We start from the raw sequence: 56,643 nt of genomic DNA on the forward strand, positions 1-56,643 counted from the left end.
CCGGTTGCGTGCCGCTGAATCCGCTCGGCAACGTCACCTCGGCCATGCTCAACTATCTGTCGATCAACAGCGTCGAGCACTACGGCAGCGATGAGAAAGCCGCATCAGCTGACTTCGGCGGCAATCTGTTCGCACTGCCCGGTGGACAGTTCAGCTTTGCCACGGGTGTGCAGCATCGCAACGTATCGGGCTACGACCGGCCGGACGCATTTGCGGCGGCGGGCTATTCCACCGACGGCGCGGTGGGCCCGAACAGCGGCAGCTATTCCTTGAACGAAGCCTATGCCGAGATCAACGCGCCGTTCCTGAAAGACCTGCCAGCGATCCGCAGCCTGTCGCTGGATGCAGCCATCCGTTACTCGGATTACAGCAACTTTGGCGGTACCACCAATGCTTCGTTCAAGCTGACTTGGCAGCCTATCGATGATCTGTTGGTTCGCGCCAGCTACGGTACCGGCTTTCGCGCACCCACCGTCAACGATCTCTATCAGGGGCGCTACAACGCAGGTGGCTTTACCGATCCCTGTGATGCGGTTTATGGGCCGGCCGGTTATGGCTATAGCCCGGCCGTCGCACAGCGTTGCCAGAACGGCGTCGCCGGCTTGCCCGGTGTCGGCGCCAACTTCCGTCAAGTCGATGTCAATGGTGTGCCGGTGACCCAGGTCGACGCGGCGGGTATTACCGAAAGCTATAACGGCGGCAATCCGCACCTTAAGCCGGAGACGTCCTATAACGGACAAGTCGGCTTCGTCTACAGCCCGTCGTGGCTGGAAGGGTTCAACGTGACGTTGGATTACTGGCGCTACAACATCCGCAACCTGATCACCGGGATCACCAATGACCAGGTATTGGCCAACTGCTATCAGTACGGCATCGAGTCGGCTTGCGGCCAGTTCCAGCGTCAGGCCGGTACGGGGCAGATCATCAATCTGCTGAATCTGGAGACGAATGCGGGTTGGCAGAAAACCAGCGGCTACGATTTTTCCGCCGCTTATGCCTTGCCCAAGTTCTCGTTCGGGCAGTTCAAGCTGAGCATGAACGGTACCTACGTCACCAGCTTCGACACGCTGCCGACGATCGGCTCAGCCGTGGTCTACGGCACCGGCATCGCATCAGCACAGACGGCCATGTCGGTATGGCGGCTGCGTGGCAATGTCACGCTGGACTGGTCGTGGCATGACGTCGGTGCCAGCTGGACCATGCGCTACTTCTCGCCCTTGAAGGCGCCATGCGCGTTCCCGCCGCCGAATTCCATCTCGGCGTTCCCGTGCACCTTGCCCAACTACTACGCGCCAGGGTTCGGCGTGCAGCCGATGACCCAGATCGCCTCGGTAACCTTTGACGATATGCAGGTGTATTGGAAGGCCCCGTGGAATGGCACCATTTCGCTGGGCGCCAACAATGTCTTCAATCGCAAGGGGCCGTATGTCTATGGCGGCTATGCAGGCAGCGATACGCCGTATAACTACAACGCATCGTATGACATCGGCCGTTTCATCTACGTCCGTTATCAGCAGAAGTTCTAGTCGTCAGCCGCAATCCATGCGCCGCGGCATCCACCGTGGCGCTTTCTCACCCGGATCGCGCGATGTAACAAGCGCGCCGCGTGGCCCCTGGATCGTACGAGAGGTTTGGAACATGTCATGGAATTCCCGCTTTACCCGCCGCGTGGGCAACGGAAGCCATACAGCCCAACGGCGTCTGCTGGTGGCCATGCTGGCAGCCAGTTTGACCAGCGCGTTGTGCGCTAAGGCCGACGAGCATGTGGCCATGTACTCGAAGCAGGGCGATGTAGAGCAATTCGGCAATAGCAGCATGGCCGCCAGGTGGAAGCTATCGAACGGCAAGCTCAGCGACATGGTGGTGGTCGATGCGGTCAATCATCAGGAGTTTCCGCTGAGTGCGCCCTTTGCGCTGGTGATGGCGGACGGCAGCCGGATCTCATCAAACGATTTGCAAGTGTTATCCGCGCCCAAGGAGGTCGGGTTGCCGGCCGACCCCAAGGCCTCGCGCCTGGTCGAACGCGTGCCGGGCAAAACCGTGCAGGCCAGCTTTGGCGACGCAGCCGGGCGCTTCCGTATCGATTGGCAGTGGATCCAGCGCCAAGGTTCGGAGTATCTGCGCGAGCAGGTGACCATTACCGCGCTGAAGCAGGACGAGAGCATCGCCAAGGTCGAGTTGCTGCAGGCGCAGGCAGCGGAGGCCGAGGTGATGGGCACGGTGCAGGGCTCGCCCATCGTGGCGGGGCACGATTACTTTGGCTTAGAGCATCCGCTTTCTTCCAGTGAAGTCCACGGCAAGCAGGTGAAGCTGTGGATCGAGCGTGGCCTGCCATTGCCCAAGGGGCAGTCGATCACCTACTCGGCAGTGGCCGGCGTCACGCACGACAATCAGTTGCGCCGTGACTTTCTGACCTATATCGAACGCGAGCGGGCGCATCCTTATCGCACCTTCCTGCACTACAACTCCTGGTACGACATCGGCTATTTCACGCCCTACACCGAAGCGCAGGCGCTGGATCGCATCCATGCCTTCGGTGAAGAGCTGAGCGTAAAGCGTGGCGTGAAGCTGGATTCCTATCTGTTCGACGACGGCTGGGACGATCGCAGCGGCGGCTGGCATTTCAGCAAGGATTTTCCGCATGGCTTTGCGCCGCTTCGCGACGCGGCCGCCAAGTACGGTGCCGCACCAGGCATGTGGTTGTCGCCCTGGGGCGGTTATGGTCCACCGAAGCAGGAGCGTGTCGAGCGCGGTCGCGCGGCGGGTTACGAGATCATCGACGGCGGCCTGGCACTGTCGGGTCCGAAGTACTACCAGCGCTTCCACGATGCGGTGATGGATCTGGTCAAGCAAGATGGCATCAACCAGTTCAAGTTCGATGGCACCGGCAATGCCGACAAGGTCTTTCCGGGCAGCCGTTTCAGCAGCGACTTCGATGCCGCCATCCAGCTCATCGACGACCTGCGCGAGGCCAAGCCCGATCTCTTCATCAACCTCACCACCGGCACGACCGCCTCGCCGTTCTGGCTGCGCTATGCCGACTCCATCTGGCGAGACGGCGAGGACGACGAGCTGACCGGTGTAGGCAGCAAGCGCGAGCGCTGGATCACCTATCGCGATCGCGAGACGTACCACAACATCGTGGTGAAGGGACCGCTGTATCCGCTGAACTCGTTGATGCTCCACGGCATCATCTACGCCAAGGAAAACCGCAGGCTCAACACCGATCCGGGGCACGACTTCGGTAACGAGGTGCGCTCGTATTTCGGCAGCGGCACGCAACTGCAGGAGATGTACATCACGCCCGACCTGCTCACGACGCAGGACTGGGATGTGCTGGCCGAAGCCGCACGCTGGTCGCGCGCGAATGCCGACGTGCTGCGCGACACGCACTGGATCGGCGGTGATCCGGCACGGCTGGACGTGTATGGCTGGGCGTCATGGACGCCAAAGAAGGCGATCATCACCTTGCGCAACCCCGATGCGAAGCCACAGCTTGCCGTGATCGATCTGGCCCGACAGCTGGAACTTCCTCCGGGCGCCGCACGGCATTTCAGTGCGCGTAGTCCCTGGCACGACGAGGCAGGCAAGTCGGCCATGAATCTGGATGCGGATCAGCCGAGCACGCTGACGCTGGCGCCGTTCCAGGTTATGACCCTGGAACTGACGCCGACGGCTGGAAACTGATGGACGGAGCAGGGCGGCCGCGTGCTGCCGCCCTGCTCACGACGCTGCCGGCTGAGGAGGGGTGAATGCAACGACGGGACTTTCTCCGCTTTACCGCCCTGATGCCGTTCGCGGCGCTCGGGACACGCGTTACCGCCGCAACGCCGGCAGCACTACCTGCCGTCGACGTTGCGCCGGACGGCAGGGCGCATCGCTTTGAGTTCTCAAGACAACAATTCCTGCTGGACGGACGACCGTTCCAGATTCGCAGTGGCGAGATGCATCCGATCCGCATCCCTGTCGACTATTGGGATCACCGCATCCTTATGGCGAAGTCGATGGGGCTCAACACCATCGCGATCTATCTGATGTGGAACGCCCTGGAACGGGAGCCGGGCGTATTCGACCTGGAAAGCGGCAGTCGCGACTTTGCGCGGTTCATCGCGCGCTGTGCCGAACACGGTATGTGGTTGTACCTGCGCCCCGGTCCATATGTCTGCGGCGAGTGGGACTACGGCGGATTGCCCCCGTACCTGCTGCGCGAGGCGGACATCCGCGTGCGCGATCGCCACGACGCACGCTATATGCAGGCGGTGACGCGTTATCTGGACGTCATCGCGCCGCGTATCGCGCCATGGATGGCAAGTCGTGGCGGGCCGATCCTGATGCTGCAGATCGAGAACGAGTACGCCTCGTTCGGCAACGACCTGGCTTATCTGGAACAGCTGCGCAGCATGTGGCGCGAGCACGGTATCGAAGGTCCCTTCTCGATCTCCGACGGACTTGCCCAGCTACGCCAGCAATACACGTGGCTGCCGGGTGCGGCCGTGGGGCTGGATGGCGACACGGACTTCGTTGCCGCCCAGACGCATGCAGCCGACGCGCCGGTATGGGTGGGTGAGGGCTATCCCGGCTGGCTAACGCATTGGGGCGATACCGCGTTCCAACAGGGCGACTATGCCGGCACCCTCAAGGATCTGCTCAAGCAGGGCCGCTCGTTCAATCTTTACGTGGTCCATGGCGGTACCAACTTCGGGTTCGGTGCCGGCGCCAATGCGCATGGCGATGGCAGCAACTTCGAGCCGGTCATTACCAGTTACGACTACGGCGCGCCGATCGACGAGCGTGGCGTGGCAACGGCCGACTATCACCGTTTCCGTGGGCTGATGGGTGAACACCTCGGCAAGCCGTTACTCGAGCCGCCCGAGCCGCCACCGGTTATCCATCTGCCCGAACTCATGGCGCAGCCATGGGCCTCGCTGTGGGACAACCTGCCAGCGCCCCACCATATCGAGCAGCCACAGGCCAACGAACGGCTATTTGGCCAGGACCATGGCCTGGTGCTGTACCGCCGGGTGCTGCGCGGTGGCGGAAGCCTGTCGCTCGAGGGCGTGCACGATTACGCCACGGTTTTTCATGCCGGGCGCTATCTCGACTACCTCTCGCGTGTACAAAAGCCGGGCCTGCACCCGCAGGCGCCGATCGTTTTGCCGAACGTGGGCGACGCGACGCTCGATATCCTGGTCGACAGTTTCGGTCACGTGGGCTATGGCAAGGCCATGGCCGACCGCAAAGGTATCCTCGGTGCGATCCGTCTCGATGGCGAGCCATTGCATGGCTGGGACGCTCACAGCCTGCCCTTGGACGCGGACTACCTCGCCAGCCTGAAGCCACTGCGACAGCCATGCACGCAGCCCGGCCTGTTCTTTCGCGCGAGCTTCGAGCTGGCGCAGCTAGGCGACTGCTATCTGGACATGAGCGCCTGGGACAAGGGCTATGTATGGGTCAATCGACAACTGTTGGGTCGTCATTGGCGCATCGGTCCTCAGCATCGGCTGTACTGTCCGGCTTCCTGGCTGCGCGTAGGCAATAACGAGGTCCTGGTGTTCGACCTGCATCGCACTGAGGCGGCGGCGATCGGCAGCGCGACCACGCTCGGCTAGCCGCACGGAGCGGCCAGCCGGGACGTCGTCTGCACGGTATTACATGCGGAACACGCCGTAACGCTGAGGTTCGATGGGCGCGTTGAGCGAAGCGGAGATCGCAAGGCCGAGCACGCGGCGGGTATCGGCGGGATCGATGATGCCGTCGTCCCACAGGCGCGCGCTGGCATAGTAGGGATGGCCCTGGCGTTCGTACTGATCGCGGATAGGGGCCTTGAAGGCCTCTTCGTCCTCGGCGCTCCAGGTCTTGCCGGCGGCCTCGATACCGTCGCGGCGCACCGTGGCCAGCACGGACGCAGCCTGCTCGCCACCCATCACGCTGATGCGCGCGTTCGGCCACATCCACAGGAAACGGGCGCCGTAGGCGCGGCCACACATGGCGTAGTTGCCAGCACCAAAACTGCCGCCGATCACCACGGTGAACTTCGGCACGTGCGAGCAGGCTACGGCCGTGACCATTTTCGCGCCGTCCTTGGCAATGCCGGCGTTCTCGTACTTCTTGCCGACCATGAAGCCGGTGATGTTCTGCAGGAATACCAGCGGCACATTGCGCTGGTTGCACAGCTCGATGAAGTGCGCGCCCTTGAGCGCCGACTCCGAAAACAGGATGCCGTTGTTTGCGATGATGCCCACGGGGTAGCCATGGATGTGCGCAAAGCCGCAAACCAGGGTCTTGCCGTAACGTGCCTTGAATTCATGAAGCTCGGAACCGTCGACGATGCGCGCGATCACCTCGCGGATATCGAATGGGCGGCGTGTGTCCTGGGGAATCACGCCATAGAGTTCTTCGGCGGCATATAGCGGCTCAGCCGGCGCGCGCAGCGCCAGCGGCATGTCCTTCTTGCGGTTCAGGCTGGCGACGATATCGCGGGCGATCGACAGCGCATGTGCGTCGTTCTCCGCGTAGTGGTCGGCCACGCCGGAGACGGACGTATGGACGTCTGCGCCGCCGAGCGCCTCGGCATCCACCACTTCGCCCGTAGCCGCCTTCACCAGTGGCGGGCCGCCGAGGAAGATGGTGCCCTGGCCGCGCACGATGATCGTTTCGTCGCTCATGGCCGGCACGTAGGCGCCGCCGGCCGTGCACGAACCCATCACCACGGCGATCTGCGGGATGCCCAGGCCGGACATGCGTGCCTGGTTAAAGAAGATGCGGCCGAAATGTTCCTTGTCGGGAAACACCTCGTCCTGCAGCGGCAAGAAGGCGCCGCCCGAATCCACCAGGTAGATGCAGGGCAGGCGGTTCTCCAGCGCGACTTCTTGCGCGCGTAGGTGTTTCTTTACGGTGATCGGGAAGTAGGTGCCGCCTTTCACCGTGGCGTCATTGGCGACCACCACTACTTCGAGGCCATTGACCCGGCCGACGCCGGTGATGATGCCTGCAGCAGGCGCCGCGTCGTCGTACATGCCATGGGCGGCCAGGGGCGACAGTTCCAGGAACGGCGAACCTGGGTCGAGCAGGGCGCGGATACGCTCGCGTGGCAGCAGCTTGCCGCGGGCCGTGTGCTTGTCGCGGGCCTTCTCGCCACCCCCCTCCGCGCTACGCGTCAGCTCGCGCTGCAGGTCATCCACCAGGGCTCGCAATTGCGTGCTGCTGGCCTGGAATTCGGATGACCGCGGGTCGATCTGCGTGGCGATGACGCTCATGAGCTGGGACTACCGTTCGGGTTGAACCCCGATGATAACGGTCCAGGCCCGGCAGCTGTACCGCCTACGCATGCGGGGTACGGGCAAAAGAAAACCGGCCGCACAAGGCGGCCGGTTTTCGGAAGAACATGTGAAGCTTAGTGACCAGCAGTCGAAGCAGCAGCCGGAGCAGCAGCGGTCGAAGCCGGAGCAGCAGCCGGAGCCGCAGCGGTCGAAGCCGGAGCAGCAGCCGGAGCAGCCTGCTCGGTCGGCGCAGCAGCAGCCTTCTGAGCCTGGTCAGCAGCCTGCTGAGCCTGGTCAGCCGACTTCTGAGCGTCCTGCGCGGAATCCTGCGCGCCGTTGCTGCAAGCCGCCAGCAGCGCGACGAGCGCGGAGGCGAGTAGGGTACGCGTGAACTTCATGGTGAATCTCCTTTGCCGTGGAATGCCGTTTGGCGGGCGTATTAATAACGCTTTCGTGGAAAATGCGCCACAACTTTAGGTAATGCACCTAAAAATACGGTTAACCGTCTTTCAGCGGCGGCCGTTTGTACGGCCGCCGAGGGAGACCCTGATCAGTCGATGCACTCGATGGCGATGGCGGTGGCTTCGCCGCCGCCAATGCACAGCGAGGCCACGCCACGCTTGAGGCCGCGTGTCTTCAGTGCGTTGAGCAAGGTGACCACCAGGCGGGCGCCGCTGGCGCCGATCGGGTGGCCAAGCGCACAGGCGCCGCCGTTGACATTGAGCTTGTCGTGCGGGATGTCCAGCTCGCGCATGGCCGCCATGGCGACCACGGCGAAGGCCTCATTGACCTCGAACAGGTCGACGTCGCTGACCTTCCAGCCGGCCTTCTCCAGCACCTTGTGGATGGCCGTCACCGGCGCGGTGGTGAACCATTCCGGCTCCTGTGAATGAGTCGTGTGCGCGACGATGCGTGCCAGCGGCTGAAGACCACGCGCCTTGGCGTTGTCGGCCGACAGGATCACCACGGCGGCGGCGCCATCGGAAATGCTCGATGAGCTGGCAGCGGTGATCGTGCCGTTTTCTTTACGGAACGCCGGCTTCAAGGTGGGGATCTTGCTGACATCGGAGCGGCCGGGCTGCTCGTCGATGTCCACCTTGACCTCGCCCTTGCGGCTGGCGACGGTGACCGGAGCGATCTCGCCAGCGAAGGCGCCGGCCTGCTGGGCGGCCTTGGCACGTTCGACCGACGTCATCGAGAAGGCGTCCTGTTCCTCGCGGGTGAAGTGGTACTTGTCGGCGCACAGTTCGCCGAACACGCCCATGGCCTTGCCGTCGTACGGGTTGGTCAGGCCGTCCCACGCCATATGGTCGACCAGCTGGCCGTCACCGTAACGGATACCGGTACGTGCGTTGACCATGTGCGGCGCGTTGGTCATGGACTCCATGCCGCCGGCGACGACGATGGCGGCCGAACCGGCCTTGATCAGGTCGTGACCCAGCATGATGGCCTTCATGCCCGAACCGCAGACCTTGTTGACAGTCGTGCAGCCCACGCCGACTGGCAGGCCTGCCCCCAGCGATGCCTGGCGCGCCGGTGCCTGGCCGAGGTTGGCGGGCAGCACGCAGCCCATGATGACTTCGCTGATATCCGCAGCAGCCACGCCGGACTGCTCCAGGGCGGCGCGGATGGCCGTCGCGCCCAATGTGGGGGTAGGCACACCGGTGAACTGGCCGAGGAAAGAGCCAATGGCTGTGCGCTTGGCACCGGCGATGACAACACTGACGTCCGACATGGGGATCTCCGCAAGTACTTGATGGGGCAGGGGTGCCCGGTAAATAGCCGTAGGATTATCGCAGTCCCCAGCCAAGCGGGGCAAACCAGGCTTACTTGCGATAGCGGTGCGGGCTGACCGACATTTAGTTGCGTTTCCGTTGTGCCACTATTTGTGTCCAGAGGGGTGGCGACGCGTGCAGGGGGCTTCGTCACAGAAAGATGGGCATGTGCGATGGGGCGGGGGCCGCTATGAACACGGAAGGGTTTGGATTGCGGCAGCGCCGGGTGGCGTTGCTGGCGACGATGGCGCTTGGCTTGGGCGCGTGCGGTGGCGGCGGCGGTAGTGGCAATGTCAAGCCGACCACCCCGGCGACACCACCATCAGCGCCGCCGCCCGCGTCGACCGTAGCCCAGCCGCCCATCAATGCCCATCTCAGCCTCACCAACACGTACGCCGCACACGCAGCGGGCAATAACGGCTCAGGCGTCACCATCGGCATTGTCGACACCGGCGTGATGGCCACGCATCCCGCACTGGCGGGGCGGGTGATCAAGCAGTTGACCTATGTCGACCCGAAGACCAACAACCTCAGCGTCGGCGATGTGAACGGGCATGGCACCTATGTGGCGGAGATCGCTGCGGGTACCTCGTTCGGCTCGTTTGCCGGCGGCATTGCGCCAGGGGCGGATATCGTGTCCGCGCGGATCGTCGACGACAAGGCGCCGGACGATAACGGCTCGACCGCGCCGACCCCGGTGACAAGTTCGAACGCCATTCCGCTGGGCCAGGTGAACGCTGACCTGATCGCCAACGGCGTCAAGGTGATGAACAACTCCTGGGGTGGGATCAGCTGGAGTTCGAGCGATACGGCTACCACGCAAGGTTTCCACGACGCCTACAACGCCTTCATCAATAGCTGGGGTGGCCTGGTGGTGTTTGCGGCAGGCAACGACTCACAGGCCAATCCCAGCACGATCGCAGCGCTACCCAGCCTGGCGCCCGACCTGGAGAAGGGCTGGCTCACCGTGGTGGCGATCAACAGCAACAACCCGACCCAGCTCGACAGCTATTCGAACAAATGTGGCATCGCGATGAACTATTGCCTCGGCGCGCCGGGCGATGTGATCGTCAGCGGCAAGGGCGACACCAGCACGGCCAATGAAACCTATTGGATCGTCGAGGGCACGTCGCTGGCCGCGCCGCAGGTTTCCGGTGCAGCGGCCCTGGTGTGGCAGGCCTATCCGTATTTCAGCAACGACCTGGTGCGACAGACCTTGCTCGGTACGGCCGACCCCCTGGGTGGTTCGCAGCCCAATCCGTCCTTCGGCTACGGCGAGCTGGATGTCGGCAAGGCCGTGAACGGGCCGGAGCAGTTCAACTGGGGTGATGTCACCGTCAGTTTCAGTGGCACGTCCAGCTGGAACAATCCCATCTCCGGCGCGGGCGGTTTGATCAAGCAGGGCACGGGCACGCTGAACCTGACGAAGCCGTCGACCTACACCGGACTGACCCAGATCCAGGGCGGCATGCTGGTGGCCGCTTCGTTGGCGTCGAGCGTCAGCATTGGTGCACAAGGTGTGTTGAGTGGGACGCCAGCGATAGCCGGTTCGGTCACCAATGCCGGCGTGCTGGCGGCCAGCGGCAGCAATGTCACGGTCGGCGGCAACTACCTTCAGCAGGGGGCCGGTCGGCTGGCGGTGGCGCTGGGTTCGTCGCTGCAGGTGGCCGGTACGGCGAGCCTCACCGGCGGCGACCTGTATGTCACCGGGGTGAATCAAGGCTATGCGGTCAACGTGCAAACCGACGTGCTTACGGCCAAAGGCGGTCTTGCGGGTACGTTCTCCGCACTCAACGAAGCCACCGGCGTGCTGCTCACAGCCACGCTCAACTACGATGCCACCAACGCCTGGTTGAACGTGAGCCAGGTACAGGCCAGTGCCGTGACCGGCGTGACTTATACGCCGGCCTCCTTCGCCGCGGCCCAACGCGTGGACGGAGCTTTCAGCCAGATCAATGCGCAGGTCGGCCAGGGCGGCGCCAGCGGCGGTGGCGCGGTGCCCACGTCTTTCATCAACGGCGCGGCGAGCCTGCAGCAAACCGCGACGACCAGCGCATTGCAGCAGTCTCTGTCGAGTCTCTCCGGTCAACTGCACGCGGCCAGCGCGGCCATGACGTTTGATGCCATGGATGCCGGTACGCGTGCGCTGTCCAACCGTTTCGACCGGATTGCCGATGTCACGTCTGTCGGCGGCTGGACCCAGTCGCTGGGTGATTACGGCAGCATGAGCCGCAACGGCTACGGTAGCGTCGGCTACGACCTGAGTGGCTGGATGGTGGGGCAGGATCGTCGCTTCGGCAGCAACGGCGTCGTGGGTTTTGCGGTCAGCCAGAGCCAGGATCTCGGCAGGCTCGACGAATTCGCCGACCAGGGGCAGAGCCGCGCGGTCGAAGGCATGCTCTACGGCGGTATCGCGCAAAACGCGTGGTACGCGATGGGACGGCTGGGCGTCGGCAGTTATCGCGAAGACATGCGTCGCCATCTGGAACTGGGCAGCGCTGTCGAGAGCGTGGCCAGCGACACCCATGGTCGCTACGGCATCGCCTACGGTGAAAGCGGTTACCGCATGTCACTCGGCGGCGTGCACGTCACGCCTTACCTCAATCTGCAATACGCGGACATCACCACCGATGGCTTCAATGAGCTGGGTGGCGATGGATTCGGCCTCAAGGCCGGTGCGCAATCGGTGCAGCGCTGGCAGGCCGGTGCGGGTCTGCGTGCTGGCAGCGATTGGGCGCTTGCGGGCGGCGGCCATCTCACCCTGCAGGGGCACATGTTGTGGCAGCGTGCTTTCAGCATGCATGGCGACGTCGTCGATGCCAGCTTCGCCGTGCTCAACCAGTGGGCGCCGGTGGGTGGCATCGGCTTGTCGCGTTATGGCGGTGATGCCGGGGTGAGCCTGGATTGGGCCATGTCGCGGCGTTCCACGCTGTCGCTCGGTGTCGACCAGTATGTGGCCCAGCACGATCGCGGCAAGATGGATACGCTGAACTATCGCCTGAATTTCTGATGCGACGCTGTTCCCTCTCCCCTTTTGGGCGACCCGAAGGTAGTCCCTGTGGGAGAGAGGGTAGGGTGAGGGGCCAATCTTGCGATAAAGCCATGTCGAAGAAGGCTCCGTAGAAACCTTCCCGCGAGCACCCGCCCCTCACCTCGGTCCTCTCCCCAGCGGGGAGAGGAAGAAGTGATGTTACGCCTTGCCGTGGAACAGCTCGCGGCCGATCAGCATGCGGCGGATCTCGTTGGTGCCGGCGCCGATTTCGTAAAGCTTGGCGTCGCGCAGCAGGCGACCGGCCGGGAACTCGTTGATATAGCCATTACCGCCCAGCGCCTGGATCGCTTCCAGCGCCACTTTCACCGCATTCTGCGAAGCATTGAGCAGGCAAGCTGCGGGATCGATGCGCGACTTCACGTTGCTGTCGAATTGCTGCGCGACCATGTACGCAAAACCACGCGACGACTGTAGCGCCGTGTACATGTCCGCCACCTTGCCCTGCATCAGGCCGAACGTGCCGATCGGCGCGTTGAACTGCTTGCGCTCGCGCACGTAGGGCAGGGTGATATCCATGGCCGCCTGCATCAGGCCGATCGGGCCGCCCGAGAGCACCAGGCGCTCGGTATCGAGTCCGCTCATCAGCACGCGCACGCCTTCGTTGACTTCGCCGACGATGTTCTCGACGGGAATCTCGCAATCCTCAAACACCAGCTCGCAGGTGTTCGAGCCGCGCATGCCGAGTTTGTCCAGTTTCTGCGCGGTGCTGAAACCTTTCATGCCTTTTTCGACGATGAAGGCCGTCATGCAACGACTGCCGGCCGGGCGCGGCGCGGTGCGCATGTACACCAGCAGCACGTCAGCGTCAGGACCGTTGGTGATCCACATCTTCGAGCCGTTGGCGACCCAGACGTCGCCTTTCTTCTCGGCCTTGCAGCTCATCGAACCGACCACGTCGGAGCCGGCACCGGGTTCGCTCATCGCCAGCGCACCCACGTACTCGCCCGAGCACAGTTTGGGAATGTACTTGCGACGCTGCGCTTCGTTGCCGTTGTGGAAGATGTTCTGCACGCACAGGTTGGAGTGCGCACCGTAGGAAAGGCCTACCGAACCGGATGCACGCGAGATTTCCTCCATCGCCACCAGGTGCGCGAGGAAACCCATGCCGGAGCCGCCGTACGCCTCAGGGATGGTGACGCCAAGCAGGCCCATGTCGCCGAATTTGCCCCACAGATCGGCGGGAAACAGGTTCTCGCGGTCGATGTGATCGGCGCGCGGGGCGATCTCCTTCTCCGCGAACGCGTGCACGCTTTCGCGTAGCAAATCGATATCTTCACCGAGAGGAAACGGGCGCATCGCAAACTCCGGCCTGGGGCTTAGGTGGGTAGGAAATGGTAGCGCAGTAAGCGCCGGGAGCGTTGGCGCAGCGCATCACGCGCTGGCGGGGCTACATCCGCCCCGCGGGCGAAAACGCCTCGCGGGTCCGCTACAGGCCGCGGTCCTACCCTCGGCCGCGCGATTATTCCACCGTGGCGAGCTTGCCCTTCAGCTGTACGCCGGACATCAGCAAGCCGACATGGCATTCGTAGGCCTCGCTGTCGCTGTATTCAGTGCCGTCGTAGTTGCTGACGACGTCCACGACCGCATTTGCCCCGGCCGCTTTCGCTTGCTCCTGCAGACTGATCAGCACCGATTGCAGCACCCACGCACACGTCACCGGTTCCTTCTTGCCGAACGCATTCGTCTTGCGGCTGACTTCGACGTTTTCCTTGAGTACGTTCAGCTTGCCGTTGGGCTGGGTGCCGGCGAGATAGAACTTCACGCTGCCATCGAGCTTGCCGCTCTTTTGTCCTGCGGCGAGGGCCTGCGCGAACGGCAGATGCACGACGCGGTCGGCCGCCATGCTGGCGAAGGGCAAGGCCATCAGGAACAGGGCGCACAGGCTCAGGTGTTTTGCTTTCATGCGGTGGATCTCCCGGGTTGCGTGGGGCAGCGAGTGAACATCGATGAGGAGCGGGCGATGGTCAAGGCGTGTCCCTTCCATTCCGTGCAGGGCCTTCAGCACAGGCCGCCATTCACCGCCAGCACCTGGCGGGTGATGTAGCCGGCCTCCGCGCTCAGCAGAAACTGCACCGCGGCGGCGACGTCATCGGGTGAGCCCATGCGCTGCATCGGGATCATGGCGAGGATCTCGTCCAGCGGCAGCTCCGCATCGAGCATGTCGGTGTCGATCAGGCCGGGCGCGACACAGTTGACGGTGATCTTGCGCTTGGCCAGCTCGACGGCCAGCGCCTTGGCGGCACCGATCACGCCGGCCTTGGAGGCGCTGTAGTTCACCTGGCCGCGGTTGCCGATCAGGCCCGATACCGAGGTGATGCAGACGATGCGGCCTGCTGCGCGGCGACGGATCATCGGCATGATCAGGGGATGCAGCACGTTGTAGAAGCCGTCCAGATTGGCGCGCAGCACCTGATCCCAATCGTCGCCGGTGAGGGCAGGGAACGCGCCGTCGCGAGTAAGGCCGGCATTGCACACCACGCCGTAGTAGGCGCCATGGTCCGCCACATCTTTTTCCAGCGCAGCGGCGCAGGCGGCGCGGTCGGCGATGTCGAACTGCAACACACGCGCCTGTCGACCCAGCGCCTGGATGCTGTGTTGCACGGTTTCCGCTTCATCGCGGCGGGCGCGGCAATGCAGCACCAGGTCGTAGCCGGCCGCAGCCAGGCGCAAGGCAATGGCGCGGCCGATGCCGCGGCTGGAGCCAGTGACCAGGATGGTCTCAGACATGCGGGAGTTCCTCTGCAACTGGTGGACTGAAAACGGTGAGCCGCGCCTCGGCGTGCACGCCCGGCGCGTCGATGCGGCAAGCGAATACGCCCATGCCTTCGTCATCATGGAAGTGACGCACGGCTTCAATGCGCAGTTCGCTGCCCGCGGAAAACGCGTCGGCCGTCGCATGGTAGTGCCGCGTGCCGAGCAGGAAGCCGAGGCGAATCGGCTCGCCGGCGGCCAACGCCTGCCAGCCGGCCCAGGCGGCGACGGCCTGGGCCATCAGCTCAAGTCCGGCCCAGGCGGGCAGGCTGCCATCGTCGGCCACGAAGGATTCGCCAGCGCGTACCCGGCGGGTGCAGGCAATCCGCCCGGCCTCGCATGCAACGATGTGATCGAGCAGGATCATGGCATCGGTATGCGGCAGTACTTCGGCGATCGACCACGGGCTCACGTCGCGTCCCCCAGGATCAGGCACGCATTATTGCCGCCGAACGCAAAGGCATTGCTCATCAGGTGGCGCTTGCCGCTGGCAGGCAGATGGTCGCCAACGCCGGTAAAAGCCAGGGCCGGCAGGGCCGGATCCGCCTCGCCGTCCCATACGTGGGGCGGCAGGCGCCGCTCGGCGCGTGCGTCGCTCAGGCTCAGCCAGCAGAACGCGGCTTCCAGGGCGCATGCGGCACCCAGCGTATGCCCGGTCATCGACTTGGTGGAAGAACAGGGCACGCCCGCTGCGAACACCGCCGCCACGGCCTGGCTTTCCATCGCATCGTTATGCTCGGTCGCCGTGCCATGCAGGTTGAGGTAGTCGATCTCGCCAGCGTCGAGGCCGGCGTCACGCAGGGCGTCCTGCATGGCTTGCTGTGCTCCCAGGCCCTGAGGATCCGGCGAGGACATGTGGTACGCGTCGCTGCTGGCACCGCCGCCCAGGAGCTCGACTGGGCCGGGCTCGCGCGTGACCAGGAACAGCGCGGCCGCCTCGCCGATATTGATGCCGCGCCGGTTGCGCGAGAACGGCTGGCAGCGCGTAACGTCCAAGGCTTCGAGTGCCTGAAAGCCATTGATCGGCAGGCCTGCCAGGGTATCGGCACCGCCGCACAGCACGGCGTCACACAGGCCCAGGCGCAGCAGTCGTCGCGCACTCAGCAGCGCGCGTGCGCCCGACGTGCAGGCGGTGGAAATGCCGTAGCAGGGGCCGGCCATATCCAGCCATTCGGCGAGACATTCGGCTGGCGCGCCCAGTTCCTGGTGGGCGTAGCGGTAGTCCGCTGGCCAGGCACCGTCGCGGCGATAGCCGGCGATGCCATGGCAGGCTTCATCGATGCCGGTCGTGCTGGTGCCAATGATGATGCCGATGCGTTCGCTGCCGTAACGGGCGATGGCGGCGCGAATCGGCGCCTCGATCTCCCGCGCGGCGGCCAGCAGCAGGCGGTTGTTGCGATTATCGCGAGCACCGGCCAGGGCGTCCGGGATGGCAGGCAATTCGACGTAGGCAGCGGCCAGCGGCAGACTGCCCCAGGGTAGCCGGCCCGCATGGGGACGGATACCGCTGTCGTCGCCGGCAAACAACGCTTCGGCAACGGCAGCCTTGCCGGCACCGAGCGCACAAACCACGCCGAGTTCGTTGAGATAGGTCTTCATGCGCTCGCGAGCGGCTTGCGCGCCGCCACGTTGATCAGGGTTTCCTCGCGCTGCCCCGGCGGCGGTGGCGCCCGCAGGCCCCAACGTTCGAGCAAGCCGAAATCGTGCGAGCGGCTCCACCACAGATAGGGCAGGGAGACGTGCTGCGGCTCGAAGGCAAAGCCTTGCGCACGCAACATGGCGAGGTATTCGTCCGCGCTCCTTTGCACCTCCATCGGATGGCGGAAGAACCAGCGGATCACCCAGGTGTCGATGTAAGCCTTGGTCGATTCGGCGAACAGCAGCAGGCCGCCCGGCTTCAACACGCGCCAGAATTCAGCGAGCGCGCGCTCCTGCTCCACCAGATGATGAAAGGTCTGGTGGCAGAACACGATATCGGCGCTGGCATCGGGCAACTGGATGTGTGCGCAATCGGCGGCAAGCAGGGTCGCCTCGATGCCTTCGCGCTGCGCCTCCGCGTGCGCCAGCTCAAGGCTGAGCGGATCGGCGTCCAGTCCGATCAGGCGGTCAGGCCCGAAGGCGTCGCGCAGCAGGCGGAATGAGCGTCCCTGGCCGCAGCCGACGTCGAGCAGGGTGCCGCCGTGCGGCAACGGCTCGCCGGTCAGGCGTTTGAGATCGTTGATCGCCACGCGCAGCACATGGTGCTGCCAGGTCCGCGTGCGCAGGAACTGAAAGCCGAGACGGGTTTCTTCCACATACGTGGGGCTGGCGTAATTCATGCGGGGATGGCCTGCGCAGCGTGATCGGCCGTAGCCGTCGACAAGGGGATGGGATCGGAGCCAAGCATGGCCAGGCGGCGCTCGACGATATCGGTGAAGACGCGCGGCGACAGCAACTGCATCTCACCGGCGGTGGTCACGGCGACCTGGATGGTGCTGGCGCGGGTAACCCGCTCGCCGGTCTGCGCGTCGCTCAACAGGTAATGCAGCTTGAGCCGGTTACGCCACTCGACCAGTTCGGCGCGCACCGTCAGCCGTTGGCCGAAGCGCGCCGCGCGTACATAGCGCAGCTGCACATCGATCACCGGCCATACGTAGCCGGCGGCCTTCATTTGCATGTAGTTGTGGCCGATCTCGTCCAGCAGCGCGCAACGTGCCATTTCCAGGTACTTCACGTAATGGCCATGCCAGACCACGTCCATCGAGTCGACGTCGAAGAACGGCACCCGCACCTCGATCTCCGTGCCCAGCACGCCTCTAGTGCGCATCGTCGGTCTCCGCATGCGGTGTCTGCCAGTAGGGATAGAAGTTGAACCATTGCAGCGGCGCTTCCAGGCAGCGTCGGGCCAGCCGTTCGGCATAGCCTTGCACCCAGGCGAGGATCGCCTCGTCGCGTTGACCACGTTGCCAGGTCGGCGCCTCGATGTAGCGTTCCAGGTGGATGCGGTAACGCCCATCCACCTTCAGGCAGCAAATCAGATTGACCGGACAACGCAGCAACCCGGCCATCAACCAGGGGCCTTGCGGGAACGGCGCGGGATGACCCAGGAAATCGACGGTGACGCAGCGCCCGCCATGCACGGGCACGCGATCGCCGGCGATTGCCAGCCATTCGCCACGGTCGATGCGCTGAGCAAGATCCATCATCAAGGCGGTGTCGAGATCGCTGACCTGGATCAGCCGAAGGCGCTGCTCGCCTGCTTCGCCCAGCAGACGGTTGAAGCGGTCGACATGCCGGTTGTGCACCAGCACGTTGAGCGGCACCTGGTCGCCGAGTTCGGCCATGGCGCGACTGACATCCTGGTTGCCCATATGCGTGCACACCAGGATCTGGCCGCGGCCGTTACGCCGGCTCGCCAGCATTTGCGTACGTACGCCGTCAGGATCATTCAGCTCCACCTGCTCCAGGCGCAGCTTGCCGTTCCACACATCCAGCCGGTCCAGCAGGCAATGGGCGAAAGCCATATGTTGGCCGAATACGCTGCTCAGGCGAGGGCGCAAGTGGGCGTTGCCGCTCCATGCGGCCAGACGCGACTGGTATTGCCGCGCGGCTTGGCGCGTACGCCGGCTGAAGATGAAGAAGTACGCCACGATCAGATGCAGCAGCGGAGACAGCACACGTCGGTCCAGGTGCCGGGCGGCCACGGCGGTGAGCTTCATCAGCACGAAGCTGCCGCGCTCTTTCTGCGCCGCCCAGTGACGTTGATGCGCGAGCGGCTTAGTCATGTTCGGCGGGGTCCCAGGCAAAGCGTCCGCAGGACGCTACACGATCGCCAAGCCGGTAAGCGAAATGCAGCTTGTGCGCGGCCCTGTCGTGGCGCAGCTGCAACTGCAACTCATCGCCCGGACGCAGCAGGTGCTGGAACTTGAGCATGTCCATCCGGCGGGATTGGCGCGGCGTACCCAGGCGTTCGGCGGCCAGCTCCAAGGCCCAGGCGAGCTGCACGACGCCAGGGAGCACCGGCAGGCGTGGGAAGTGTCCGCTGAAATATTGCAACTCCAGCGGCAGCAGTAGTTGCAAGATGCTTTCATCATGAAGCGTGCTGTCGGCCAGCAGCAAGGCGTGCTTGGGCAGCGGCTGGCCGATCAAGATGTCGATGTGCGCAGGGTTCGGCAAATCAGGCCAGCGATCGCACAGGCGCCAGGATGGCGGTGCTTGGATGGCCTGTTCGGCGAGTCGTCGTTGCAAAGCGTCGATACAGGCTTGCCGCCCTTGTCGACGTAGCGTGGCCACACCTTCGGCATTCAATTGCAGCAGCACACCGCTATGTCCGACGGCAACCTGCGCCACCCAGGGATGCGCGGCCAACGTGCTTGCGGTGGCTTGCGTCATGTTCACGGCGCAGTTCTCAGGCTCCGGCGCAGCAGCCACTCGCCGCCGAACAGCGTGCCCATGATGAAATAGGCGATCAAGCCGTTGTAGAGCGTCCACCAACCCAGTGGCGCCCACAGCGTGAGTACCGCAGAGACCAGACCATTGAACATGAAGAAGCCGACCCAGACCCAGGTGACCTTGCGGGTGTACGGAATCGCTTCTGGCGGTAGCTCCGGCTCGCTCACGCGCGCGATGCGCTCCACCATCGGCGGACCGTACTTCAGGCTGATGCCGAAGACGAACAGCAGCAAGGCGCTGATCAGGCTGGGGTACCAACGCAGCATGGCCGCTTCGCCGCTGAAGGCGAGCAGCGCGCAATAGGCTAGCGCCGCGGCGATCATCCAGCGGCCGCCCGGCTGTTTCAGCAGGCTCGGCGCACGGATCAGCCAGATCGCGCCCAGCGCCAGCGCGTAGAGCGGCGTCGACACGTGCTCCATGCCGAAATAGACCAGGAACGGGTATAGCAGCCCGATCACCGGCAACAGGAAGGACGTCAGCTTGCGCATGCGGCCTGCTGCGCCTCGACAAAGGCGGCCAGGCTGGCCACCGTGGCGAAATGCTGGCGTGCATCGCGCGAATCGGAGGCGATCTGGATGTTAAAGCGATGCTGCAACGCCAAGGCCAGTTCCAGCGCGTCGACCGAATCCAGGCCCAGGCCTTGGCCGAACAGCGGCTGTTCCGGCGGGATGTCGGCCGCTTGCAGGTGCTCCAGATTGAGCGTGTCGATGATCAGTTGCGCAATATCCTGTTGCAAGGCATTCATGGCGAGGCTAGCTCCTTGGCATAGAGGTCGTGTAGGTAGTCGTTGAGTCGACGCGAGGCTATCGGCATCGGCGCAGCGGCATTGAACATAGCCGGATCGATGTCGGCGCCCACGCGCAGCCGCACATGGAAGCGACGGTCGGGAATGCTGTACCAGGGCTCGGCCTTGGTCAGCGTGGTCGGCTGTACCGTGATGAATACCGGCGTGATCACCCGCGCACCGCGCAGCGCGATGGCCGCCGCGCCACGATGAAACACCGGCGACATGTTCGGCGAGGTGCGCGTGCCCTCGGGAAATACGATCAGCGTCTGCCCTTCGCGTAGCGCCGACGCGGCTTGCTCGAGCATCTCCGGGCTGCCGTTGTTGCTGATGTATCCCGCCGTGCTGATCGGGCCGCGCATGCACGGGTTGCGCCATAGACCCTGCTTGACTATGCAGTTCGCGTCGCGGATCTGCGAGACAAGAAACACCACATCGATCAGCGAAGGATGGTTGGCGATCACCATCTGCCCGGGCTGGTTCAGGCGCTCCGCGCCTTCCACGGTAAAGGTAAGTACGCCAGTGCGGTACATGAACTGCACATGCCAATGGAACGCGCGGCTGATCGCGGCGCGCACGCGGCGGCGATGCGCCAGCTGTCCGCCCGGCAGCAGGGAGAGCAGCGGAAACCACAACAGCCGCAGCAGCAGGCCGCCGATGCCGAACAACAGGAAACTGAGGCCGGTCGCGGCCAGCCGCCACAGATAGAAGTCGCCCTTGTGGAATTTCAGTTCGTCGGCTGCCAGATCCATCGTCTCATCTTCCATGCATGTTGCAGAGGTTCGCGCGGTCCGTGCAGTGCGCGCAGGAAAGCGAGCGCATGCGGCCAGGCGCTGGTATGGCCGTGATCGATATTTCGTTGCAGCCGGAGTTGCCAGTGCGGGTTCGGCGGTTCGCCACGATCCGGCCCCGCCTTGTCCACGCGCAAGGCGAGGGCGTAGGAGAACGGCACGTCGTCGATCCATTCGTCGTAAGCGGCGGGAGGCCGTTCTTCGGCGAGCACCACGATAACCGCGGGTGCGCCCTGATCGAGCAAGGTGGCGGCCTCGAGCATGGCGTGCTCAAACGTATCCGCCTCGCCCGCAATGGCGCTGGCTTCGCCGCGCTGGCCGCGCAGGATCGACCATTGCCCGGCGATCGCGTTGTGCACGGACAGGCCGAACTGGGTCGGCGACAGCGGCTTCTGATCGATCACGTCGCCAAGCAAGGCATAGGTGCGTGGCGTTTCGCCATGGCGCGAGGCGAACACCAGCGGCAGCTGTTCGTCGTCATCGCATAGCGGCCAGGCGACCTGCAAGGCCATGCGCGCCATGCGACTCAAGCGGCGGCGGTGCATGGCTGGCAAGAACGCGCAGTCGGGCTGCTCGCCCTGATCCAGCGGCGTCCATGGTTCCCGGGCCCAGGCCAGCCAGGCGTCATCGGTTTCGAGGGAAGGCGCCCAGGCGCGCCATTGGGCGATACGCACATCGATCATGCGTAGCTTCCCTCGGCCGCGTGGAACAGCAAGGAGGCGCAACTGCCGCCGAAGCCGAAACTGTTGGACAACACGCTGCCGATCCGCCGATGGATGGGTGCTGTGACCAGCGGTGCTTCTGCGAAGGCGGGGTCGGGCGTTTCGATCGCGCTGCCGGCGGCAAGGAAATCGTGCCGCATCATCAGCAGGCCGGCGATGGCATCCAGCGCGCCGGCCGCGCCGGGGGCGTGCCCGATCAAGCCCTTGATCGACGACATCGGCGGCGTCGCGGCGTCGCGTTCGCGGAACACCTGCTCGATCGCCTGCCATTCGGCCAGGTCGCCCTGCGCCGTGGAGCAGGCATGCGTGTTGATGTAGTCGGGGCTGGCATGGGACACCAGTGCCTGGCGCATCGCCCGCGCGATGCCTTGCGCACCGGGGCCGACCATGCTTTGCGCCTCGGTGCTGGCGCCGTAGCCGCACACTTCGGCGATGACGGCGGCGCCGCGCCGGCGGGCATGCTCCAGCGATTCGAGCACCAGCACGCCCGCGCCCGCCGCCAGTACGATGCCGTCGCGATCCGCGTCGTAAGGGCGCGAGGCCGCGCTGGGGCGTCCGTTGCTGTTCGCCGACAGCGCGCCCATCGCGTCGAACCAAAGCGCGGTGGTGTCGTGCAATTCCTCGCTGCCGCCACAGATCACGATGTCCTGCTTGCCCATCTGGATCAGTTCCATCGCCTGCCCGATGGCATGCGCGCCACTGGTACAGGCGGCACTGACCACGTGGCTGCGTCCGCCAATGTCGAACGCATAAGCGAGGCCCGCCGCCAGCGCGCTGCTCATGCCGCGCGGCACGATAAACGGCGACAACTTGCCGATACCGCGCTGGCGGAAACTGTCCAGCGCGATCTCATGCTCGCTCAACGCCGCGCCACCGCCCATGACCAGGCCGCAGTGCGGTGATTGCAGGTCGCCTGGCGCAAGTCCCGCCTGCGCGATCGCCTCGCGCATGGCCTGCCACGCGTACCACGTGGTGGCGCAAAGGAACCGGCGCAGCTTGCGCGAGGGGGCGTCCAGCGCGGTCTCGTCCACCGGACCGCCAACCCGGCAGCGCATGCCGAGCGCAGCCAGCGTTTCCATAAAGCGGATACCGCTGCGTCGCTGCTGCAAGGCATCGAGCAGGGCGGCATTGCCGGTGCCCGCGCAGGACACCGAACCCATGCCGGTCACTACGACGCGCGGCGTGTGGCGATGTCCATCTGCGCTCGTCATGCGGCGCAGGCCTTGAAGATCAGCGAGGTGTTGATGCCGCCGAAGGCGAAGTTGTTGTTCATCACGTAGGCGGTGTCGATGCGGCGCCCTTCGCCGATGACGTAGTCCAGGGCGGCGCATTCCGGGTCGGGCTGCTGCAGGTTGATGGTGGGGGCGAACCAGCCCTCGCGCATCATCTCGATGGCCCACCACGATTCCAGCGCGCCGCAGGCGCCGAGCGTATGGCCGACATAGCTTTTCATCGAGCTGATCGGCACCTGCGTACCAAGCACGCTGGCCGTGGCATGGCTCTCGGCCACGTCGCCGCGATCGGTGGCGGTGCCATGCGCGCTGACGTAGCCGATCGCCTCGGGCGCAAGCGCGGCATCACGCAAGGCCATGTGCATCGCCACCGCCATGGTCTCGCTGGTGGGCTGGGTGATGTGGCTGCCATCGGAATTGCAGCCGAAGCCGACAATCTCGGCATAGATGCGAGCGCCGCGTGCACACGCATGTTCGTACTCCTCGAGCACCAGCGTGGTGGCGCCTTCGCCCACCACCAGGCCATCGCGGGCGCGGTCGAACGGACGCGGGGTCAGCGCGGCTTCGTCGTTGCGCGTGCTGGTGGCAAACAGCGTGTCGAACACCGCCGCGCCCGGGCCGGACAGTTCCTCGGCGCCGCCGCATAGCATCAGCGTCTGCTTGCCTTGCTGGATCGCCTCATAGCCATAGCCGATGGCCTGGCTGCCGGAGGTGCAGGCGCTGGAGGTCGGCACGATCCGCCCTTTCAGGCCGAAGAACACGCCGATGTTCACGGCGGTGGTGTGCGACATCATCTGGATGTAACTGGTCGCGGTGACACCTTGCATCGACCCGGTCGCCAGCATATGGCCCATGGCGCGGATCGGTTCCACGCTGCCGCCGGACGAGCCGTAGGCCACGCCCATGCGCCCATCGCGAATCGCTTCGTCGCCATGCAGTCCCGCGTCATGCAGTGCCCGCTCGCTGGCGGCGACGGCGAGTTGCGCGACGCGGCCCATCGAACGTACTTGCTTGCGCGGCCAGCCCGGCAGCTTGAAATCGTCGACGGGACAGCCGAGGCGGCCGTTCAAGGCATCGAAGTAGTCCCATTCCGGCATGCGGCGCACCGCATTGCGATAGTCGCGCAGGCGCACGGAAATCGTGCTCCAGTCATGACCGAGCGGCGTAAGGCCGCCGATGCCGGTGACGACGACGCGCTTCATCGGTGAGCATCCTGTGTGGAGGAAGATAGGTTCATACGGCTACGTACTCGCGGACAGGGCTCGCTACCGGCACCAGCAGCGCGGTGAAACCGATACCCAGCAATAAGGTGATGCCGAAGTGCTGCAAGGCCGGCATCGAACTCAAGGCCAGCAGGCCAAAAGAGAGCAGGGCGGTCACGGCCGACAGCAGCACGCCGGCATAGGTGGCACCAGGCAGGTGCGCCGCATGCGGCTCACCCTCGTGCAGAAACACCGCATAGTTCGCCCCCACGCCGAGCACCAGCATCAGCGCCATCCAGTGGAACAAGGTCAATGGCTGGCCGAGGTAGCCCAGCACGGCGAGGGTCAGGCCGATGCCGAGCAGCGGCGCTGCGATCACGCGCGGCGCGGCGTGGCGATAGCGCCAGCCGAATACCGCCGAGACCAAGGCCAGTGCGGCAAGCAGCCAGACGCTGGCGTATTCGCGGTAGCGGCCGAACAAGGCGGAGACGCTGGCCGGCTTGTCGACCAGCGCCACGCCGGGCAGTCCCGCCGCCGCCGCGCGCAGGATCCCGGCATCGTCCTGCCCCTGCGGCAGCACGATGGAACCGATGCCGGCCTTGCCTTGATCCATCCACAGGTAGCGGAACGGCGTGGAGACAGGCATGGCCAACCACTCGGGCAGGCCAAGCGGCTGGCCGCGCCACGCGTCCAGGTACGCGCTGGCCACGTCGGCGCGCAAGCCCGCGCGCAGCAATAGCGCTTCGATGTTCGCGCGGTTGGCGAACAGCGGCGCGAGCGCTGCCTGATTCGCCTGCTGTCGCTGCATCGAGGGCAGCATGCCGGCCGCTCCGGTCCAGCCTTCCAGTTGCCCTTGTTGCACCAGCGTCTGCAGGCGCGCTTCCAGGGCTTCTTCGCGCTGCAATACCTGCTCGGCGCTGTCACCGTGGACGAGATAGAACTGGCTGCTGTTGCCGATACCGGTGACGTCGCGGATACGCGCCTCCTGTTCGGCAAGTTCAGCCGGTGAGGTGATCAATAAATGAATATCGTCGTCATGGCCAAGGCGCAGCCAGCCTGGCAGTGCCACCAGCAGCAACAGCAGGGCGGCGAGCATGCCCGACCTGCCGCGACCAAGCCGGCCGGCGCGCCGCTGCAGCGCCAGCGCGAAACGCACCAGCGAGGGGGCCAACGGCTTGCTCGCCGGCTTGGCCAGCAAGGCCGGCAATAGGCAGAACACGCTGAGGCAGGCGGCGAGCATGCCGACCATGGCGAAGCAGGCCATCTGGCGCAACGCCGGAAACGGCATCAAACCCAACAGCGCATAGCCCAGCAGCGAAGTGGCCAGGGCCAGCAGCAGGGCCGGCCGCACCTGACGCACGCCGCGTTCGGCCTGCCACGCCGGGCCGGCATTGGCGCGTGCGCACAAATACTGGATCGAGTAGTCCACCGCTTCGCCCAGCAGCGCCGCCCCGAACACCAGGGTCAGCAGATACAGCTGCCCGAAGATCAGCAAGGTGACGGTAACCGCGCAAGCCACGCCGATGGCGGTGGAAAGAAAAGCCAGCAGCAGCGGGCGCGGCGAGCGATAAGTCCACAGCAGCAGGACGGCAATGCCCAGGCTCGAGGCCAGTCCCACGACATGCACATCGCGCTCGGCGCCGGCGCGTGCTTCGGCGGCGTGAAAGACCGCGCCGGCACGCAGCAGCCGGACGCCTGGATGGTGCACGATCACGGCCTGTTCGGCGCGGGCCAGCGCGGCCAATGCTGCGCGCTGCACGCTGTCGTCGTAGGAGGAGCCGCGCAGTGCGGCCAGCACCATCACATAGCTGCGATCGTCACGATGCGCGGTGAGCAGATCGTCTTCGGGCGTCAGCGGCGAGCGGCTCCAGGGTTGCTGCTCCATCCAGTGCTGCAACCAGCCGAACGGATCGTCCTGCAAGGCGATGCCTAAGCCAGCAAGGAACGGTTGATTGAGCCGACGCGCCAGCGCCTGGGTCGGATCGTAGTCGGGGTGCAGCAGTGCCTCGCGATCCGCGTCGGTGAGCAAGTGGAAGCGGTGCGCGAGATACGGTGCGAACAGTGCGTCCAGGTCGAACGGCGGCAGTTCAGCCGTGACCGAGGCGAAGGCGGGATCGGCGGCGAGTCGCTTGCCCAGTTCGCGCGCCGCGTCCTTGGCGGTAGCGTCGTCGGCATGCTCCACCAGCAAGACCACGCGGTCGCCGTTGGCATGGGCCAAACGCTCTACCGCCGCTTCTGCCAGCGGATGGCGTTCGGTGGCCGGCAGCATGGCGAGCAGGTCGGTCTGGATCGGAGAGCCGCCGCGCCCGAGCAGCAACCACGCGCCCAGGCCCGTCACGATCAGGGCGAAGGCGCTGAACAGGACGGCGCGCAACGGCGGCGCGCAACGGTTCACGGAGTTATGCCCAGCGCGCGCTGCTCCAGCGCGCTCAGTGGGCCGGCATCGCGGGTATCGGCAAAGCTGATGTGGGTACTTTCACCGTTGGCCAGCTCCACCTGGATGCCTTGCAAGTAACGGTCGCCATCGAGTTCGATCCGGCGCAGCACGCGCGCCATGCGCTCCTGCCGCGGCGTAAAGCGCAGGGTCCAGCGCGTTGCCGTGCCGTGAGCCTCCACCTCGAACTGGCGCAACGCGTCCTCGGGATTGCCCGACAGCATCGATTGCAGCATCTGCGATACCTGGGCGACGCCGCGGTCGCTGCCGCGCACCGTCTGCAGCTGTCCGTGTTCATCGATGCGGGCGGTGCGCACGCCGGTCAGCGCGAGGCTTTCGCGATACGGTTCGGTGACCTGCCACAGCATGCCGTGGCCGACCACGAACAAAAGCTGGCCGCGGCTGACCTGCGGCTGGGTCAGCGCGGGATTCTCGCGGCTCTGGGTAAACGCCGCGCGCACGCTGGCGTGACTGCCCAGTTCGTCGAGGATGTGCTGCAACAAGGCGGGGTCCTGCGCTTGCGCATGCACGCCCAAAGCGAGCCAGCAGAGCAGGGCGGCGATCAGGCGGCGCATGGCGCCTTCCGCGGATTCAAGCGGCGCCATAACAGCCGCGGGGCACGTGGCAGCATGCCCAGCAGCAGGCGCGTGTGCATGGCCGAGATGCGCAGGTTGTCGCGCCACATGCGGAAATGCGAAAGCCCGTTCTCCGGGTAGATCACCCGCGTAGGCAGGTTGCGCACCGGCAGGCCGCGCCAGCTCAGGCGTACTGCGACCTCGGTGTCGACATCCATCCGTGCAGGCAGCCGCTTGCGCGCGATTTCGGCGCAGGTGGCGTCGAGCGGATAAAGACGGTAGCCGCACATGGAATCCTGGATCGCCATCGACAACGTCTCGATCCACACGAACACGTGGGTCACATAGCGGCCGTACAGGCGTGCACGCGGCACGCTGTCGTCATAGATCGGTTTGCCACAGACCAGCGCCTGCGGATGGGCCCGGCTTTCGGCAAGGAAGCGGGGCGCATCGGCCACGTCATGCTGGCCGTCGGCGTCGATCTGCAAGGCGTGGGTGAAGCCCGCCGCGCGCGCCGCCAGCAGGCCGGCGGTGAGCGCGCGACCCTTGCCCTGGTTGTGCGGCAGGCGCAGCAGCTGGATGTCCGGCTGGCCGAGCGCCAGGGCATCCAGTACCTCGCGCGTAGCGTCGTCGCTGCCGTCGTCCACGATCACCACCGGCAGTCCATGGGCACGCAGCGATTGCACGGTGCGCGCGATGGTGTCTTTGTGGTTATAGATCGGGATCAGCGCGCAGGGCGCGTTCGCCTCGCCGCGGGTGGTGGTGCATGCCTGCATGGACGGAGCGGCCCGGTCAGCGGTCGAGCAGGGCTTTCACCGTGGCGACCACGTCGCTCACCGTGCGCACGCTCTTGAAATCCTCGGGCTTGATGCGTGTCCCGGTCATGTCCTGCACCTGGATGGCCAGATCGACGGCGTCGATGCTGTCCAGTTCGAGGTCGGTGAAGAGGTGCGTTGCCGGCGTGACCCGGGCCGGTTCGATCTCGAACGTGTCGTGCAGCACCTGCCGCAGCCGGTCCAGGATGTCCTCGTCGCTGATGCCGCTTGCCATGGTCGTACTCATAAATCCCTGTTCCCGTAGTGCCCGCTACGTTCCCCGTCGTGTCGTGCCGGTATCTTCGGCTGCCTTCTACACACGATCACGAGAACGCGACAGCGCTCTTGGGGCGCTGTCGTGATCGAAAGCCCGCTAAATGTGCACCCGCGTAACGGGCCCCCTGTGGATCCAAACTGACTTTGTAGGCAAAGCCGTACAATTTCACGTTTGTTTGACAATTCTAGCAGAGCTCTACGACCCGCGTGATGGTCAGGGCCGGCTGCAGCGACTCACGTGATCGTAAGGTCTTTCGACAAAGCGGCAAGGCGGTCGCGCTGGGCGAGCACCTGGATGAGCTGTCCGAGTACCAGCCGGGCTGTTTCATTGCCGGCATCTTGGAGGCAGGCTGCGCCGGTCGGCATCTGCTCGTAATTCTCTGAGACCATGGCGCTGCGCTTGGCGAGGGATTGCGCCAGCTGTTCCAGCGCTTTCACGGTGACGCCTCCCACCTCGACCACGATCTCGCGCGCCGGGCCCGCTGCCATCGTCTGGCGGTTGGCGCCCAGTGCCGACAGCTGGCCCAGCAGGATATGCGCGGCGGCCAGGAAGCGCAGCAGCGTCTCGTTGCCACGACGATGCCGCCCGGGTTCACGCAGCATCTTGGCCAGCGCGCTGCTGAGCGTGGCATTCGCGTTGTGTGCCTCGCGACGGGCGACGCGATAGTCCAGATCGTCGCGGCGACCGGTCGCGTATTGCGCCATGATCCGGGCGAGATAGCGCGCATCGCTGCCTAGCGTGTCGGCCAGCACATCGTCGAACCGGCGGCCCTGCCAGTCCGGCAAGATGAAGTGCATCGCCAGCGCGGCGATGGCGGCGCCGATCAAGGTGTCGAGCAGGCGCGGCAACATCACTTCGTAACCGTTGCCCACCTGGTTGAAGCAGAGCACGACAAACAGCGTGATCGCAGCCGTGGCTGTGGCATAGCGGCGCAGACGGGCGGCAAAGAACACCACGCCCGACGCCACGATCAGTGGCATCTGCCAGGGACCGAACGGCAGCAGCCGCAGCGTGGCCCAGCCAAGCACCAGGCCGATGAGGGTGCCGGTCAAGCGCTGCACCAGGCGCAGCTGTGTCGCACCATAACTGGGCTGGCACACCAGCAAGGTGGTCAGCAGGATCCAGTAGCCGTGACGCGGGTGCACTGCATGCAGCACCGCATAGCCCACCATCAGCGCGACGGCGAGTCGTAGCGCATGGCGGAAGCGGAACGACTGCCTGGTCAGCTGGATGCGGATCTGCGTCCAGGCCTCGCCGAGCGTCTGCGGCGCTGGATTCTGCAAGGCGCTGTCGGCGCCGGCAGCGGGCAGCCCGACGGGCGTGTCGCCTTGCAGCTGCGCCTGGATCGCCACGAGGTTGCGCACCAGCGCATCGAGCGAGCGCAGCACGTGCTCGGCGGGTGGACGCGCTTGCTCGCGCAGCGCCACGACCGCGCTTTGCAGATCCTCGGCCGAAGCGCGGGTCTCGCTGGGCTCTGGGGTCTGCGTGCGCAGGCGCAACGCGTCCGCGCGCTGGCGACAGTCGCGTGCTTCGAGTTGCAGCAGGTGCGCGCAGCGAAATAATACATCGCTGTGGAACAACGCTTCGGCCAGTGCGTCATACGCGTAATGCGCGGAGCTGATGCGTTCATGGATGTCCTGTGCCATGAAATACAGGCGCAGGCGCTCGGCCGTGGTGCCTCGTGGACGCCTCGCGCCGATGCGGTCGAGCAGGATCAATCGCGTGTCGTTGAGCGCCTCCACCACTCGTTCGTTCTTCATGGCCAGCGACAGCTGCAAGGCTTCGCGATCCACGCCATGGACCGGCGTGAACAGCGCGGACTTGCCCGCGAGGTAATCGGCCAAGGCATCGAACAGACGTGCCAGCGCATGCCTTACGGCCTGCTGCGGCGCCAGCACACTCCAGCCCAGCGACAGCACGCCGTACCAGGCCGCGCCTGCCAGCAGGATCAGCGGCTGGTGCCACGGCTTGATGGCCATGCCGGCCTGGTCGGCGCCGATCATCGCGTACACCGCCAACAGCAAGGTGGCGCCCGCCACGGTGGCGTAGCGCTCGCTGATCGCGCCCAGCATCACCAGCACAAAGGTAGCTAGCGGCAGGCCCAGGGCGAATAAGGCAGGGTAGGGAAACAGCGATTGCACCGCGAAGGACGACGCGGCGAAGCAAGCCAGCGTCACCAGCAGGGTGCTCAGGCGGTTGCGCCAATGGTCCTCGGTTTCGGCCAGCGCGCAGGCAATCACGCCGAGCAGGGCGGGGCTGACCGCGTCGATGCGGTCGATGGCGAAACACCAGGCCACGGCACCGCCCAGCGCAAGCAGGACGCGCAGGCATTCGGCGTAGCGGTCGGAGCCGCGCAGGCGGCGCCAGCGATGGGCGAGAGTGGCAACAGGCATGCGCGCCAGCATACGGCTTGGCTGCACCTTGATGGGCGCCGCGTGATGTTGGGGGCAATGTGGGAGCGGCTTTAGCCGCGATCGGGCGGCATGCTCATCGCGGCTAAAGCCGCTCCCGCAAGATACCGCTACGCCACAAAGCTCGCGTGGCCCCAAAAAAAGACGCCGGCACGAGGCCGGCGTCTCCTGAACCGAGTGGCTCGTGCTTACTGACCGCGCATGCGACCGGCGAAGCGCGGGCCATGATCGCCCATGTTCGGCAGCTTGATCTTGCCGATAGCCGTGATGCGCTCCTCAGCCAGACGGTCGGCTGCCTTGTAGGTCGGCACGCCTTCGTTCTTGGAGATTTCGAAGATGCGACCCAGGTTGTAGTAGATCGTGCGCATCATGCGCATCGCACGCTCGCGGTTGTAGCCGTCGATTTCCAGCGACACGTTCATCACGCCGCCTGCGTTCACCGCATAGTCCGGTGCGTACAGCACGCCGCGACGCTGGAGCTCGTCGCCGATGGCGTCGGTGGCCAGCTGATTGTTGGCGGCGCCGCAGATGATCTTGGCCTTGATGCGATCGATGGTCTGCTCGTTGAGCGTGCCGCCCAGGGCGCACGGCGAGTACACGTCGGCGTCGACGTCGTAGATCTCGTCCAGGCCTACGGCTTCGCAGCCCAGCTCGTCCACGCAGCGCTGCACGGCATCCTTGTTGATGTCGGTGACGAACACCTTGGCGCCCTGCTCACGCAACAGCTTGATGAACTCGCTGCCGACATGGCCGCAGCCCTGCACGGCGTAGCTGTACTTGCCCACGTCTTCGTTGCCGTGCTTGACCTGCAGCGCGGCCATCAGGCCCTGCAGCGTGCCGAACGCGGTGAACGGCGACGGGTCGCCCGAGCCGCCATGCACCTGGTGCACGCCGGTCACGTATTCGGTTTCACGGAACACGTATTCCATGTCGTTGACGTCGATGCCGACGTCTTCGGCGGTGATGTAGCGGCCGTTGAGCGAATTGACGAAGCGGCCGAACGCACGGAACAGCGCCTCGGACTTGTCCTTGCTCGGGTCGCCGATGATCACGGCCTTGCCGCCGCCCAGGTTCAGGCCAGCCACGGCGTTCTTGTAGGTCATGCCGCGCGACAGGCGCAGCACGTCGTTCACCGCGTCCTGCTCGGTCTTGTACGGCCACATGCGCAGGCCGCCGAGTGCCGGACCCAGCACCGTGTTGTGGATCGCGATGATGGCCTTCAGGCCAGCGTCCTTGTTATGGCAGAAGACGACTTCTTCGTGACCCGTGTTGGCGATGGTTTCGAAAATCATTGGAACGGTGACTCCAAGTTGAGTGCCCGGGGACGGCACGCTGGAATGGAGGCGGGAACGATGCAGCACGGCCCCGCCAAGGCAGAAAACGCCTGAAACTCAAACGCCCCAGCAGAGCTGAGGCGATGAGGTTAGACAGCAATTCTAATACGGGGCGAGGCAGGGCTGATGTCGCGGCGCATCAAAGCGCTGGCGTATGGGCCTGTTTCCATGCGCACGCCCCATCGTTTCGGGTCGCCGCAACCAGCCAGATGCTTAGCCTGCGGCCCATACACCCACGTTGAGGTGCCAGCCGTCGTTGCGACGCTCGTAGTGCGGGTGCACGTAGTGGTAACCAGGGCGCTCGGCTTCCCAATGGCCGCGGTGCGCAATGTACTGACGACCATCCCAATGCCAGTAGCCGCGAGCCCAGACGTAGCCATGACGCGGCGCCGGCTCGGCTTCCACCAGTTCTACCGGCGGCTGCTGCGGCGCGATCACTTCGACGTACTCGCGCTGCACTACAGGCTCGCGTTCCACCACCATCGGGCGCGGACGGGCGGGCTGTTCGACAACACAGCCGCTGGCCAACAGGGTCAAGGCCGTGAGGGCGACTAGACGAATCGACATAGATGAGTGCCTTTGTGAAAGGAATGTGAGTGTTGTCGTTGAACAATGACGCGCATTGCTGAGGCTTACCTTTCTGGCTGCAGGCGTTTTTCACTCGATTTTTCTTTACCGGCAAGGGCTTGCGGTTTGTCCTTGCCACGCCCCCCGGGTCAGTGCGCCAGTAATCCTGGCTATGTCATTGACGCAACTGGCGGGTAGCTAGCTAAGTGATGAAGGGATCGAACCCCGCGGCCTCGTACCTCGCAAGTTGTTGCTTGCTCAGCGGCCCCAAGAGCCCTCGTGCAGATGCCAGCCATCGTGATGACGTTCCCAGCGGGCTTGGTGGTAGACGTAGCCGGGGCGAACCGGTATCCAGTTACCGCCGACCCATACATGGCGGTGACCTTCCCAGCGCCAATAGCCCGGCGCCCAGACAAAGCCCGCGCGCGGCGGTGGAATCACTTCGTACTGTGGCGCCGGTGGGGCCACGTCGATGCCGACATCCACGACCACGCCCGCCGCCGCTGTCGGGGCGTAGGCCGCGCCCGCGCTGGCGATACCAAGGGCAGCGAGCAGGGCGAACTTGCGGGTGGTGCTGAGCATGTGGCGTTCTCCTTGTGGTCGCCGCACCGCGCGGCTACAGGGCGGAAAACGACCGCGTCTCAACCGTGTTGACCGGATTTACCTGCCTTGTTCAGTTTCGCGCAGGCTGGATGACGGCGGCCGTTCATAAAACAACGCTTGAAAAAGAACGAACGGTCGTGCTATTTATTCACCCCATGAGCGCCATCCCTACTAGCAAGCGTGCCGCCACCCGCGAACTGATCCTCGAGCATGCGTATGAGCTGGCTCGCCGCGAGGGCTTGGAGGGGCTGTCCATAGGCTCGTTGGCGCAAGGCGTGGGCATGTCCAAGAGCGGCGTGTTCGCCCATTTCGGCTCGCGCGAGGACATGCAGCTGGCGGTATTGGAAGTAGGGCAGTTGCGCTTCCTGCAACGCGTGAAGTGGCCGGCGCTGAAACTGCCGCGTGGTCTGCCACGGCTGCGGGCAATCGTGGCGCGCTGGATCGAATGGTCATGCGAATACGCCAGCGGTTGCGTACTGCTTACGGCGGTCAGCGAATACGACGGCCGCGAAGGTCCGCTGCACGACGCCGTCACCCGCCAGCAATCGGGGTGGCGTCAGGAAATGTGTCGCGCCATCAACCACGCGGTGGAGAACGGCGAGCTGGGCGAGGATACCAACGCGGCACAGCTCGCCTTCGAAATCTATGCGCTCATCCTGGGCCTGCATCACGACGCGGGTCTGTTCGGCTTTGAACAAGCCCGCCAGCACACGCAGGCCGGCTTTGAGCGTTTGCTTGCCAGCTATCGTCCTGCCCCTGACCGGAGGGCCGCGCCATGACTCGCACTACTACCGCCGCCAAACCTCATCACGGCACCGACGCGCTGAAGCTCAAGGCCGTGCGTGCCGGCTTCGCCCTGGGCAGCCGGCTCGCACCCGCGCGCGCGGTGAAGCGCGCAGCGCAGCTTTTCGTCACGCCCTTCAGCAGCAGTCGGGCACGGGCGCAGGGTGCCCAGCCCGATGCCGAGATGACCTATGCGGAGCTGGATATCGCCGGCCAGCGCATCGCCACCTATGTCTGGGGTGACCCGAAGCGGCAGCCTTACGCGCTGCTGGTGCATGGATGGTCGAGCTTCGGGTTGCGCTATTTGCCCTGGGTGAAGTCGTTGCGAGCACTCGGTTATGCGCTGGTGGCGTTCGACCAGCCGGGCCATGGCAAGAGTGGCGGGCGCTACTGCTCCCTGCCGGATTTCGTGAATACCGTGCGCGAGGTCGGCAAGCACTTCGGTGATGCCGCACTCACCATCGCCCATTCGCTGGGCGGCACCGCAGCCACACTGGCGCAGGGTGATGCCTGGCATGCGCAGAAGCTCATTCTGATCGCACCCGCCGCCGATCCGGTGGATGCCACCCGCCGCTTCACCCGCTTCGTTCATCTTGGTGGACATCTCAATGGGCGCCTGCACGATCGCCTGGAGGCGATGTCCGGGGTCAATATCCACGACCTCCAGGTGCATCGCCATCTGCCTGCGCTCGGCCAGCCCGCACTCATCGTGCATGACATGGACGATCGCGATGTGCCTTGGGCAGAAGGCGAGCGATATGCCCGTTACTTGAGTGGTGCGCGCTTGCTCACCACGCAGGGGCTAGGCCACCGTGACGTGCTCGATGCCCCGGAAGTCATCGAGGCCTCGCTCGCGTTCCTGCGTGGCGAGGTGGTCGGTGAGCGCGTGGTGTCGTCGCCGAATTTGCCGTTTGGTGACGCCTGAGCTGCGTTGGGTTGTGCACAGGGCGCGCTCCTACAGGCGCGGATCGATGTAGGAGCGCACCCTGTGCGCGACCGCAGGCCTCACGATACCCATGCGCACGGTCTTCACTTGGCACGCGCAAAACCGTCATGAATCAGGGCTCTGGCAAGAAAAACGCGCCGCAACATGTTCCAAACGCAACCAACAGCTAAAATCGGGAGATTCGACGCATACGCAGTTTCGGAGTCCCCATGAGTTCCCCCGCCCAGCACGTTCCCGCCAGCGCCGCCCAGGCGGAGACCCGTCCACTGCGCTTCGTCACGGCAGCCAGCCTGTTCGATGGCCACGACGCCGCCATCAACATCATGCGTCGCATCATCCAGTCGCAAGGTGCCGAGGTGATTCACCTCGGGCATAACCGTTCGGTGGAAGACGTCGTGCGTGCCGCGCTGCAGGAAGACGCCGATGCCATCGCGCTGTCGTCCTACCAGGGCGGCCATGTCGAGTACTTCAAGTACATGGTCGACATGTTGAAGGAGCACGGCGCCGCGCACATCCGCGTATTCGGCGGCGGTGGCGGCACCATTACGCCAGAAGAGATCCGCGAACTGCAGGCCTACGGCGTGGAGCGCATCTACCACCCGAACGACGGCATGAAGCTCGGTCTCGTCGAGATGATCGAAGACGTCATGAGTCGTACGCGCACGGCTGCCAACCAACGCGCCAAGCTGGAGCAGGCGACCACAGTCGTGCCGCTGGTCGATATCGACGACGAGATCTCGATTGGCCATATGCTTTCCGCGATCGAGGAAAGCGAACTGCCGGAAGCGGAGCTGGAGCACCTGCGCAAGCAGTGGAAGATGGCCGGCAAGCAGACGCCGGTACTCGGCGTGACCGGTACCGGTGGCGCAGGCAAGTCGTCGGTGGTGGACGAACTGCTCTTGCGTTTCCTGCATGCGTTCCCGCAGATGCGCATCGCCGTACTCGCGGTGGACCCGACGCGTCGCCGTAGCGGCGGCGCCTTGCTGGGCGATCGCATCCGCATGAATTCGCTGCGCAGCCATCGCGTCTATATGCGCTCCATGGCCACGCGCCGCCAGCATGCCGCCACCAGCGCGGTGTTGCATGACTGCATCGATTTCCTCAAGGCGCAGCCGTACGACCTCGTCATCGTGGAAACCGCCGGCATCGGCCAGAGCGATTCTGAAATCGTCGACTTGGTGGATTTCCCCACCTATGTGATGACCAGCGATTACGGCGCGGCCAGTCAGCTCGAGAAGATCGACATGCTCGACTTCGCCGAACTGATCGTGCTCAACAAGTTCGACAAGCGCGGCGCCGAAGATGCGCTGCGTGATGTGCGCAAGCAGTGGAAGCGCAACCGCACCGCGTTCTCGCTCACCGATGAGCAAGTGCCGGTGTTTCCCACTATTGCCAGCCAGTTCAACGACCCGGGCGTTACCTGGATGTTCGCCAACCTGTGCCGCCTGCTGCGCGAGAAGCTCAGCCTGCCGGCCGAGAAGTGGACGCCCGACCTCGACACCACCTTGAAGGAACCGCGCGCCACCGTACTTATTCCCGGCAGCCGCGTGCGCTACCTCGCCGAGATCGCCGAGCAGGGCCGCGGCATCAACAAGGAAATCGAGGATGAGGCCGAGTTCGCCAGCAAGGCGCAGCATTACTACGAATCGCTGAAGGATCTGGGCGATGACAAGTTGCCTCGTGCGCTGGCTCGCTACGAATCCGCCGTACTGCACGAGGAGGGCGCCGATCGCACCCTGCTCACGTTGCGTCAGCGCTACAACGAAGCCCTGAAAGAACTCAGCCACGAAGCCATTCACCTGTTGCATGAGTGGCCCGCGCGCTACAAGTCGGTGACCGACGAGTTCAACGAATACAAGGTGCGTGACAAGGTGATTCGCGTGGACAACTACCGCGAATCGCTGAGCCACCAGAAGATCCCGAAGGTGTCGCCGCCCAGGACCAAGGATTGGGGCGACCTGCTGCGCTTCCTGATGCGCGAGAACCTGCCGGGCCACTACCCGTACACCGGTGGCGTGTATCCGTACCGCCGTACCGGCGAAGACCCCACCCGCATGTTCGCGGGCGAGGGCACGCCCGAGCGCACCAATCGCCGCTTCCATTACCTGAGCCAGGGCGGTGCGGCCACGCGTCTGTCCACCGCGTTCGACTCGGTCACGCTGTATGGCGAAGACCCGGCGCCGCGTCCGGACATCTACGGCAAGATCGGCAACTCCGGCGTCAATATCGCCTCGCTCGATGACATGAAGAAGCTGTACTCCGGCTTCGACCTCAGCGCGCCGACCAGCTCGGTGTCGATGACCATCAATGGTCCTGCACCGATCATCCTCGCGATGTTCATGAACACCGCGATCGACCAGAACGTGGAGAAGTACCTCAAGGCCGATCCTGCACGCTGGGCCGCCGCCGAGAAGCACATCGCCGCGCTGTACGCCCATGGCCAGCGCCCGACGTATGCCGGCGGGCTGCCCAAGGGCAACGAAGGCCTGGGCCTTGGCCTGCTCGGCGTCACCGGCAACCAACTGGTGGACGCGGAGACCTATGCGCGCATCAAGCAGGAGACCCTGCAGAGCGTGCGTGGCACCGTGCAGGCGGATATCCTCAAGGAAGACCAGGCGCAGAATACCTGCATCTTCTCCACGGAATTCGCGCTGCGCATGATGGGCGACATCCAGCAGTACTTTGTCGACCACAAGGTGCGCAACTTCTACTCGGTATCGATCTCCGGCTATCACATCGCCGAAGCCGGTGCGAACCCGATCAGCCAGCTCGCCTTCACGCTCAGCAATGGCTTCACCATTGTCGAGTACTACCTCGCGCGCGGCATGAACATCGACGACTTCGCGCCGAACCTGTCGTTCTTCTTCTCCAACGGCATGGACCCGGAGTACACCGTGATTGGTCGCGTGGCCCGACGCATCTGGGCGCGGGCCATGCGCGAACGCTATGGTGCCAGTGCGCGCAGCCAGATGATGAAGTACCACATCCAGACCTCCGGCCGTTCGCTGCATGCGCAGGAGATCCAGTTCAACGATATCCGCACCACGCTGCAGGCGCTGTACGCGTTGTTCGATAACTGCAACAGCCTGCACACCAATGCCTACGATGAAGCCATCACCACGCCGACCGAAGAAAGCGTGCGTCGCGCCGTGGCGATCCAGATGATCATCAATAAGGAGCTGGGCCTCAACTTCAACGAGAACCCCTGGCAGGGCAGCTATATCGTCGATGCGCTCACCGACATCGTCGAAGAAGCGGTCTACAAGGAGTTCGACGCGATCAGCGAGCGCGGTGGCGTGCTGGGCGCCATGGACACCATGTACCAGCGTGGCAAGATCCAGGAAGAGTCGATGTTCTACGAGCACAAGAAGCACGACGGCAGCCTACCGCTGATCGGCGTGAACACTTTCCTGCCCAAGGATCATGGCGGCGAGATCGCCACCGAGATCGAGCTCATCCGTTCGACGGAGGGCGAGAAGGGCCAGCAGATCGACAACGTGCTCGCCTTTGGCAAGGCGCGCAACGACATGGCGCCGGACAGCCTCAAGACGCTGCAGAACACGGCGCGCGACCGGAGGAATGTGTTCGAGCAGCTGATGGAAGCGGTGAAGTACAACTCGCTTGGCCAGATCAGCCACGCGCTGTATGACGTGGGTGGCGAGTACCGCCGCAATATGTAACTGCCATCAGGAAACGTCTGACCAGGCTCACACGCGTCATCCCGGCTAGACCCGCTTCGCGGTTGGGAAGCTAGTCGCCGGGATGGCGTCTCGGTCATGCGATGCGGGCAAGGTCACCACGAAGCAATTGCCGGCTTCACGGGTCGAAACGCAATTCGCCGTACCCCCGTGATGTTGCGCAATCTGCCGTACCAGCGACAAGCCCAGGCCGGTGCCCACGCCATACGTGGTGCCGGGGCGGCGATAGAATGGTTCGAACAATCGATCATGGTCGCCGCCCTCAAGCAGCTCGCCGGCGTCGTGGACAACGATGGTCGCCATGTGTCGGTCTTCCGATACCCTCAGCTCGATCGGCGGCTTACCATGGCGCTGCGCATTTTCCAGCAGGTTGCGGATCAGCCGACGCAGCAGGCGCGAATCGCCAGGCACGACCACGGCTTCACCGGAAAGAAGCACGTCATCGAAGCGGGCGCATTCTTCGGCGGCCAGCGCGAGGATATCGATGTCTTCAGTGGCATGCCATTCCGGCATTGCTTCGAGTCGACTGGCGAGCAGAATCTCGTCGATCAGCACGTCCAGCTCGTTGATGTCCTGCTCCAGCCCGGCGCGGCGTTGAGGGTCGATACTTCCCTTCATCAGCTCCGTCGCCAAGCGGATGCGCGCCAGCGGCGTGCGCAATTCGTGCGACGCATTCGCGAGCAGCGTCTTGTGTGCGCCGACCAGCTTCTCGATACGTTCGGTGGCCTGGTTGAAGCTGAGCGCAAGCTGGCCTACTTCATCCTTGCCTTCCATCGGTACGCGGACGGTGAGATCACCCGCTCCCAGGGCTTCGACAGCTTGCTGCAATCGCTCCAGTCGGCGCGACAGCCGCCGCACGATGGGGTAGGCGCCAGCGCCTATCGTGAGCGCGAGCAGGAGGAAGACCAGCATGACCGCGACCATCGAATGGCCCGCCGGCATGCGCATGCCGGCGGTGCCACTGAGGTGCCACGCCGCGCCCGTTATCAGCGCGAAGGCGATCAGGCTGCCGAGCAGGGCGAGATAAAAGCGGATATACAGGCGCACGACGTTAATCCTGCGCCCGGGCAAATACATAACCCGCGCCGCGCACGGTAATGATGCGTCGAGGCCGCTTGGGGTCGTCCTCGATCAGCGCGCGTATGCGCGAGATATGCACGTCGATCGAGCGGTCGAACGCTTCGATGTGCTCGCCCTTCAGTAGGTCCATCAAGCTGTCGCGCGACAGCACGCGGCCGCTGTGCGTGGCCAGCGCCAGCAGCAGTGCGAACTGATACGACGTGAGGTTGCGTATCTCGCCGTCGACATAGAGCGAGCGTGCGTCGCGGTCGATTTCCAGGCGCCCGAAGCGCAGCAACTGCGCCGGCGCGGCGCCACCGCGGCGGCGCATGATCGAACGGAGCCGGGCCAGCAGTTCTCTTGGCTCGAACGGCTTGGGCAGGTAGTCGTCGGCCCCCAGCTCCAAGCCCACGACGCGATCCATGGGTTCGCCGCGCGCCGTCAACATCAGCACGGGCAGATCGGACCGGCTACGCACGCGGCGGCAGACGTCGAGACCGTCCATGTCAGGCAGCATCAGGTCAAGCACCATGGCCTGAAAGTGTTCCGTAGCCAGGCGCTGCAGCGCATCGGCGCCAGAGGCCGCTGCGGTCACGCGAAAACCCGCCTGGCCCAGGTAATCCTGGAGCATGTCCGCCAGACGGGCATCGTCTTCAACCAGCAGCAAGTGCTCAGCCATATGGCCTGGCACTGTAGGTGCTCCAGCGCGCAAACGCGAGATGGATCATGGGCTCAATGCGCGGCTTGATGCTGGGCCATCGCATCCCGCGCCTGCTGGCGCTGCGCCGGTGTCAGGGCTTCGGCCACGTCGGCCAGGTGGTCGATCAGCCGCTTGGAGGCCAGATCCATCTCGTGCATCCGGGCGACACGCATCCGCTCGAGCGCCTTGCGATCGACGGTGTTCGCAGTAAGCAAGGTCATGATTTCCCCATGCCCTGATTCCAGCTGCGCGTGAAAGTCACCGAAGTCGGTGGCGGTCTGTTGCATCAGCGGATCGAGCCTGGCCTTCTGCGCATCCGTGACACTCAAGGTGCTGTAAAGATGCTGGCGCATGGCATCGGCCGAGTGCCCTGGTGCCATCCCTGCGTGGTGGGGGGGCGGGGGCATGGCACCCGCTGGCGGCGTCTGGCCAAGGGCGCTGATGCCCAGGGTAAGCGCACCGGTCGCCAGCAGCATCAGCACCCATGATTTACGGGCAACACCGAGTGATCGGCGCATACCTTCCGGAAGGTGAGTCTTCATGGTCGTTCTTCTTTCGACGAAGCACATGCTCCGGATGCGAATGTGCTTCACGCCCGTAACCGGCGTTTGTCGGCCATGTAAAGATTTATGAAGAAGGGGCGCTTCTGGCGCCGGGCGGGCAACTTCGACTTGCCGAAGGAGCCGCGATATCGGCGGAGCCCGCTTTGGCTAGCAGCGGGCTCCGCCTGTCGATAGATACAACCCTGGATGGGGATGCTCTCGTTCGACAACAGAGAGCATTGATAAGCCGCGAAGCGCGGCTTATCACGGTGCTGAAATTAGTGCGTCAGTGCGACATCGATAATGATGCCGGAAGCGATCGCGGTCAGCACGATCTGGCCGTCATCGCTGCGTACCCAGCGATAGCCCGGATCGGGGCGGCGGACGTGGTAGCGCTCATAATCGGTGACGTAATACTCATGCGAGTAGTAACGATCCGGCATGCGTTCGCCACGTCGATACGCCTGCTTCTCCCAGCCCTTGTGCTCGCCGTTGTCGTGGTGACCTTCTTCCCGGTAATCACGATCATGACCACGATCGCCTCGATCGCGGTCGCCATCACGATGATCGCCATCACGATGATCGCCATCATGATGATCGCGGTCATCGTCGCGGTGCTGATCATGGTAGCGACTATCGTCCTGGGGGGACGCATAGGTGGCGGCAGTTCCGGCGAGTAGTGCGGCCGTCACGACGAAGATAAACAAGCGTTTCATCAATCCTCCAGAGTCAAAGTGACCAAAGCGGATGAAATCATCCGCCCATTCAAGATAAACAGTGCCACTCCAAAAACACCTGTGTGCGAAGCGCGAACGCGATGTCTGGCCGGGCACGAGTGTCGTGATAACGATGGCACAACTGGCGACCGGCAACAGCACAAACCCGGACTTGGCTCAAACCTAGTAATGGGCCCGTTCAGGATGCAATTTCCGGTGCCGGTATGGCAGAAGCAGGGTGCGTGAATTTTGAGATGGCGTGCACAAAAGGGTGGCTCTCCTGTTCGATTACGAAGGATGCGTCCGCCATTGCGCACGACGCGGCGCTGCAGGCTCATCTTGCTGCTTAACGCCGTATCGCCAGGACGCCGTCCAGGGCCAGCTGGGCCTTGAAACCCGCTTTCTCCAGGCGTTTCGCCACTTCGCGTGGGACGTCACGGTCGCTGGTGAGTTTGTTGGGGCTGCCGGTGTAGTGAAACAGGCGTCCGCCGCGGCGGAGTACGCGTGCCAGATGATCGTAGAACACCTGTGAGTAGAGCTCGCCGGCGATACCGAAGCGCGGCGGGTCATGCAGCAGCGCGTCCACCGAGGCGTCGGCCACTTGCGCGATCACCTGTGACACGTCGGCCTGGGTGAGCTGCAGACGGCCGCCCTGGGCGGGCTCGTCCGGATCCGGTGACCAAGGGTTGAGCGTGCGCAACCACAACACGTCGGGGTTCTTCTCGAACGAGTGGATGCTCGCCACGTCAGCCTCAAGACAGCAAGCGGCGAAGTAGCCCAGGCCCCCGCAGGTATCGAGCAACACCTTGCCGCGCGGTTCGACCAGCGCCACTTTCCGGCGCGCATCCTCAAACGGCGATTCCTTCGCCGTGGGCAGCATCTTGATGCCGTCGATCTCGAAGGTGGGTGCGCCCCATTCGGTGGGCACCAGCTTGATCAGCGAGCCGGAAAAGCGCGATATCGGCGCAAACTCGTCGCCGTCCCAGTAATAGATCGTGCGGTCTTTCAGCTTGTGCGGATACGGGTAGCGCTGCCCTTTCCAGTGCCAAGCATCCGCCTGCAGCGGCGCGCTGCCCTGTGAGCGGCCCAGGTCCAGCGAGCCGATCCATTCGCTCGCAGCAGCATCGCGTGCGGCCAGCAAAGTCTCGGCGACGGGGCGCGTGAGCAGGGGGCCTGAATAATGCGCCACGACGAATAATCTCCTGGAATGAGCGTGTGCGGAGGTTTGTGCAACCGGGATACGCCGGACGGCGTAGCGCTTTGAATCTGCTGGCGCGAACTGTTCGTGCCAGGTCGATAGGGATATTCGAAGAATATCGGTGCGCCTTCAAAGGCGCAAAGCCAACTTTCGAATGGCGGCTCCCCACCGCCGAGGCGGCTGGCCTCGGCGGGCGGGTTCGGCGTGGTCAGGCAGCCAATCGTTTCCGCAGATTTGCCGCAAAACGTTCGGCCGCCTCGTGCCGACCTTCGAAATGCAGGAAGGGCTCGATCATTTCCAGCTCCATCAGCAGGAAGCGGTCCTGGGATATCACGCCGTCCACTCGCGCATAGGCAATATCGGCATGGCCGATGGCCGCCGCCGCTGCAAGGGCTCGTTTCGCGGTGGCAATCAGAGCCTCATCGGGCTCGATGGCTTGAGCAGTGCCGCCGAATTCGCTCTGCACCCGGTAGTCGCCCGCCGCCGGCCGCTTGATCACCGCGTGACTGAATTCGCCATCGAAAAACAGCAGGGACCACTCCCCATCGCTCACGACTTCGGGTACGTAAGGCTGAATCAGGTAATCGAACTCCAACGGAAGCTGCGCAACGATCTGATTAAACGCCACATCATCGCTTCGGCCACGAGCCGTGTGGCGGGCCGTGCCACTGACGGTCGGTTTGACCACGACCTGCTGCACGGGCATCGAAGCCAGCGTCTGCTGCAACTGGCTGGCCGGCACGATCTGCGTAGGAATGATTTCGATGCCTTGTGCCGCCAGTTCGAGCAGGTAGCGTTTGTCGCTATTCCAGCGCAACAGTGCCTTGTTGTTGATCGTCGGAACAGGCAGCTGATCGAGCCATTGCCTGAAGGCCGGGTAGTGCTTGAAGTAGTCCCAGGTGGAGCGCATTAGCACGGCGTCGAAATGCGACCAGTTCACGTCCGGATCGTTCCAGACGCATGCCGTCGGTTCGATGCCGAGGCGTTGAAGCGAGACCGCGAGATGGGCGTCGTCGGGATGAATGCCGGGAACGATCACGGACGTGGCAATGGCGAGACGACGGATGGGGGATTCAGACATGGCAAGACCTCCTGCAAGGGAGGGCGCCCTTTTCCAGAGATCCAAACCAAGCGTGGCGGATTGACTCCGTCGCAGCACCCCTCGGTTTGGACTGCGCGCAGACCCGCTTGCGCGCATGGGTAAGCATCGGATGACGATGCGTGGATAGTCTGTCTGACCTCGCTGCCAACCGTCAATCTTCCTTGACTTGATTCGTTTTCAGAAGCGACTGACGGTCGCGAGCGATCGGGAGGGGTCACGCGAGCCCGCTAGCTCGCCCCAGCAATAACAAACCTGCACCGACAGCGACGGCCCCGGTGACTCGCGCCGCGCGCGCACCACCGGGCGCAAGACGTTCGGCGGTGATGGCTGCCGTCACGACAACCATCGCACGCAAGTCCATGATGCCGACGACAAGGAGGATCGATGTCAGGCCGGCACAGCAGGTGCTGCAGTGGAAGCCGAGGCGCAGGCCGTGTCGCCAGGCTGCGGCTGCGTGGGCGGGCAATGGGACGCCACTCGCCGATGGCCCCCGGCAGCAGGCAAGGTGATGTGCCTTCCACGCAGTGAACTGGAGTACACCGGCCATCAGGATCACCACGCCGACCACGATCGGGACGGCGCGCGCCACCGCCGGCAGCGACATCTCGATGGCCGCGAGCGCGGCGCCCAGCGCAAAGGCCGCCGCGCCGAACACCGTCCACACAAAGAAATATCCGGCGCCTACCAGCGCGGTCAGCCGGCCCAGCTGCGTTTTGCCTATCCTGCCGACCACCTGGCGGTAATACCAAAGCATGGGCATCAGGGAAGGCAGCATCATCGCCACCATCATCATGGTCCACATGCCAACGAACGAAGCCGCGACGCCGAGCCACGTCTGCCCGGGCATCCGCATCCACGCCATCGACATCGTCCAGCCGCCAGGCATGGGCATCTCGCCCATCGCCGACATGGATCTGCAGCGGACGATCGTCACCAGCGCGCTGCCAGCGAATAGCAGTGCAGAAGCGCCGATGAAGGTTCGCTGGGAGGCAGGCGCGGAACCCCTGCCTCGGGAGACGCCTCGTTCTCCGGTCGCGCCGACGACGTTCATGACGCGACTCGTTGCTCGCCGTACTCGTCGTGACGGCGCCACCAGATACCTTGCTCGTTGCGCCCCAGCGGGGTGCGGTCGAGCCATTGGTACATGCCCCAGATGCCGTCCAGCCCGCGCGCATAGGTGGAATAGGTGTGATAGACCACGCCATCTTCTAGTACGAAGGCGCTCAGGCCTGGCCTGTCGCGGGTGTACGTCGCCACGTCAGTTCCGGTCATCGCCGCCATCTGCGCGACGGGGCCCTCGCCACCGCGCAATGGCCACTCTTGCACGGTCTTGCCTGCCAGCGGCTCATGGGTTGGCGCTGCTGCCTCGCGCCGATAGTTGTATTCGATGCCGCCCTTGCGCTGCTGCTCCTCGGTGAAGCCGACGTTGAAATCGAAGTTGAAGTCGCCGTCGCGCGAGGACGCCCAGGGGAATTTCCATCCCATCCGCCGCCTATATGCATGAAGCTTCGCGAGTGGTGCCCGTGACACGGCCGACAGCGTGACGTCATGGTTCGCCAGGTGCACCGCGAAGCTGTCGAATCCGTCCGCGATGGACGAGCAGGACGGGCATCCTGCGATGTAGTCGGGTCCGAACATGAAGTGATAGACGAGGAGCTGCGAGCGCCCCTGGAAAAGGTCGACCAGTGAGGCGTTCCCTTCATCGGTATCGAAACGGTACGCCTTGTCGACCCGGACCCACGGCAGCGCCTGACGTTGCCGGGCCAGCTCGTCACTGCGTCGTGTCATGGCTTTCTCCGCCTCGAGCAACTCAAGCCGCGCTGCCAGCCACTCTTCGCGTGTCCCCGTCTTGTGCATGGTCATGGTCGTGCCCTCCGTTAGGCCTGCTTCGTCGTACGTCCGGTTATCGATAGGACGTGCTGATGGGTGGTCGTGAGGTAGATTAGGCGCGGGTATCGAACGGTGGGAGTGACAAGTGTGGCGGGATTCCCATGGACTCTCTGATCACGGCCGCAGCGCGTTCGCTCGCGGCGGGTGATCCGCTCGGCGCACTGAACCTGGTCGCCTTGCGCGACGACGCGGCGGCGCTCGCGCTTCGAGGCATCGCGATGGCGCAGCTCGGCGACTTCGTCCGAGCCAAGGCTCTCGTGCGACGTGCGGCGCGCGCCTTCGGTCCAAAGGAGGCCGTGGCCCGCGCGAGGTGTGTCGTCGCCGAAGCCGAGATCGCCCTTGTTTCGCGCGACCTCGGCTGGCCTGCGAAGACGCTCGACGAAGCACGGGCTACGCTGGAAGCGCATGGCGATCGGGTGAACGCGGCGCATGCGTGGTATCTCGAGGTCAGGCGTCTCCTGCTGATCGGGCGCCTCGATGAAGCCGAGCGCACGCTCGGCGAACTCGACCCCAGGCTATTTCCTCCCGCACTGAGAGCCGCGCACGAGCTGGTCGTTGCGGGCATCGCCATGCGCCGCCTGAGGACGGAGACAGCGCGCGTTGCCCTTGATCAGGCTGCGCACGCCGCGCGCCTTGCAGGTATTCCTGCGCTCACGGCGGAGGTCGAAAGCGCATTCCTCGTATTGAACACACCAGCGGCTCGCCTGTTGGCGCATGGTGAGGAGCGTCTTCTCCTGCTCGAGGAGGTCGAGGCCTTGCAGGCATCGAAAGCGTTCGTCGTCGATGCATGCCGTTATGTCGTGCGTGACGCACGCACCATGGTCTCGCTCGCGAGGCGTCCGGTGCTGTTCACGCTCTTGCGCGCGCTGGGCGAAGCGTGGCCCGCGGATGTGTCGAGGAATATACTCATCGCGCGCGCCTTCAGGGCCAAGCTCCCCGACGAATCGCATCGAGCGCGCTTGCGCGTCGAAATCGGGCGCCTTCGCACGGTGTTGCAGCCGCTGGCCGGTGTGAGTGCGACGAAGCGGGGGTTTGCGCTGGCGCCACACAACGCTCGCGAGGTCGTTGTGCTGACGTGGCCGGTCGAAGAGCAGCATGCCGCGGTGCTCAGCTTTCTCGCAGACGGCGAGTCGTGGTCGAGCTCCGCCCTGGCGCTTGCGCTAGGCGCCAGCCAGCGTACCGTACAGCGGATCCTCGACTCGCTAGCGGCCGTGGGCAAGGTGCAGTCGTTTGGCCGCGGGCGAGCACGTCGTTGGATGACCCCGCCCGTGCCAGGATTCACGACGATCTTGTTACTCCCCGCACCACTACCGAGTGACTAGGGTTGCTCCGATCCATTCAACGAGGGTGGCATGATGTCCAGCAAGTTCGCAGGGTGCGGGGCGTGGCGCCGCGCAGGCTGGCTGCCTGGGCAAGTCGCGCACCGCGGCCTGCGGGCTTGCTGGACATCACCCGAAGGGCCGGTTCTGTCTGCCCGCAGCTCCGCGCCGCGCCGACTCGACAGGCAGCCAGCCTGCCTTCGTCGACCCAGCACGCATCTGCGAGCAGACAGAACCGGTGACACCCTCGTTGAATGGATCCGAGCAACCCTAGGATAGACGCATGAACAAATCAGCCGCCGAAATCGTTCGCGAATATGGGCCCTTCCCGGGTGTCGACCAAGTGGGTGGGGTATCGTTTGACGGTCAGCATGTCTGGTTTGCATCCGGTGGCAAATTGATCGCCCTCGATCCCGCGAGTGGGAAAATGGTGCGTTCGATCGATGTCGCCGCACATGCCGGTACGGCCTTCGACGGCCAGCACCTGTTCCAGCTCGCCGAGGATCGCATCCAGAAGATCGATCCGAAGACGGGTCAGGTGCTCGCCACCATTCCGGCTCCCGGTGGCGGCGCCGACTCGGGACTCGCCTGGGCCGAAGGCTCGCTATGGGTGGGGCAGTACCGGGCCCGCAAGATCCATCAAATCGATCCCGAAACAGGGGCAACGCTTCGTACCATCGAGTCCAACCGCTTCGTCACCGGCGTCACCTGGGTCGACGGCGAGCTCTGGCATGGCACCTGGGAAGGCGACGAGAGTGAATTGAGGCGCATCGATGCTCGTACCGGCGAGGTCCTTGAGAAGCTTGAGATGCCTCCCGGCGTCAACGTGTCGGGACTGGAGTCCGATGGCGGTGATCAGTTCTTCTGCGGTGGCGGAGGCAGCGGCAAGTTGAGGGCCGTGCGTCGGCCAAGGCGAGTGTCCGCGAAAGGCGAGGGCGCCGAGCCCTCCGTCAACTCCTCGCGCAAGTAGTCCAAGCGGCTCGTGCAGGCAGCGAGCGACGGTGGTCGAGCGTCGCCCGCCGTGGGGGAGCGAACATGATTCGTACGTTCGAAGCACGCGTCGTTTTTGGCGCTACTCGTCACCACATGCCGGGCAAAAGGCGAAAGCGTACCTTGGCGGCGTAGTCGCGATAGCCGGGCAGGCCGTCCATGAGCATGGCCTCTTCGCCGCGTATGCGAAGGACCAGCAGCGGCACGAACAGGGCCAGCCCCAGCAGGCCCCACAGTGAGCCGAGCAACAGGGGCGCGCCGATAAACAACAGCAGCGCGTAGCTGTACATCGGATGACGCACCACGCCGTAGGGACCGCTGGAGATGACGGTCTGGCCGCGTTCCTTCTGCAGTCGAACCGTGACTGACGCGTAGTGGTTCGCGCGAAGAACCTGGGCCCAACCGCAGAACGCGCCAACGATCAGCAAGGCGCCGAGCACTTGGGCCCAGGTTGGCGTATGCGACCAGGCGAATCGTCGTGCGTCCAGTCCCATCAAGACGAACCACGCGAAAAAACACAGCACGATGGCGATGATCACGGCCCGATCCCGGGCCGCCTGGTCCGCGCTAAACGGCGATTTCATTCTTTCGGCCAGCAGGCTGGGGTTCGTCTTCAGCAGCCACACACCGATGGCGGAGCCGCAACCAACGAAAAGCGCCAGGAAAATCCACGCCTGAGGCCACGCCAGTGTGCCGGCTGGAACGAATAGCAACGCCCAGAACAGAAGGAGGCGAATAGTCTGACCGATAAGCTTCTGGGGCATGAAGCGGGCTCCCGGCTAGCTGGGAAAAGACTAGCGCAAACGTGCGTTGTGCGTGTGGCAGCCAACGCCAATACAGGTGGGTGCAGCGGACCGTGACGTCGCGCTGGGGCTGGGCCTACGAGTGAGTCGCACCAGCACGTGAGCGCATGCAGGGCGGATCCCGCTTCGGGCTTGTGGCGGACGCATGACCGCTGTCCGTGCGCTGTCCGGACAGCTTGCCCGTTGTCCGCGGACAGCCCGCTGCTGGCGTGCGATACGCGCGAAATGGCTTGGTTATGCGGCTCTCGAGGTTGCAGGGGGTTGGCACGGGGTTTGCCATATACCTGGTGAGAGCTTTCTAACCCGATCACGGAGAACGATCATGAAATTCGAGACCCTGATGCTGAAAAGTTTTTTTGCCGCCAGCCTGCTGGTTTGCGTACTGACCTTTGGCGCCATGATCACTTCGCAGACGAATGCGCCCGGCGCCGTCGCCACTCAGGTTCCAGTGGCTGCTGTGGCGAATTCGCAAGGTTGAGCCGCCGATGCGAGCCTAAGACTCGTCTCTGCTCGCGACCGTGCTGGAATTGCCCGCTGAATCTGATGCCGCAAAAGAACCAAGCCAGACGGACGAGATAGCGTGCGGATCAAGCATTAGGGTCCGTACGCCGCGTCTGAGGGCGCACGCAGAAATACGCTCAAACAGTTCGGCGCGTCAGTCGGCGCAGAGCTAACCCGAATCCGACTTTCGCCTAGACGGACGCGCATGCGCCCGGCCCGCTGATCGCGGCGATCCCCGTTTCATCGATCAGCGAGCCTACTTCCGATATCGAGCTTGTCGACGCCCATCATCCGGCAGCACGGCCGCCGTGCTGGCTGGACGCGGCTACGCAGCGCATGGATAAGCTACTGCTCCCGGGTGAAATCCATGGTCCAGTTGACCTCCCAGGTCTTTCCCTCGTCGGCGGAGTAGGCCTGTTCCCAGCGCGCTGTCGTGGGCGTGATCTTCGACCAGACAAAGCGGACGCGGATGGGCTTTCCACGCAGTGTGTCGGTGGAATAGAAGGTGCCAACGCCGTTCTCGAAGCGGCCTTTCACGGGCGGATCGAGCTGCCCAAACGGGTCCCGGCCATCAAGCCACCAGATGGCCCACTGCCCGGTCTTCGTGTCGTACGAGCGAAGGCCAACGCCGCGGTAGCTACCTTCGGCCGTATTGAACACGTTGTCGTCGACGTTGGCATGACCATCCATCAGCTTGCGCATGCTGAGCGTGCCGTCGAACTCTTCCCAGTCACGACTGTTGGCCAGTTTTTCCTTGAGCTTTCGATGGTGGCTGTGCCAGTTGCCGACGAGAAAGTCGAAGTCGTGCAGGCCGGATAGATTGGGCTTGCCCTGCACGGTTTTGGGGGTGTCCTGAGAGGCATGCACGATGACGCCAGGGAGGAGTGCGCAGGCCGCAAAGACGGCCAAAAACACAACGCGAAAGCCTTTCATTCGATGGTCCTTCTACGGTGGTGTCTGCCGATGATCCCGCCGACGAGGCCTTCGGCGCCAGGGCCTTTCAACGAGCTGACATTCTTCGTCAGCTCTATGAAAGACGAACTTGTCATCATCACTACTTTCCCAGGCCCTCAAAGACCGCTCGGGCTGGGTTTTTCATCATTAACTAACTGCAATCGTTATAGCGGCGTGAATGGCATGTTTTCCCCGCGAAACGTTCACTGCTGAAAGCTCCGCGTAAGTTTTCCGGACGCTAGCCGCAGATGAGCGGGTCATCGGTGCCCGCCGCGCAATCTGCGCAGCATCCGATATCCATGTCAGTAATCGCCTCCAGGTCGATAGTGAAAATACCTATTTTGATGTATCACAACATCGCCCAGGTTCCCGACAGCGTACGGGTGTACCGCAGCCTTTATGTGTCGCCCGCGTCGTTTGCACGGCAGATGGCCATGTTGAAAGGCCTCGGCTATCGGGGCCTGTCGATGGCCGACGCCATGCCTTATCTGCGCGGCGAACGGGAAGGTCGCGTCGTCGTGATTACGCTGGACGACGGCTATGTGGACAACCTCGAATCGGCGGTGTCGATCTTGCAGCGTTATGCCTTCACGGCAACCTGCTATGTCGTCAGCGGCGCGCTGGGTCAGTACAACGCCTGGGATGCCGACCGGCTCGGCGTACGCAAGCCCATCATGTCGGGGCAACAACTGCGGGCGTGGCACGCCGCAGGTATGGACGTTGGCGCGCACACGCGTACGCACGTACGCCTAAGCCAATGCAACGACCGGCAGCAACGCGACGAAATACAGGGTTGCAAGGCGGAGCTTGAACAGCAGCTCGATGCACCCGTTACGCAGTTTTGCTATCCCTACGGCGACTACGACGAGCGTGCCGTTGCCATTGCGCGGCAGTCGGGATTCGACGCCGCCACCACCACCGATCGTGGTCGCGCCAGCTCCGGGAGCGACATCGATCTCTGGCGCCTGCCACGGATTCAGGTGGCTCGGCATCACCTGCTGCCGCAGGTGGCCGCCAGGGTATTGACTCGCTACGAAGACAGGCGCGCATGAAACTTCTATTTGTCGGCACCAACCCGGAAAACACCGGCGCTGCCACCCATTTCGTCACGCTGGCCAAAGCCATGTCCGAAGCGGGGCACGCGGTTGAAGGGGTCGTGTCGCGGCGAGGCCTCATTGGCGAAGGTTTTGAGACCGCGCACATTCCCGCCCACTACAGCTCGTTTCGCAACGTCTACGATGTACGCGGCTATGCCGCCGTGCTCAGGCGAGTGAGGGAGCTCAAGCCGGATTGGTTGGTCGGTAACTTCGGCAAGGAATACTGGCCGCTGATCGCCTGCGGGCGCCTTACGCACACGCCGGTCGCCTTGTTTCGGCACCGCACGCCGCGCATGAGCAAGCTTTCCGAGTACGGTATTCCGCGGATGGCACAGCGCTTTATCGCGGTATCCAACTATGCGCGAAACGCGTACCTCCAGTGGGGCGTGCCACCCGAGCTGATATCCATCTCGTACAACCCGGTCGACACGGCCCAGTTTCGGCCAGACCCCCAGCTGCGCGCCGCCGTGCGCCAGCAACTGGGCATCGACAATGACGCCATTGTGCTGGGTTACGTGGGGCGCATGCACGGCGGCAAAGGCGTCACCACGCTGATGCGTGCGGCGAACGAAGCCATGGCCAGCAACGAGAAGCTTCACGTGCTGTGGGTCGGCAATGGTCCGGAAGAACAAGTCCTGCACGAGATGGCGGCCAGCAGCCAAACGGCGGAACGCCACCACTTCACCGGCTGGGTAGCGGATACCGCGCGCTACTGCAGCGCGATGTCGTTTCTGGCGTTTCCATCGGTAGAGCCGGAGACCTTTGGGCGTGTCGCCATCGAGGCCGAGGCATGCGGCGTGCCGGTCCTTGGCAGCAGGATCGGCGGCATTCCCGAGACCCTGCAGGACCAGGTCACCGGCTACCTGATCGAGCCCGGCAACGTGGCCGCATGGCGTGACGCCATCATCAGCCTGTGTGATCCGCTGCGCCGCGACGAGATGGGCCAGGCTGCGCGGGCGTTTGCCATCGAGCATTTCGGCAATGCTGCTGTTGCACGGGATTTTGAGGAGCTGCTGAGCCGTTCGCACCACTCGCCGCTGCACGGTGATCACGCCCACGCGTAAGCAAGTCGAGCCTCATGTCGCAGCGCCCACTAGACGGCGGCTTCAGGCTTCACTTCGCTCGCTGCCACGGCCAAGCCCGACACGACGCCCAGCGATGGATCGCCTTGCACCAGCGGAATTTCGGGGAAGCAGGCTTCCACGCGCGCCTTGATCTGCGGCGAGCGGGACGTGCCGCCGGTGAGGAAGACGCTGGCCGGCAGCGCGTCCAGGTCGGTGCGCACCGCGGTTAGCGTGCGCTCCAACTGGCTGAGGAAGCTTTCGATAGCGGTGTTGAAGTCCTCGCTGCTTGCTTCCACCGCCAGGCCCGGCTCGATGAAATCCAGCTCGGCACGGTAGTGCGGCGAGTCGCTCAGGGTGATCTTGGTGCGCTCGGCCAGCCGGTTGAGGCGGGTGGTGGCGCCTAGCTCCTGCAACGCGCGCAGGCGCGCGCTGTAGGGCGCGGGCACCAGGCGATAGTTCTGTTTGCGGAACTCGCGCTGCTTGGGCAGGTTGTGCACGCTGGCCGCTTCCACAAACTGATGCTGGGGCACGCGGATGGTGTCCTTGCCCAACAGGGGCATGAAGCTGTGCAGGCTCACGCTCACGTCCAGGTCGGTACCGCCCTTGGGCAGGCCCCAGCTGCGCGCAATGTTCGGTGCAACACCGCCGCCGAGTTCGGCATGCGCTACGTCGGTGGTGCCGCCGCCAATATCGACGATTAGCGCGTGCTGCCGAGCTTGCAGGCTCTTGTGGTAATGCATCGCGGCAGCGGCAGGCTCTTCCAGAAAGATCACGTGGTCGAAGCCGGCGACCGCAGCGGCCTCGCGCAGAATTTCAATCGCCTGTTCCGAACCCTGCGCACCCATGGAGCTGCGGAACTCCACCGGTCGCCCGATCACGGCGCCACGCACCGGCGCGCCGAACTGTTTGCTGGCGGTGAGGCGGATGTGTTCCAGGATATGCGTGGCGATATGCACAATCACCTTGCGCACCTGCGGATCCAGGCGATAGCCGAACATCGACTTGGGCGACTCGATGAGGTTGCCGCCACCGCTATCCAGATAGCCTTCCACCGCGTCCTCGCCAAACAGCGCGTGCTGGAAGCTGGCGACCGAGGCGGGGGCCTCGCGCGTCTGCTCTTCCATCCACTGCCGCCGCACCACTCGCAGCGCCTCGTAGCGCAGTTCGTCTTCGGTACGCGACACTGGCGCCTGTCCACGTGCCGCAGCAGCGCCGGCCTGCTGGCGCTGCTGGGTGCGGGCCAGACGCAGCTGCACTTCCAGCTGGGCTTCCAGCTCCGGCGTCAGCGCGAAGTCGTTGGGGTCCGGCACCAATTCGGGGAAGAACACCGCTGTACGGAACTGTTCGGCCTCGCCAAAGCGAACCATGGACAGCTTGCCGCTGACGATGGCCGCGGCGGCCGAATAGCTGGTGCCGAAGTCGATACCGATATACATGAGGTCACGAAGATGCTGGCTGGCAACCTGACATTATGACTCGTGCGCAAGTATTTGCCCAAACAGGCGAGCGAAGGGCAGGCTGCCGTCGGTCGAGGTGCCGGTCGCCATGTACAGCGAGGATGGGTGAACGGGGTTCCCAAGGTCGTGGAATGCCGTCTTTTGACCCAAATGGGACCTTGCGGCAGGAACGGGGCTTCGGCAATCTGGGGGCGTTTCCGCACGAGCCGAGAGACAGGCGCATGCGCGATCCAGCGCAGGATATGAGGTAGCGAGGCTGCGCTAGAAACCCCTTCCGCTTGCGGAGAGATCCCATGTTTAGTCAGCTCCTTCCCCCGTACATCGACAACACGTATCGCGGTCAGAAACTCGCGCTCTGGATCTTTGGTCTGCTCGTGCTAATCAAGGTGGGCATTGGCGTGAACTCCATCATCAACGGCCACCACGTGGCAAGCTCGGCCGACGGAATCCCCCTGGATGCATTCACTCCTGCAGGCGCCGATGCCGTCGTCTCGCTATTCGCGATTTGGGGGCTAGGACAGCTGGTGTTCTGCTTGTTATGTGTCCTGGTGGCAATCAGATATCGCGCCATGGTGCCCCTCATGTTTGCGCTTTTCCTGCTTGAACACCTGTGCAGAAAATTGATTCTGCATTTCCTGCCGATCGCTACGACGGGAAGTCCGCCAGGATTCGTCGTCAACCTTATTCTCCTTGTATTGATCATGGTTGGCCTCGCGCTGTCGCTATGGAGCCGAACCACGATTCAGGCGACGAAGTGACTTGAGCCGTGCGGATGCGCAGACGCGCCCGCTGTGAAAAGACTGTTGCAGCACACGCTCGGGAACGGCATCGCTGATGCTCGGTCGCGAGTTTGTGGATGTCGTCGGGATGACCCGTTGCCATATGGCGTATAGCTAAGGCTTTAGCGCCGAAAGACATGTGTTTTTCGTGAAGATACACGACTAGATTTCTCCTTCCACAAAAGCCCGCGCGATCCGGATTGCGCCGAAGATGCAGCGGCGGCGCTTCACGACGCGTCCCTTTGGAGGGTTTATGCGCCACTCACAAGACACCTCTGGCGAGAGTTCGAGCAGTCGGCTTGATGCCGAACTTACGCCTGAACGACTGATCCAGCTGGGCTTGGGGTTCTGGGCGTCCAAGGCACTGCTTTCGGCGGTTGAGCTCGGCGTTTTTACGCACTTGGCGAACGGCAGCCTGAAAGCCATGGATCTCGCCGACAAAATCGGACTGCATCCCCGATCAGCGCTCGATTTCCTGGATGCGCTGGTTGCACTTGGTCTGCTTGAGCGGGAGGGTGACAAGTACCGCAATACGCCCGATACCGATCTATTCCTCGACAGGGCCAAGCCAAGCTATGTGGGTGGCCTGCTGGAAATGGCGAATGCCCGGCTGTACGCCTCCTGGGGTTGCCTCACCGAAGCCCTGCGCACGGGACTGCCGCAAAACGAATCGAAGCAGGGCGGCTCTCCGTTCGACGCGCTCTATCAGGATGAATCTGGCTTACGCGGCTTCCTGCAAGCGATGAGCGGCGTCAGCCTGGCCTCGGCAAGGGCGATAGCAAAAAAATTTCCCTGGCAGAACTACCAGACGTTCATTGATATCGGCGCGGCGCAGGGCGCATGTCCCGTGCAAATTGCGCTTGCCCATCCGCACTTGCGCGGTGGCGGCTTCGATTTGGCGGTAGTCGGGCCCATTTTTGACGAGTACGTGGCCTCGCACGGCCTGCAGGAGCGGCTGCGCTTCTACCCAGGGGACTTTTTCAGGGATCCTTGCCCTTCGGCGGACGTACTTGTGATGGGGCACATCCTGCATGACTGGGATCTTGGGCAGAAGAAGGCGCTTCTGGCCAAATGCCATGCGGCGCTGCCGGCCGGAGGTTGTCTGATCGTTTACGACGCGATCATTGACGATGCGCGCCAGCACAACGCGTTCGGCCTGCTGATGAGTCTGAACATGCTTATCGAAACGCCCGGGGGCTTCGACTATACCGGTGCCCAATGCTGCGAATGGATGAAGGAAGCAGGCTTCACTGAGACTCGTGTCGAGCCGCTGCTGGGTCCGGATTCCATGGTCATTGGCGTCAAGTGAGGGGGTGTTTGTGTGACCTTTTTTGGCCCTCGTGGGCGCGCCCATGTCTTCACGGGCCTCGGCTGCCTCGGAGACAAGTCGCTAGTCCGCCGTTGATTTTCACCCAGGGTTCTTGACTGATTCACATATTTCCGTAAATCTAGAAATATGAAATCAATCGACGCGCTGGCCTGTCTCAACGCCTTGGCTCAAGAGCATCGTCTTAACCTCTTCCGCCTGCTCGTCCAGGCGGGTGCGGATGGCATGGCCGTTGGCGAACTCGCTGCGGCCACCGGCCTACCGGGGGCGACGCTGACGAATCACCTGCATATCCTGCGACGGGCAGGGATGGTTAGCGATGATCGCCAAGGTCGCGTCATCCAATGTCGTGCGAACTACGAGCAAATGAACGCCTTGCTCGGCTTCCTCACGGAGAACTGCTGCGCCGGCGCCGCCGATGCCGCATGTTGCGAACCCGCAGCGGTATGCAAGCCCTTACGCAAGGCTTCAACAAAGATCGCATCGTCATGAAGCGCATCCTTTTCGTCTGCGTCGAGAATTCCAATCGCAGCCAGATGGCCGAGGCATTTGCACGCATCTATGGTGGCGAAGACATCGAAGCGCTTAGCGCGGGATCGCGCCCGTCGGGCAAGATTAACCCGAAGGCCGTCCTGTTCATGCATGAACTGGGGTACGACCTCACCACCCATACTTCAAAATCGCTTGACGATGTCGCCGGCGC

At 64.1% G+C, this 56,643-nt stretch carries 52 protein-coding genes, 1 pseudogene and 1 riboswitch (2 of these 54 running past the window's edge); of the genes and pseudogenes, 16 read left to right on the forward strand and 37 right to left on the reverse strand.

Annotation, left to right across the window (positions count from 1 at the left end; translation table 11 throughout):
- From ACT01B_RS06135 to ACT01B_RS06145, 3 genes are all read left to right on the forward strand, one after another.
- A protein-coding gene (locus tag ACT01B_RS06135) for a TonB-dependent receptor plug domain-containing protein (protein WP_445146490.1) crosses the window boundary here: on the forward strand, positions 1–1,526 show its 3' portion. 1,498 nt of this gene lie to the left of the window's left edge; only the last 1,526 of its 3,024 coding nucleotides appear in the window; its start codon lies off the left edge, out of view; its stop codon occupies positions 1,524–1,526.
- 112 nt (positions 1,527–1,638) lie between these two features.
- Positions 1,639–3,687, forward strand: coding sequence for an enterotoxin (locus ACT01B_RS06140; protein WP_445146491.1), 2,049 nt, complete (start codon positions 1,639–1,641; stop codon positions 3,685–3,687).
- A gap of 65 nt (positions 3,688–3,752) precedes the next feature.
- Positions 3,753–5,609, forward strand: coding sequence for a beta-galactosidase (locus ACT01B_RS06145; protein ID WP_445146492.1), 1,857 nt, complete (start codon positions 3,753–3,755; stop codon positions 5,607–5,609).
- A gap of 39 nt (positions 5,610–5,648) precedes the next feature.
- Here the strand turns inward: ACT01B_RS06145 and ACT01B_RS06150 are convergent, their stop codons facing one another.
- The 3 genes and pseudogenes from ACT01B_RS06150 to ACT01B_RS06160 all read right to left on the reverse strand — a co-directional run bounded on the left by ACT01B_RS06150 (position 5,649) and on the right by ACT01B_RS06160 (position 8,994).
- Entirely contained in the window at positions 5,649–7,256 is a 1,608-nt protein-coding gene (locus ACT01B_RS06150) for a carboxyl transferase domain-containing protein (protein ID WP_445146493.1), read from the reverse strand.
- A 146-nt stretch (positions 7,257–7,402) separates the two neighbouring features.
- Positions 7,403–7,657, reverse strand: a pseudogene (locus ACT01B_RS06155) (hypothetical protein); the annotation flags it as partial.
- A gap of 152 nt (positions 7,658–7,809) precedes the next feature.
- Positions 7,810–8,994: an acetyl-CoA C-acyltransferase gene (locus ACT01B_RS06160; protein WP_445146494.1), complete on the reverse strand. Its 1,185-nt coding sequence runs from the start codon at positions 8,992–8,994 to the stop codon at positions 7,810–7,812.
- Positions 8,995–9,224: 230 nt separating this feature from the next.
- On the opposite strand from ACT01B_RS06160, the gene ACT01B_RS06165 reads away from it, so the two are divergent.
- On the forward strand, positions 9,225–12,044 hold the full coding sequence (locus ACT01B_RS06165; RefSeq protein WP_445146495.1) for a S8 family serine peptidase: 2,820 nt from the start codon (positions 9,225–9,227) through the stop codon (positions 12,042–12,044).
- 180 nt (positions 12,045–12,224) lie between these two features.
- On the opposite strand, the gene ACT01B_RS06170 is transcribed toward ACT01B_RS06165, so the two are convergent.
- The 23 genes from ACT01B_RS06170 to ACT01B_RS06280 all read right to left on the reverse strand — a co-directional run bounded on the left by ACT01B_RS06170 (position 12,225) and on the right by ACT01B_RS06280 (position 32,994).
- Positions 12,225–13,382: an isovaleryl-CoA dehydrogenase gene (locus ACT01B_RS06170; protein ID WP_445146496.1), complete on the reverse strand. Its 1,158-nt coding sequence runs from the start codon at positions 13,380–13,382 to the stop codon at positions 12,225–12,227.
- Between the two features lie 163 nt (positions 13,383–13,545).
- A complete protein-coding gene (locus ACT01B_RS06175) occupies positions 13,546–13,989 on the reverse strand; it encodes an excinuclease (RefSeq protein WP_445146497.1) in 444 nt (147 codons plus the stop codon).
- A gap of 95 nt (positions 13,990–14,084) precedes the next feature.
- The gene (gene fabG, locus ACT01B_RS06180; protein WP_445146498.1) at positions 14,085–14,813 is read right to left on the reverse strand and encodes a 3-oxoacyl-ACP reductase FabG; all 729 of its coding nucleotides are present in this window, start codon (positions 14,811–14,813) and stop codon (positions 14,085–14,087) included.
- Positions 14,806–15,249: an ApeP family dehydratase gene (locus ACT01B_RS06185; RefSeq protein WP_445146499.1), complete on the reverse strand. Its 444-nt coding sequence runs from the start codon at positions 15,247–15,249 to the stop codon at positions 14,806–14,808. The genes fabG and ACT01B_RS06185 overlap by 8 nt, the downstream gene beginning before the upstream one ends.
- Entirely contained in the window at positions 15,246–16,436 is a 1,191-nt protein-coding gene (locus ACT01B_RS06190) for a beta-ketoacyl-ACP synthase (RefSeq protein WP_445146500.1), read from the reverse strand. Before ACT01B_RS06190 ends, ACT01B_RS06185 begins: the two co-directional genes overlap by 4 nt.
- Positions 16,433–17,155 (reverse strand): class I SAM-dependent methyltransferase, encoded by a 723-nt coding sequence (locus ACT01B_RS06195; protein ID WP_445146501.1) that lies wholly within the window; start codon positions 17,153–17,155, stop codon positions 16,433–16,435. The genes ACT01B_RS06190 and ACT01B_RS06195 overlap by 4 nt, the downstream gene beginning before the upstream one ends.
- Positions 17,152–17,643, reverse strand: coding sequence for an acyl-CoA thioesterase (locus ACT01B_RS06200; protein WP_445146502.1), 492 nt, complete (start codon positions 17,641–17,643; stop codon positions 17,152–17,154). Before ACT01B_RS06200 ends, ACT01B_RS06195 begins: the two co-directional genes overlap by 4 nt.
- Entirely contained in the window at positions 17,633–18,601 is a 969-nt protein-coding gene (locus ACT01B_RS06205) for an LpxL/LpxP family acyltransferase (protein WP_445146503.1), read from the reverse strand. Before ACT01B_RS06205 ends, ACT01B_RS06200 begins: the two co-directional genes overlap by 11 nt.
- On the reverse strand, positions 18,594–19,208 hold the full coding sequence (locus ACT01B_RS06210; RefSeq protein ID WP_445147437.1) for an ApeI family dehydratase: 615 nt from the start codon (positions 19,206–19,208) through the stop codon (positions 18,594–18,596). Before ACT01B_RS06210 ends, ACT01B_RS06205 begins: the two co-directional genes overlap by 8 nt.
- 2 nt (positions 19,209–19,210) lie before the next feature.
- Positions 19,211–19,756: a hypothetical protein gene (locus ACT01B_RS06215; protein ID WP_445146504.1), complete on the reverse strand. Its 546-nt coding sequence runs from the start codon at positions 19,754–19,756 to the stop codon at positions 19,211–19,213.
- Positions 19,744–20,013 carry a phosphopantetheine-binding protein gene (locus ACT01B_RS06220; RefSeq protein WP_445146505.1) on the reverse strand — a complete coding sequence of 90 codons (270 nt, stop codon included), beginning with the start codon at positions 20,011–20,013 and terminating at the stop codon, positions 19,744–19,746. Before ACT01B_RS06220 ends, ACT01B_RS06215 begins: the two co-directional genes overlap by 13 nt.
- A complete protein-coding gene (locus tag ACT01B_RS06225; protein ID WP_445146506.1) occupies positions 20,010–20,819 on the reverse strand; it encodes a lysophospholipid acyltransferase family protein in 810 nt (269 codons plus the stop codon). Before ACT01B_RS06225 ends, ACT01B_RS06220 begins: the two co-directional genes overlap by 4 nt.
- Positions 20,780–21,526 (reverse strand): beta-ketoacyl synthase chain length factor, encoded by a 747-nt coding sequence (locus tag ACT01B_RS06230; RefSeq protein ID WP_445146507.1) that lies wholly within the window; start codon positions 21,524–21,526, stop codon positions 20,780–20,782. The genes ACT01B_RS06225 and ACT01B_RS06230 overlap by 40 nt, the downstream gene beginning before the upstream one ends.
- Positions 21,523–22,776: a beta-ketoacyl-[acyl-carrier-protein] synthase family protein gene (locus tag ACT01B_RS06235; protein ID WP_445146508.1), complete on the reverse strand. Its 1,254-nt coding sequence runs from the start codon at positions 22,774–22,776 to the stop codon at positions 21,523–21,525. The genes ACT01B_RS06230 and ACT01B_RS06235 overlap by 4 nt, the downstream gene beginning before the upstream one ends.
- Positions 22,773–23,999, reverse strand: coding sequence for a beta-ketoacyl-ACP synthase (locus ACT01B_RS06240; protein ID WP_445146509.1), 1,227 nt, complete (start codon positions 23,997–23,999; stop codon positions 22,773–22,775). The genes ACT01B_RS06235 and ACT01B_RS06240 overlap by 4 nt, the downstream gene beginning before the upstream one ends.
- A 31-nt stretch (positions 24,000–24,030) precedes the next feature.
- Positions 24,031–26,394 carry an MMPL family transporter gene (locus ACT01B_RS06245; RefSeq protein ID WP_445146510.1) on the reverse strand — a complete coding sequence of 788 codons (2,364 nt, stop codon included), beginning with the start codon at positions 26,392–26,394 and terminating at the stop codon, positions 24,031–24,033.
- A complete protein-coding gene (locus tag ACT01B_RS06250) occupies positions 26,391–27,008 on the reverse strand; it encodes a LolA family protein (protein WP_445146511.1) in 618 nt (205 codons plus the stop codon). Before ACT01B_RS06250 ends, ACT01B_RS06245 begins: the two co-directional genes overlap by 4 nt.
- On the reverse strand, positions 26,996–27,784 hold the full coding sequence (locus ACT01B_RS06255; RefSeq protein WP_445146512.1) for a glycosyltransferase family 2 protein: 789 nt from the start codon (positions 27,782–27,784) through the stop codon (positions 26,996–26,998). Before ACT01B_RS06255 ends, ACT01B_RS06250 begins: the two co-directional genes overlap by 13 nt.
- Before the next feature lie 16 nt (positions 27,785–27,800).
- Positions 27,801–28,058 carry an acyl carrier protein gene (locus ACT01B_RS06260; RefSeq protein WP_445146513.1) on the reverse strand — a complete coding sequence of 86 codons (258 nt, stop codon included), beginning with the start codon at positions 28,056–28,058 and terminating at the stop codon, positions 27,801–27,803.
- A gap of 275 nt (positions 28,059–28,333) precedes the next feature.
- Complete coding sequence (yccS, locus tag ACT01B_RS06265) at positions 28,334–30,493, reverse strand: YccS family putative transporter (RefSeq protein WP_445146514.1); 2,160 nt, start codon at positions 30,491–30,493, stop codon at positions 28,334–28,336.
- Positions 30,494–30,699: 206 nt separating this feature from the next.
- Positions 30,700–31,803, reverse strand: a complete 1,104-nt coding sequence (locus ACT01B_RS06270) for a Glu/Leu/Phe/Val dehydrogenase dimerization domain-containing protein (RefSeq protein WP_445146515.1) — start codon at positions 31,801–31,803, stop codon at positions 30,700–30,702.
- A gap of 255 nt (positions 31,804–32,058) precedes the next feature.
- Positions 32,059–32,412 (reverse strand): YXWGXW repeat-containing protein, encoded by a 354-nt coding sequence (locus ACT01B_RS06275; protein ID WP_445146516.1) that lies wholly within the window; start codon positions 32,410–32,412, stop codon positions 32,059–32,061.
- A 258-nt stretch (positions 32,413–32,670) separates the two neighbouring features.
- Positions 32,671–32,994: a YXWGXW repeat-containing protein gene (locus ACT01B_RS06280; protein ID WP_445146517.1), complete on the reverse strand. Its 324-nt coding sequence runs from the start codon at positions 32,992–32,994 to the stop codon at positions 32,671–32,673.
- A 14-nt stretch (positions 32,995–33,008) separates the two neighbouring features.
- Here ACT01B_RS06280 and ACT01B_RS06285 point away from each other — a divergent pair, with 14 nt between their 5' ends.
- From ACT01B_RS06285 to ACT01B_RS06295, 3 genes are all read left to right on the forward strand, one after another.
- Entirely contained in the window at positions 33,009–33,794 is a 786-nt protein-coding gene (locus ACT01B_RS06285; RefSeq protein WP_445146518.1) for a TetR/AcrR family transcriptional regulator, read from the forward strand.
- Positions 33,791–34,723, forward strand: coding sequence for an alpha/beta hydrolase (locus tag ACT01B_RS06290; protein WP_445146519.1), 933 nt, complete (start codon positions 33,791–33,793; stop codon positions 34,721–34,723). The genes ACT01B_RS06285 and ACT01B_RS06290 overlap by 4 nt, the downstream gene beginning before the upstream one ends.
- A gap of 230 nt (positions 34,724–34,953) precedes the next feature.
- Complete coding sequence (locus ACT01B_RS06295; protein ID WP_445146520.1) at positions 34,954–38,424, forward strand: methylmalonyl-CoA mutase family protein; 3,471 nt, start codon at positions 34,954–34,956, stop codon at positions 38,422–38,424.
- Between the two features lie 45 nt (positions 38,425–38,469).
- Here the strand turns inward: ACT01B_RS06295 and ACT01B_RS06300 are convergent, their stop codons facing one another.
- The 8 genes from ACT01B_RS06300 to ACT01B_RS06335 form a co-directional block, all read right to left on the reverse strand.
- Complete coding sequence (locus ACT01B_RS06300; RefSeq protein ID WP_445146521.1) at positions 38,470–39,489, reverse strand: sensor histidine kinase; 1,020 nt, start codon at positions 39,487–39,489, stop codon at positions 38,470–38,472.
- A gap of 4 nt (positions 39,490–39,493) precedes the next feature.
- Positions 39,494–40,180: a response regulator gene (locus ACT01B_RS06305; RefSeq protein WP_445146522.1), complete on the reverse strand. Its 687-nt coding sequence runs from the start codon at positions 40,178–40,180 to the stop codon at positions 39,494–39,496.
- Between the two features lie 53 nt (positions 40,181–40,233).
- Positions 40,234–40,743 carry a Spy/CpxP family protein refolding chaperone gene (locus ACT01B_RS06310; protein ID WP_445146523.1) on the reverse strand — a complete coding sequence of 170 codons (510 nt, stop codon included), beginning with the start codon at positions 40,741–40,743 and terminating at the stop codon, positions 40,234–40,236.
- A 278-nt stretch (positions 40,744–41,021) separates the two neighbouring features.
- Entirely contained in the window at positions 41,022–41,621 is a 600-nt protein-coding gene (locus ACT01B_RS06315; RefSeq protein WP_445146524.1) for an RcnB family protein, read from the reverse strand.
- A gap of 184 nt (positions 41,622–41,805) precedes the next feature.
- On the reverse strand, positions 41,806–42,648 hold the full coding sequence (locus ACT01B_RS06320; RefSeq protein WP_445146525.1) for a class I SAM-dependent methyltransferase: 843 nt from the start codon (positions 42,646–42,648) through the stop codon (positions 41,806–41,808).
- A 217-nt stretch (positions 42,649–42,865) separates the two neighbouring features.
- Entirely contained in the window at positions 42,866–43,738 is an 873-nt protein-coding gene (locus ACT01B_RS06325) for an ATP-grasp domain-containing protein (RefSeq protein ID WP_445146526.1), read from the reverse strand.
- A gap of 14 nt (positions 43,739–43,752) precedes the next feature.
- Positions 43,753–43,827, reverse strand: a riboswitch (S-adenosyl-L-homocysteine riboswitch).
- Between the two features lie 146 nt (positions 43,828–43,973).
- A complete protein-coding gene (locus tag ACT01B_RS06330) occupies positions 43,974–44,810 on the reverse strand; it encodes a DUF2182 domain-containing protein (protein WP_445146527.1) in 837 nt (278 codons plus the stop codon).
- Positions 44,807–45,622 carry a DUF899 domain-containing protein gene (locus ACT01B_RS06335; RefSeq protein WP_445146528.1) on the reverse strand — a complete coding sequence of 272 codons (816 nt, stop codon included), beginning with the start codon at positions 45,620–45,622 and terminating at the stop codon, positions 44,807–44,809. The genes ACT01B_RS06330 and ACT01B_RS06335 overlap by 4 nt, the downstream gene beginning before the upstream one ends.
- 128 nt (positions 45,623–45,750) lie before the next feature.
- On the opposite strand from ACT01B_RS06335, the gene ACT01B_RS06340 reads away from it, so the two are divergent.
- Positions 45,751–46,971 (forward strand): helix-turn-helix domain-containing protein, encoded by a 1,221-nt coding sequence (locus ACT01B_RS06340; protein WP_445146529.1) that lies wholly within the window; start codon positions 45,751–45,753, stop codon positions 46,969–46,971.
- A 280-nt stretch (positions 46,972–47,251) separates the two neighbouring features.
- Positions 47,252–47,938 (forward strand): Vgb family protein, encoded by a 687-nt coding sequence (locus ACT01B_RS06345; protein WP_445146530.1) that lies wholly within the window; start codon positions 47,252–47,254, stop codon positions 47,936–47,938.
- Positions 47,939–48,047: 109 nt separating this feature from the next.
- Here the strand turns inward: ACT01B_RS06345 and ACT01B_RS06350 are convergent, their stop codons facing one another.
- Positions 48,048–48,722, reverse strand: coding sequence for a methyltransferase family protein (locus ACT01B_RS06350; protein WP_445146531.1), 675 nt, complete (start codon positions 48,720–48,722; stop codon positions 48,048–48,050).
- Between the two features lie 361 nt (positions 48,723–49,083).
- Between ACT01B_RS06350 and ACT01B_RS06355 the strand changes: the two genes are divergently transcribed.
- Positions 49,084–49,239 carry a hypothetical protein gene (locus tag ACT01B_RS06355; RefSeq protein ID WP_445146532.1) on the forward strand — a complete coding sequence of 52 codons (156 nt, stop codon included), beginning with the start codon at positions 49,084–49,086 and terminating at the stop codon, positions 49,237–49,239.
- 368 nt (positions 49,240–49,607) lie between these two features.
- On the opposite strand, the gene ACT01B_RS06360 is transcribed toward ACT01B_RS06355, so the two are convergent.
- Entirely contained in the window at positions 49,608–50,195 is a 588-nt protein-coding gene (locus ACT01B_RS06360; RefSeq protein ID WP_445146533.1) for a hypothetical protein, read from the reverse strand.
- Between the two features lie 320 nt (positions 50,196–50,515).
- Between ACT01B_RS06360 and ACT01B_RS06365 the strand changes: the two genes are divergently transcribed.
- Together ACT01B_RS06365 and ACT01B_RS06370 are read left to right on the forward strand one after the other, a co-directional pair.
- Entirely contained in the window at positions 50,516–51,268 is a 753-nt protein-coding gene (locus ACT01B_RS06365) for a polysaccharide deacetylase family protein (protein WP_445146534.1), read from the forward strand.
- Positions 51,265–52,377, forward strand: coding sequence for a glycosyltransferase family 4 protein (locus tag ACT01B_RS06370; protein WP_445146535.1), 1,113 nt, complete (start codon positions 51,265–51,267; stop codon positions 52,375–52,377). The genes ACT01B_RS06365 and ACT01B_RS06370 overlap by 4 nt, the downstream gene beginning before the upstream one ends.
- 29 nt (positions 52,378–52,406) lie before the next feature.
- On the opposite strand, the gene ACT01B_RS06375 is transcribed toward ACT01B_RS06370, so the two are convergent.
- The gene (locus tag ACT01B_RS06375; RefSeq protein WP_445146536.1) at positions 52,407–53,813 is read right to left on the reverse strand and encodes an Hsp70 family protein; all 1,407 of its coding nucleotides are present in this window, start codon (positions 53,811–53,813) and stop codon (positions 52,407–52,409) included.
- 314 nt (positions 53,814–54,127) lie between these two features.
- On the opposite strand from ACT01B_RS06375, the gene ACT01B_RS06380 reads away from it, so the two are divergent.
- From ACT01B_RS06380 to ACT01B_RS06395, 4 genes are all read left to right on the forward strand, one after another.
- Entirely contained in the window at positions 54,128–54,592 is a 465-nt protein-coding gene (locus ACT01B_RS06380; RefSeq protein ID WP_445146537.1) for a hypothetical protein, read from the forward strand.
- Positions 54,593–54,866: 274 nt separating this feature from the next.
- Entirely contained in the window at positions 54,867–55,922 is a 1,056-nt protein-coding gene (locus tag ACT01B_RS06385; protein WP_445146538.1) for a methyltransferase, read from the forward strand.
- Positions 55,923–56,069: 147 nt separating this feature from the next.
- A complete protein-coding gene (locus ACT01B_RS06390; protein ID WP_445146539.1) occupies positions 56,070–56,432 on the forward strand; it encodes an ArsR/SmtB family transcription factor in 363 nt (120 codons plus the stop codon).
- Positions 56,429–56,643, forward strand: partial view of an arsenate reductase ArsC gene (locus tag ACT01B_RS06395; RefSeq protein WP_445146540.1) — the 5' portion only. Its footprint extends 169 nt past the window's final position; the window shows 215 of its 384 coding nt (coding positions 1–215); the start codon lies at positions 56,429–56,431; the stop codon falls past the right edge of the window. Before ACT01B_RS06390 ends, ACT01B_RS06395 begins: the two co-directional genes overlap by 4 nt.

The sequence above is a fragment of the Dyella sp. Tek66A03 genome, assembly GCF_052567735.1.

What these genes read in the sequence shown, in the direction of transcription:
- ACT01B_RS06140 (WP_445146491.1), top strand. Translation starts at nt 1,639, where the DNA reads ATGTCATGGAATTCCCGCTTTACCCGCCGCGTGGGCAACGGAAGCCAT.
- ACT01B_RS06145 (WP_445146492.1), top strand. Translation starts at nt 3,753, where the DNA reads ATGCAACGACGGGACTTTCTCCGCTTTACCGCCCTGATGCCGTTCGCG.
- ACT01B_RS06150 (WP_445146493.1), bottom strand. Translation starts at nt 7,256, where the DNA reads ATGAGCGTCATCGCCACGCAGATCGACCCGCGGTCATCCGAATTCCAG.
- ACT01B_RS06160 (WP_445146494.1), bottom strand. Translation starts at nt 8,994, where the DNA reads ATGTCGGACGTCAGTGTTGTCATCGCCGGTGCCAAGCGCACAGCCATT.
- ACT01B_RS06165 (WP_445146495.1), top strand. Translation starts at nt 9,225, where the DNA reads ATGAACACGGAAGGGTTTGGATTGCGGCAGCGCCGGGTGGCGTTGCTG.
- ACT01B_RS06170 (WP_445146496.1), bottom strand. Translation starts at nt 13,382, where the DNA reads ATGCGCCCGTTTCCTCTCGGTGAAGATATCGATTTGCTACGCGAAAGC.
- ACT01B_RS06175 (WP_445146497.1), bottom strand. Translation starts at nt 13,989, where the DNA reads ATGAAAGCAAAACACCTGAGCCTGTGCGCCCTGTTCCTGATGGCCTTG.
- fabG (WP_445146498.1), bottom strand. Translation starts at nt 14,813, where the DNA reads ATGTCTGAGACCATCCTGGTCACTGGCTCCAGCCGCGGCATCGGCCGC.
- ACT01B_RS06190 (WP_445146500.1), bottom strand. Translation starts at nt 16,436, where the DNA reads ATGAAGACCTATCTCAACGAACTCGGCGTGGTTTGTGCGCTCGGTGCC.
- ACT01B_RS06195 (WP_445146501.1), bottom strand. Translation starts at nt 17,155, where the DNA reads ATGAATTACGCCAGCCCCACGTATGTGGAAGAAACCCGTCTCGGCTTT.
- ACT01B_RS06200 (WP_445146502.1), bottom strand. Translation starts at nt 17,643, where the DNA reads ATGCGCACTAGAGGCGTGCTGGGCACGGAGATCGAGGTGCGGGTGCCG.
- ACT01B_RS06205 (WP_445146503.1), bottom strand. Translation starts at nt 18,601, where the DNA reads ATGACTAAGCCGCTCGCGCATCAACGTCACTGGGCGGCGCAGAAAGAG.
- ACT01B_RS06210 (WP_445147437.1), bottom strand. Translation starts at nt 19,208, where the DNA reads ATGACGCAAGCCACCGCAAGCACGTTGGCCGCGCATCCCTGGGTGGCG.
- ACT01B_RS06215 (WP_445146504.1), bottom strand. Translation starts at nt 19,756, where the DNA reads ATGCGCAAGCTGACGTCCTTCCTGTTGCCGGTGATCGGGCTGCTATAC.
- ACT01B_RS06220 (WP_445146505.1), bottom strand. Translation starts at nt 20,013, where the DNA reads ATGAATGCCTTGCAACAGGATATTGCGCAACTGATCATCGACACGCTC.
- ACT01B_RS06225 (WP_445146506.1), bottom strand. Translation starts at nt 20,819, where the DNA reads ATGGAAGATGAGACGATGGATCTGGCAGCCGACGAACTGAAATTCCAC.
- ACT01B_RS06230 (WP_445146507.1), bottom strand. Translation starts at nt 21,526, where the DNA reads ATGATCGATGTGCGTATCGCCCAATGGCGCGCCTGGGCGCCTTCCCTC.
- ACT01B_RS06235 (WP_445146508.1), bottom strand. Translation starts at nt 22,776, where the DNA reads ATGACGAGCGCAGATGGACATCGCCACACGCCGCGCGTCGTAGTGACC.
- ACT01B_RS06240 (WP_445146509.1), bottom strand. Translation starts at nt 23,999, where the DNA reads ATGAAGCGCGTCGTCGTCACCGGCATCGGCGGCCTTACGCCGCTCGGT.
- ACT01B_RS06250 (WP_445146511.1), bottom strand. Translation starts at nt 27,008, where the DNA reads ATGCGCCGCCTGATCGCCGCCCTGCTCTGCTGGCTCGCTTTGGGCGTG.
- ACT01B_RS06255 (WP_445146512.1), bottom strand. Translation starts at nt 27,784, where the DNA reads ATGCAGGCATGCACCACCACCCGCGGCGAGGCGAACGCGCCCTGCGCG.
- ACT01B_RS06260 (WP_445146513.1), bottom strand. Translation starts at nt 28,058, where the DNA reads ATGGCAAGCGGCATCAGCGACGAGGACATCCTGGACCGGCTGCGGCAG.
- yccS (WP_445146514.1), bottom strand. Translation starts at nt 30,493, where the DNA reads ATGCCTGTTGCCACTCTCGCCCATCGCTGGCGCCGCCTGCGCGGCTCC.
- ACT01B_RS06270 (WP_445146515.1), bottom strand. Translation starts at nt 31,803, where the DNA reads ATGATTTTCGAAACCATCGCCAACACGGGTCACGAAGAAGTCGTCTTC.
- ACT01B_RS06275 (WP_445146516.1), bottom strand. Translation starts at nt 32,412, where the DNA reads ATGTCGATTCGTCTAGTCGCCCTCACGGCCTTGACCCTGTTGGCCAGC.
- ACT01B_RS06280 (WP_445146517.1), bottom strand. Translation starts at nt 32,994, where the DNA reads ATGCTCAGCACCACCCGCAAGTTCGCCCTGCTCGCTGCCCTTGGTATC.
- ACT01B_RS06290 (WP_445146519.1), top strand. Translation starts at nt 33,791, where the DNA reads ATGACTCGCACTACTACCGCCGCCAAACCTCATCACGGCACCGACGCG.
- ACT01B_RS06295 (WP_445146520.1), top strand. Translation starts at nt 34,954, where the DNA reads ATGAGTTCCCCCGCCCAGCACGTTCCCGCCAGCGCCGCCCAGGCGGAG.
- ACT01B_RS06305 (WP_445146522.1), bottom strand. Translation starts at nt 40,180, where the DNA reads ATGGCTGAGCACTTGCTGCTGGTTGAAGACGATGCCCGTCTGGCGGAC.
- ACT01B_RS06310 (WP_445146523.1), bottom strand. Translation starts at nt 40,743, where the DNA reads ATGAAGACTCACCTTCCGGAAGGTATGCGCCGATCACTCGGTGTTGCC.
- ACT01B_RS06325 (WP_445146526.1), bottom strand. Translation starts at nt 43,738, where the DNA reads ATGTCTGAATCCCCCATCCGTCGTCTCGCCATTGCCACGTCCGTGATC.
- ACT01B_RS06330 (WP_445146527.1), bottom strand. Translation starts at nt 44,810, where the DNA reads ATGAACGTCGTCGGCGCGACCGGAGAACGAGGCGTCTCCCGAGGCAGG.
- ACT01B_RS06335 (WP_445146528.1), bottom strand. Translation starts at nt 45,622, where the DNA reads ATGACCATGCACAAGACGGGGACACGCGAAGAGTGGCTGGCAGCGCGG.
- ACT01B_RS06340 (WP_445146529.1), top strand. Translation starts at nt 45,751, where the DNA reads ATGGACTCTCTGATCACGGCCGCAGCGCGTTCGCTCGCGGCGGGTGAT.
- ACT01B_RS06345 (WP_445146530.1), top strand. Translation starts at nt 47,252, where the DNA reads ATGAACAAATCAGCCGCCGAAATCGTTCGCGAATATGGGCCCTTCCCG.
- ACT01B_RS06350 (WP_445146531.1), bottom strand. Translation starts at nt 48,722, where the DNA reads ATGCCCCAGAAGCTTATCGGTCAGACTATTCGCCTCCTTCTGTTCTGG.
- ACT01B_RS06355 (WP_445146532.1), top strand. Translation starts at nt 49,084, where the DNA reads ATGAAATTCGAGACCCTGATGCTGAAAAGTTTTTTTGCCGCCAGCCTG.
- ACT01B_RS06360 (WP_445146533.1), bottom strand. Translation starts at nt 50,195, where the DNA reads ATGAAAGGCTTTCGCGTTGTGTTTTTGGCCGTCTTTGCGGCCTGCGCA.
- ACT01B_RS06365 (WP_445146534.1), top strand. Translation starts at nt 50,516, where the DNA reads ATGTCAGTAATCGCCTCCAGGTCGATAGTGAAAATACCTATTTTGATG.
- ACT01B_RS06370 (WP_445146535.1), top strand. Translation starts at nt 51,265, where the DNA reads ATGAAACTTCTATTTGTCGGCACCAACCCGGAAAACACCGGCGCTGCC.
- ACT01B_RS06375 (WP_445146536.1), bottom strand. Translation starts at nt 53,813, where the DNA reads ATGTATATCGGTATCGACTTCGGCACCAGCTATTCGGCCGCCGCGGCC.
- ACT01B_RS06380 (WP_445146537.1), top strand. Translation starts at nt 54,128, where the DNA reads ATGTTTAGTCAGCTCCTTCCCCCGTACATCGACAACACGTATCGCGGT.
- ACT01B_RS06385 (WP_445146538.1), top strand. Translation starts at nt 54,867, where the DNA reads ATGCGCCACTCACAAGACACCTCTGGCGAGAGTTCGAGCAGTCGGCTT.
- ACT01B_RS06390 (WP_445146539.1), top strand. Translation starts at nt 56,070, where the DNA reads ATGAAATCAATCGACGCGCTGGCCTGTCTCAACGCCTTGGCTCAAGAG.